Annotated in this window: 48 protein-coding genes, 1 tRNA gene and 2 pseudogenes; 30 read left to right on the top strand and 21 right to left on the bottom strand. The window is 53.0% G+C overall.

What is annotated here, in order from left to right; translation table 11 throughout:
- Positions 1–22: 22 nt before the first annotated feature.
- From purK to ppiB, 4 genes are all read right to left on the bottom strand, one after another.
- Positions 23–1,090 (bottom strand): 5-(carboxyamino)imidazole ribonucleotide synthase, encoded by a 1,068-nt coding sequence (gene purK / locus JWF83_RS22480; protein WP_413652734.1) that lies wholly within the window; start codon positions 1,088–1,090, stop codon positions 23–25.
- The gene (gene purE, locus JWF83_RS22475) at positions 1,087–1,596 is read right to left on the bottom strand and encodes a 5-(carboxyamino)imidazole ribonucleotide mutase (RefSeq protein WP_413652733.1); all 510 of its coding nucleotides are present in this window, start codon (positions 1,594–1,596) and stop codon (positions 1,087–1,089) included. Before purE ends, purK begins: the two co-directional genes overlap by 4 nt.
- 150 nt (positions 1,597–1,746) lie before the next feature.
- Positions 1,747–2,472, bottom strand: coding sequence for a UDP-2,3-diacylglucosamine diphosphatase (lpxH, locus tag JWF83_RS22470; protein WP_413652732.1), 726 nt, complete (start codon positions 2,470–2,472; stop codon positions 1,747–1,749).
- Positions 2,472–2,966: a peptidylprolyl isomerase B gene (gene ppiB / locus JWF83_RS22465; protein ID WP_413652731.1), complete on the bottom strand. Its 495-nt coding sequence runs from the start codon at positions 2,964–2,966 to the stop codon at positions 2,472–2,474. The genes lpxH and ppiB overlap by 1 nt, the downstream gene beginning before the upstream one ends.
- Positions 2,967–3,329: 363 nt before the next feature.
- Between ppiB and cysS the strand changes: the two genes are divergently transcribed.
- Positions 3,330–4,718 (top strand): cysteine--tRNA ligase, encoded by a 1,389-nt coding sequence (gene cysS / locus JWF83_RS22460; protein WP_413652730.1) that lies wholly within the window; start codon positions 3,330–3,332, stop codon positions 4,716–4,718.
- A gap of 71 nt (positions 4,719–4,789) precedes the next feature.
- On the opposite strand, the gene ybcJ is transcribed toward cysS, so the two are convergent.
- Both ybcJ and folD read right to left on the bottom strand, forming a co-directional pair.
- Entirely contained in the window at positions 4,790–5,002 is a 213-nt protein-coding gene (gene ybcJ / locus JWF83_RS22455) for a ribosome-associated protein YbcJ (RefSeq protein ID WP_413652729.1), read from the bottom strand.
- The gene (gene folD, locus JWF83_RS22450; RefSeq protein WP_413652728.1) at positions 5,002–5,868 is read right to left on the bottom strand and encodes a bifunctional methylenetetrahydrofolate dehydrogenase/methenyltetrahydrofolate cyclohydrolase FolD; all 867 of its coding nucleotides are present in this window, start codon (positions 5,866–5,868) and stop codon (positions 5,002–5,004) included. The genes ybcJ and folD overlap by 1 nt, the downstream gene beginning before the upstream one ends.
- A 181-nt stretch (positions 5,869–6,049) precedes the next feature.
- On the opposite strand from folD, the gene JWF83_RS22445 reads away from it, so the two are divergent.
- Positions 6,050–6,126 (top strand) — tRNA-Arg (locus JWF83_RS22445).
- Positions 6,127–6,141: 15 nt separating this feature from the next.
- Here JWF83_RS22445 and JWF83_RS22440 read toward each other — a convergent pair.
- A pseudogene (locus JWF83_RS22440) lies at positions 6,142–6,533 on the bottom strand (tyrosine-type recombinase/integrase); the annotation flags it as partial.
- A 194-nt stretch (positions 6,534–6,727) separates the two neighbouring features.
- Positions 6,728–7,474, bottom strand: a complete 747-nt coding sequence (locus tag JWF83_RS22435) for a sugar transferase (protein ID WP_413652727.1) — start codon at positions 7,472–7,474, stop codon at positions 6,728–6,730.
- A 1,088-nt stretch (positions 7,475–8,562) separates the two neighbouring features.
- On the opposite strand from JWF83_RS22435, the gene JWF83_RS22430 reads away from it, so the two are divergent.
- The gene (locus JWF83_RS22430) at positions 8,563–9,213 is read left to right on the top strand and encodes an autoinducer binding domain-containing protein (protein ID WP_413652726.1); all 651 of its coding nucleotides are present in this window, start codon (positions 8,563–8,565) and stop codon (positions 9,211–9,213) included.
- A gap of 309 nt (positions 9,214–9,522) precedes the next feature.
- Positions 9,523–10,110 (top strand): hypothetical protein, encoded by a 588-nt coding sequence (locus tag JWF83_RS22425; protein ID WP_413652725.1) that lies wholly within the window; start codon positions 9,523–9,525, stop codon positions 10,108–10,110.
- A gap of 362 nt (positions 10,111–10,472) precedes the next feature.
- Here JWF83_RS22425 and JWF83_RS22420 read toward each other — a convergent pair whose 3' ends face one another.
- From JWF83_RS22420 to JWF83_RS22410, 3 genes are all read right to left on the bottom strand, one after another.
- A complete protein-coding gene (locus JWF83_RS22420) occupies positions 10,473–10,688 on the bottom strand; it encodes a YdgH/BhsA/McbA-like domain containing protein (protein WP_413649810.1) in 216 nt (71 codons plus the stop codon).
- A 362-nt stretch (positions 10,689–11,050) separates the two neighbouring features.
- Positions 11,051–11,356, bottom strand: coding sequence for a hypothetical protein (locus tag JWF83_RS22415; protein ID WP_413652724.1), 306 nt, complete (start codon positions 11,354–11,356; stop codon positions 11,051–11,053).
- Positions 11,357–11,558: 202 nt separating this feature from the next.
- A complete protein-coding gene (locus JWF83_RS22410) occupies positions 11,559–11,921 on the bottom strand; it encodes a DUF596 domain-containing protein (protein WP_413652723.1) in 363 nt (120 codons plus the stop codon).
- 517 nt (positions 11,922–12,438) lie between these two features.
- Here JWF83_RS22410 and JWF83_RS22405 point away from each other — a divergent pair.
- Positions 12,439–12,648 (top strand): hypothetical protein, encoded by a 210-nt coding sequence (locus JWF83_RS22405; RefSeq protein ID WP_413652722.1) that lies wholly within the window; start codon positions 12,439–12,441, stop codon positions 12,646–12,648.
- 141 nt (positions 12,649–12,789) lie between these two features.
- On the opposite strand, the gene JWF83_RS22400 is transcribed toward JWF83_RS22405, so the two are convergent.
- Positions 12,790–13,371, bottom strand: a complete 582-nt coding sequence (locus tag JWF83_RS22400) for an isochorismatase family protein (protein WP_413652721.1) — start codon at positions 13,369–13,371, stop codon at positions 12,790–12,792.
- Between the two features lie 407 nt (positions 13,372–13,778).
- On the opposite strand from JWF83_RS22400, the gene JWF83_RS22395 reads away from it, so the two are divergent.
- The 6 genes from JWF83_RS22395 to JWF83_RS22370 all read left to right on the top strand — a co-directional run bounded on the left by JWF83_RS22395 (position 13,779) and on the right by JWF83_RS22370 (position 22,576).
- Positions 13,779–14,567, top strand: a complete 789-nt coding sequence (locus tag JWF83_RS22395) for an IclR family transcriptional regulator (protein WP_413652720.1) — start codon at positions 13,779–13,781, stop codon at positions 14,565–14,567.
- 1 nt (position 14,568) lies between these two features.
- A complete protein-coding gene (locus tag JWF83_RS22390) occupies positions 14,569–15,477 on the top strand; it encodes a dihydrodipicolinate synthase family protein (protein ID WP_413652719.1) in 909 nt (302 codons plus the stop codon).
- Between the two features lie 9 nt (positions 15,478–15,486).
- Complete coding sequence (locus JWF83_RS22385) at positions 15,487–17,454, top strand: YjhG/YagF family D-xylonate dehydratase (protein ID WP_413652718.1); 1,968 nt, start codon at positions 15,487–15,489, stop codon at positions 17,452–17,454.
- Between the two features lie 43 nt (positions 17,455–17,497).
- Entirely contained in the window at positions 17,498–18,847 is a 1,350-nt protein-coding gene (locus JWF83_RS22380; protein WP_413652717.1) for a gluconate:H+ symporter, read from the top strand.
- A 315-nt stretch (positions 18,848–19,162) separates the two neighbouring features.
- Positions 19,163–20,284, top strand: a complete 1,122-nt coding sequence (locus tag JWF83_RS22375) for a JmjC domain-containing protein (RefSeq protein ID WP_413652716.1) — start codon at positions 19,163–19,165, stop codon at positions 20,282–20,284.
- 369 nt (positions 20,285–20,653) lie between these two features.
- Positions 20,654–22,576: an FAD-dependent oxidoreductase gene (locus JWF83_RS22370; protein WP_413652715.1), complete on the top strand. Its 1,923-nt coding sequence runs from the start codon at positions 20,654–20,656 to the stop codon at positions 22,574–22,576.
- A 113-nt stretch (positions 22,577–22,689) separates the two neighbouring features.
- Here the strand turns inward: JWF83_RS22370 and JWF83_RS22365 are convergent, their stop codons facing one another.
- Entirely contained in the window at positions 22,690–23,439 is a 750-nt protein-coding gene (locus JWF83_RS22365; protein WP_413652714.1) for a PadR family transcriptional regulator, read from the bottom strand.
- A 183-nt stretch (positions 23,440–23,622) separates the two neighbouring features.
- Complete coding sequence (locus JWF83_RS22360; RefSeq protein WP_413652713.1) at positions 23,623–24,687, bottom strand: glycosyltransferase family 4 protein; 1,065 nt, start codon at positions 24,685–24,687, stop codon at positions 23,623–23,625.
- Between the two features lie 391 nt (positions 24,688–25,078).
- Here JWF83_RS22360 and JWF83_RS22355 point away from each other — a divergent pair, with 391 nt between their 5' ends.
- On the top strand, positions 25,079–25,651 hold the full coding sequence (locus JWF83_RS22355) for a YecA family protein (RefSeq protein ID WP_413652712.1): 573 nt from the start codon (positions 25,079–25,081) through the stop codon (positions 25,649–25,651).
- Between the two features lie 77 nt (positions 25,652–25,728).
- Here JWF83_RS22355 and fumA read toward each other — a convergent pair whose 3' ends face one another.
- On the bottom strand, positions 25,729–27,378 hold the full coding sequence (gene fumA / locus JWF83_RS22350) for a class I fumarate hydratase FumA (RefSeq protein ID WP_413652711.1): 1,650 nt from the start codon (positions 27,376–27,378) through the stop codon (positions 25,729–25,731).
- A gap of 176 nt (positions 27,379–27,554) precedes the next feature.
- A complete protein-coding gene (locus tag JWF83_RS22345) occupies positions 27,555–29,051 on the bottom strand; it encodes an anion permease (RefSeq protein ID WP_413652758.1) in 1,497 nt (498 codons plus the stop codon).
- Between the two features lie 561 nt (positions 29,052–29,612).
- Between JWF83_RS22345 and JWF83_RS22340 the strand changes: the two genes are divergently transcribed.
- Positions 29,613–32,393 carry a flavocytochrome c gene (locus tag JWF83_RS22340; protein ID WP_413652710.1) on the top strand — a complete coding sequence of 927 codons (2,781 nt, stop codon included), beginning with the start codon at positions 29,613–29,615 and terminating at the stop codon, positions 32,391–32,393.
- Between the two features lie 69 nt (positions 32,394–32,462).
- The gene (locus JWF83_RS22335; RefSeq protein WP_413652709.1) at positions 32,463–33,407 is read left to right on the top strand and encodes an FAD:protein FMN transferase; all 945 of its coding nucleotides are present in this window, start codon (positions 32,463–32,465) and stop codon (positions 33,405–33,407) included.
- A 14-nt stretch (positions 33,408–33,421) separates the two neighbouring features.
- Here the strand turns inward: JWF83_RS22335 and dcuR are convergent, their stop codons facing one another.
- The 5 genes and pseudogenes from dcuR to norV all read right to left on the bottom strand — a co-directional run.
- Entirely contained in the window at positions 33,422–34,138 is a 717-nt protein-coding gene (gene dcuR, locus JWF83_RS22330; RefSeq protein WP_413652708.1) for a two-component system response regulator DcuR, read from the bottom strand.
- Entirely contained in the window at positions 34,135–35,766 is a 1,632-nt protein-coding gene (locus JWF83_RS22325; protein WP_413652707.1) for a sensor histidine kinase, read from the bottom strand. The genes dcuR and JWF83_RS22325 overlap by 4 nt, the downstream gene beginning before the upstream one ends.
- 182 nt (positions 35,767–35,948) lie before the next feature.
- A complete protein-coding gene (locus tag JWF83_RS22320) occupies positions 35,949–38,378 on the bottom strand; it encodes a glucose/quinate/shikimate family membrane-bound PQQ-dependent dehydrogenase (protein ID WP_413652706.1) in 2,430 nt (809 codons plus the stop codon).
- Positions 38,379–38,795: 417 nt separating this feature from the next.
- A complete protein-coding gene (tehB, locus tag JWF83_RS22315) occupies positions 38,796–39,662 on the bottom strand; it encodes an SAM-dependent methyltransferase TehB (protein ID WP_413652705.1) in 867 nt (288 codons plus the stop codon).
- A gap of 96 nt (positions 39,663–39,758) precedes the next feature.
- Positions 39,759–40,982 (bottom strand): annotated as a pseudogene (gene norV / locus JWF83_RS22310) (anaerobic nitric oxide reductase flavorubredoxin); the annotation flags it as partial.
- 177 nt (positions 40,983–41,159) lie between these two features.
- On the opposite strand from norV, the gene norR reads away from it, so the two are divergent.
- The 16 genes from norR to JWF83_RS22230 form a co-directional block, all read left to right on the top strand.
- A complete protein-coding gene (gene norR / locus JWF83_RS22305) occupies positions 41,160–42,695 on the top strand; it encodes a nitric oxide reductase transcriptional regulator NorR (RefSeq protein ID WP_413652704.1) in 1,536 nt (511 codons plus the stop codon).
- Positions 42,696–43,277: 582 nt separating this feature from the next.
- Positions 43,278–44,162, top strand: coding sequence for a nitrogenase iron protein (nifH, locus tag JWF83_RS22300; protein ID WP_413652703.1), 885 nt, complete (start codon positions 43,278–43,280; stop codon positions 44,160–44,162).
- A gap of 13 nt (positions 44,163–44,175) precedes the next feature.
- The gene (gene nifD / locus JWF83_RS22295; protein WP_413652702.1) at positions 44,176–45,627 is read left to right on the top strand and encodes a nitrogenase molybdenum-iron protein alpha chain; all 1,452 of its coding nucleotides are present in this window, start codon (positions 44,176–44,178) and stop codon (positions 45,625–45,627) included.
- Between the two features lie 43 nt (positions 45,628–45,670).
- Positions 45,671–47,239 carry a nitrogenase molybdenum-iron protein subunit beta gene (gene nifK, locus JWF83_RS22290; protein ID WP_413652701.1) on the top strand — a complete coding sequence of 523 codons (1,569 nt, stop codon included), beginning with the start codon at positions 45,671–45,673 and terminating at the stop codon, positions 47,237–47,239.
- A gap of 48 nt (positions 47,240–47,287) precedes the next feature.
- Complete coding sequence (locus tag JWF83_RS22285) at positions 47,288–47,500, top strand: NifT/FixU family protein (RefSeq protein WP_413652700.1); 213 nt, start codon at positions 47,288–47,290, stop codon at positions 47,498–47,500.
- Between the two features lie 15 nt (positions 47,501–47,515).
- Positions 47,516–48,181, top strand: coding sequence for a NifB/NifX family molybdenum-iron cluster-binding protein (locus tag JWF83_RS22280; RefSeq protein ID WP_413652699.1), 666 nt, complete (start codon positions 47,516–47,518; stop codon positions 48,179–48,181).
- Between the two features lie 153 nt (positions 48,182–48,334).
- Positions 48,335–49,708 carry a nitrogenase iron-molybdenum cofactor biosynthesis protein NifE gene (gene nifE / locus JWF83_RS22275; RefSeq protein ID WP_413652698.1) on the top strand — a complete coding sequence of 458 codons (1,374 nt, stop codon included), beginning with the start codon at positions 48,335–48,337 and terminating at the stop codon, positions 49,706–49,708.
- A gap of 14 nt (positions 49,709–49,722) precedes the next feature.
- On the top strand, positions 49,723–51,102 hold the full coding sequence (gene nifN / locus JWF83_RS22270; RefSeq protein ID WP_413652697.1) for a nitrogenase iron-molybdenum cofactor biosynthesis protein NifN: 1,380 nt from the start codon (positions 49,723–49,725) through the stop codon (positions 51,100–51,102).
- Positions 51,089–51,559 carry a NifB/NifX family molybdenum-iron cluster-binding protein gene (locus JWF83_RS22265; RefSeq protein WP_413652696.1) on the top strand — a complete coding sequence of 157 codons (471 nt, stop codon included), beginning with the start codon at positions 51,089–51,091 and terminating at the stop codon, positions 51,557–51,559. Before nifN ends, JWF83_RS22265 begins: the two co-directional genes overlap by 14 nt.
- 180 nt (positions 51,560–51,739) lie before the next feature.
- Positions 51,740–52,570 carry a Fe-S cluster assembly protein NifU gene (gene nifU, locus JWF83_RS22260; RefSeq protein ID WP_413652695.1) on the top strand — a complete coding sequence of 277 codons (831 nt, stop codon included), beginning with the start codon at positions 51,740–51,742 and terminating at the stop codon, positions 52,568–52,570.
- 26 nt (positions 52,571–52,596) lie between these two features.
- The gene (gene nifS, locus JWF83_RS22255) at positions 52,597–53,790 is read left to right on the top strand and encodes a cysteine desulfurase NifS (protein WP_413652694.1); all 1,194 of its coding nucleotides are present in this window, start codon (positions 52,597–52,599) and stop codon (positions 53,788–53,790) included.
- 13 nt (positions 53,791–53,803) lie between these two features.
- Positions 53,804–54,946 (top strand): homocitrate synthase, encoded by a 1,143-nt coding sequence (gene nifV, locus JWF83_RS22250; protein ID WP_413652693.1) that lies wholly within the window; start codon positions 53,804–53,806, stop codon positions 54,944–54,946.
- Position 54,947: 1 nt separating this feature from the next.
- Positions 54,948–55,205 carry a nitrogenase-stabilizing/protective protein NifW gene (locus tag JWF83_RS22245; protein ID WP_413652692.1) on the top strand — a complete coding sequence of 86 codons (258 nt, stop codon included), beginning with the start codon at positions 54,948–54,950 and terminating at the stop codon, positions 55,203–55,205.
- On the top strand, positions 55,202–55,645 hold the full coding sequence (locus JWF83_RS22240) for a nitrogen fixation protein NifZ (RefSeq protein WP_413652691.1): 444 nt from the start codon (positions 55,202–55,204) through the stop codon (positions 55,643–55,645). The genes JWF83_RS22245 and JWF83_RS22240 overlap by 4 nt, the downstream gene beginning before the upstream one ends.
- Positions 55,642–56,406 carry a nitrogen fixation protein NifM gene (nifM, locus tag JWF83_RS22235; protein ID WP_413652690.1) on the top strand — a complete coding sequence of 255 codons (765 nt, stop codon included), beginning with the start codon at positions 55,642–55,644 and terminating at the stop codon, positions 56,404–56,406. The genes JWF83_RS22240 and nifM overlap by 4 nt, the downstream gene beginning before the upstream one ends.
- Positions 56,407–57,175: 769 nt before the next feature.
- A partial coding sequence (locus tag JWF83_RS22230) for a PAS domain-containing protein (RefSeq protein WP_413652689.1) occupies positions 57,176–57,671 on the top strand: 496 nt, incomplete at its 3' end.

The raw sequence follows: 57,671 nt of genomic DNA, 5'->3' as shown, positions 1-57,671 counted from the left end.
GGCTGCCCTGCGGCCAGTATCCTTACGCCAGTTTCTCGCAGGCCCATGCAATGCCGCTGGCGTACTCCGGCGGTAACAGCGGGACCAGCGCATTTAACGCTTTCGCCAGTTCGCTGCCCTGAACATCATTCAGGTTCAGATGGCCAACTTTACGCCCCGGGCGCACTTCTTTCTCATACCAGTGCAGATTGACCAGCGGCTGCTGCAACCATTGCAGGTTGAGGTCGGTGCCGATCAGATTCACCATGACCGATGGCGTACTGACCACCGGCTTCGGCAACGGCAGGTCAAGGATAGCGCGCAGATGTAATTCAAACTGGCTGATGGAAGCACCGTTCTGCGTCCAGTGGCCACTGTTATGTACGCGCGGCGCCAGTTCATTAATCAGCAGACCTTCCGGCACCACAAAGCACTCCATGGCCATGACGCCAACATATTGCAGCTGGTTCATAATGGCGGCCAACATCTGCTCCGCCTGCTGCTGTTGCGCGGCATCAGGTTGCGGCAGGACCACGCTGGTGCGCAAAATACCTTCCTGATGCAGGTTGTGGGTGAGCGGATAGAACACCGTGTCGCCGTGATGGCTGCGGGCGCCAACCAGCGAGACCTCAGCGGAGAAGTTAATTCCCTGCTCAACAATGCACTCACCGTAACAATCCTGCGGCAACTCATTCGTCTGATTTGCGCGTAAACGCCACTGACCGCGTCCGTCATAACCACCGGTACGGCGTTTGACGATCGCCAGTTCGCCGAGTGAGGCAAACACCTGCGGCCACTGGTCTGCTGCCGCCAGCAACTGCCATGGAGCGGTGGCGAGGCCGAGCTGATCGAGTAGCTGTTTTTGTGTCAGGCGGTCAGCAAGCTGCGGGAAAATATCACGGTTAACAAACGCCGGGTGCCGGGCCAGTTCGCGGGTTAACGCGGTTTCCGGCCAGCGTTCGATCTCGGCGGTAATCACGCTCTGCTGAATCGGCAGTGCTTCCGGCTCGGCATCCAGACCGACAGGATAGACCGCAATCCCCAGCGGTTCTCCAGCCTGGCGCAGCATGCGTCCAAGCTGGCCATTACCTAATACGCAAACCGGTTTCATGCATTACCCCGTGGATCAGGATTGTTCAGTACTTCATCGGTCTGGCTCTGACGCCAGTCGGCCAGACGTTGCGCCAGTTCCGCATCATGGAGCGCCAGGATCTGCACCGCCAGCAGGGCGGCGTTGGCGGCGCCGGCTTTACCAATCGCCAGCGTACCGACCGGAATGCCGCGCGGCATCTGCACGATAGAGTAGAGGCTATCCAGACCGCTTAGCGCCGCGCTCTGCACCGGCACGCCCAGTACCGGCAGCAGGGTTTTTGCTGCCAGCATACCGGGTAAATGCGCGGCGCCGCCGGCACCGGCAATAATCACCTGGTAGCCATTGCCCGCTGCATTTTCCGCAAAGCTGAACAGTTTGTCCGGGGTACGGTGCGCAGAGACCACTTCAACGTCGAAAGGAACCGCAAGGGTGGTAAGGATCTCTGCGGCAAATTCCATAGTAGCCCAGTCACTTTTCGAACCCATAACAATGGCAATACGGGCTGAGGCGGCATTGGATGACATGCGAGTCTGACTCCTGTGATTGTACAAACTTCACCCGCGCGATTTTAAGATGGCAGGTGGGAAGGGCAGAGAGAATAGCATGACTCGGCAGCGAGGAAAACGGTTGCGTAGCCGCTGGCGGCGGCAAAACAGGGCTTTTTTTACCGCGCTTCAGAAAGGGAAAGCGCTGAGGCTGACCGCGTCGGCATTGACCTCGATCATCGAGCCCTGGTGGTGCCAGGCGCCCAGTACCACCCGTTCTGCGCTGATATCCCCGGCCTGCACCTGATGTACTGCCGGTCGGTGGGTGTGGCCATGGATCATCCACTGCACCTGGTGGCGCTGAATGGCGGCGATCACTGCCTGTTGATTGACGTCCATAATCGCTGCGGATTTGCTGCTATTGGCGTTTTTGCTGTCTGCGCGCATACGGGCGGCGATACGCTGCCGGATAAACAGCGGCAGAGCCAGAAACAATTTTTGCAGCCAGCGCTGATGTACTTTACGGCGAAAACGCTGATAGCCCTGGTCATCGGTACACAGGGTATCGCCATGCAGGATCAGCAGGCGTTTACCATACAGTTCGAGAACCTGCTCTTGCGGAAGTAACGTCATACCACTGGCGCGGGCAAAACGATGGCCCAGCAGAAAGTCACGATTGCCATGGATAAAGAAGCAGGGGACGCCGTGCTCTGTTAGCGCCCGCAGCGCGGCGGCAATTTCCGCATGCAACGGTTCAGGATCGTCATCGCCGATCCAGGCTTCGAACAGATCGCCAAGAATATACAGTGCGTCGGCGTGTATCGCTTCACGCTGTAAAAAACGCAGAAAACCGGCAGTAATTGCCGGTTCTTCATGGCACAGATGCAGATCTGCGATAAATAGCGTGCGTGACATTACTCGCTAATGGTCACTTTCTGGATGACCACATCTTCTTTTGGCACATCCTGATGCATGCCGCTGCGGCCGGTAGAAACGCCTTTGATTTTCTCAACCACGTCCATACCTTCAACCACTTCAGCGAACACACAGTAGCCCCAGCCCTGCAGGGTTTCGCCGCTGAAGTTCAGGAAGTCGTTATCAGCTACGTTGATAAAGAACTGTGCGGTAGCGGAGTGTGGTGCGGAAGTACGCGCCATTGCCAGCGTGCCTTTGGTATTTTTCAGGCCGTTGTTCGCTTCGTTACGGATCTCTTCTTTGGTCGTTTTCTGCTTCATACCAGGCTCAAAACCGCCGCCCTGAATCATAAAGCCGTTAATGACACGGTGGAAAATGGTATTGTCGTAAAAACCGTCACGACAGTAATCCAGGAAGTTCTGCACGGTAGCGGGGGCTTTGTCGTCGAAAGTTTTGATAACGATATCGCCATGATTAGTCTGGAAAGTAACCATAATCTCGTCCTGTTAAGGTGGGAGTTTTAAACGACTGTGCTTACGGCAGCTTGATAAAAATGCCGGGCCAGTTTAAATAGACGCCTCTTATATCACAAATTGTGATGACGCGTCAGCAGGTGAGAAAGTCGTAGTTGCTGCCATATCCTTGCATTGCATCGCGCTTACGATAACAATACAGCAAAATTACCCTTTATATACCCGAGTAATTGGTGTTGCAGTAAGGCCGCAAGGGAGCCAATCCCGGGACGCTGACTATCCGCAGTGATTCGGGTGACTCAGCGCGGCCGACACAGTTGCAACGCCAGGTTCGATGGGGATAACCCGTTTTGTTAACCCGCACACGCCATACGGAATGTCTCAATGCTAAAGATCTACAACACCCTGAGTCGTCAAAAAGAGGAATTTAAACCTATTCATGCTGGTCAGATTGGCATGTACGTGTGCGGAATTACCGTTTATGACCTGTGTCACATCGGCCATGGCCGTACTTTTGTCGCCTTTGACGTGGTGGCGCGCTACCTGCGCTATTGCGGTTATCAGCTGAAGTATGTGCGCAATATCACCGATATTGACGATAAAATCATTAAACGCGCCAATGAAAACGGTGAAAGCGTCGAAACCCTGACCAACCGTATGATTGCGGAAATGCAGAGTGATTTTGCCGCGCTGAATATTCTGCCGCCGGATCTGGAACCACGTGCCACACGTCATATCAGTGAGATTATCGAACTGGTCAGCAAGCTGGTTGCGCGTGAACACGCGTATGTCGCCAGCAATGGGGATGTCATGTTCTCGGTAGAGAGCGATGCTGATTACGGCAAGTTGTCGCGTCAGGATCTGGAGCAGTTACAGGCTGGCGCGCGCGTTGAAGTTGCCGCCGATGTTAAACGCAATCCAATGGATTTTGTGCTGTGGAAGATGTCGAAAGTCGACGAACCAAGCTGGCCATCGCCATGGGGTGCCGGTCGCCCCGGCTGGCATATTGAATGTTCGGCGATGAACTGCAAACAGCTCGGCGAGCACTTTGATATCCATGGCGGCGGTTCCGACCTGATGTTCCCGCATCATGAAAACGAGATTGCGCAGTCTACCTGTGCCCATGACGGCCCCTATGTTAACTACTGGATGCACTCCGGTATGGTGATGGTTGACCGTGAGAAGATGTCAAAATCACTGGATAACTTTTTCACCGTGCGTGATGTACTGGCGCACTACGACGCGGAAACCGTGCGTTACTTCCTGATGTCCGGCCACTATCGCAGTCAGCTGAACTATGGCGAAGATAATCTGAAACAGGCGCGTGCCGCGCTGGAGCGCCTGTATACCGCGTTGCGTAATACCGATGCCTCGGCGGCGGCGGCAGGGGGCGAAGTATTTGAAACGCGTTTCCGTGAAGCCATGGATGACGACTTTAATACCCCGGAAGCCTACTCAGCGCTGTTTGATATGGCGCGCGAGGTTAACCGCCTGAAAGCGGAAGATATGGCCGCCGCCAACGGCCTGGCCGCCAGGTTACGCCAGTTAGCCGGCGTACTGGGTCTGCTGGCGCAGGATCCGGAGCTGTTCCTGCAAAGCGCTGCCAACAGCAACGATCAGCAAGTGGCGGAAATTGAAGCGTTAGTTAAAATGCGTTTCGATGCGCGTCAGGCTAAAAACTGGGCGCAGGCGGATATTGCCCGCGACAAGTTAAATGAGCTGGGAATTATTCTGGAAGATGGTCCGCAGGGCACCAGCTGGCGGCGTAAGTAAATTCGAGCCAGCTTAAAAGTTAACTATTAGCGCATAAAAAACGGCAGCCGCGGCTGCCGTTTTTCATCACTTTACGCGGTTACCGTAACCTTATTACCCGCAAATTCCACTTGCTGGCCGGCGATAATCTTGCAGCGTTTGCGGGTTTCCACGGCGCCATTCACCGTTACCTGGCCTTCGGCAATCAGCGATTTTGCCATTGCGCCGCTCTCTACCCAGCCTTCCAGCTTCAGCAGATCGCATAAATCAACGTGTGGGTGTTTACCCAGAGAAAAGGTTGCCATTAGTTTGCTGCTCCGTCGTGATACTCTTCGCATGCCTGCAGGGTGTTCTGAATCAGGGTTGCCACTGTCATCGGGCCGACACCACCCGGTACCGGGGTAATATACGCAGCGCGTTCGGCGGCGGCTTCAAATTCCACATCACCGACCACTTTGCCACTTTCCAGCCGGTTAATACCGACATCAATCACGATAGCACCCGGTTTAATCCATTCGCCCGGAATAAAGCCCGGTTTCCCGACGGCAACCACCAGCAGATCCGCATGTTCAATATGATGGCGCAGGTCTTTGGTAAAACGGTGGGTGACGGTGGTGGTGCAGCCAGCCAGCAGCAGCTCCATACTCATTGGACGCCCGACGATATTGGAGGCGCCAACCACCACCGCATTCAGACCATAAGGGTCGATATTATAACGTTCCAGCAGGGTGATAATGCCGCGCGGTGTGCAGGGGCGCAGTTTTGGCGCGCGCTGGCACAGACGCCCAACGTTATACGGATGGAAACCATCCACATCTTTATCCGGCGAGATATTCTCCAGCACTTTGACATTGTCGATACCCGCAGGCAGCGGCAGCTGGACCAGAATGCCATCAATTTCCCGATCGTTATTCAGCTTATCAATCAGCGCCAGCAACTCGGCTTCGCTGGTGGTGGCGGGCAGATCGTAAGAACGTGAGATAAAACCGACTTCTTCACAGGCACGACGTTTACTGCCGACATAAATCTGTGACGCCGGGTTTTCCCCGACCAATATCACCGCAAGACCCGGGGCACGTTTACCGGCGGCCAGACGCTGCTGAACTTTTTCCGCAACCTCAAGGCGCACCTGCTGCGCAATCGTTTTACCATCAATAATTTTTGCTACCATCAGAGAGGAAATCCATCTGTTTTGAGTTAAATCGGGGAATGCGCCTATTCTGGCAGAAGCGGGCGCTGCTGTCAGGCACAGAATTATCCGCGATCGCTCATATCTCCAGCAACAGGGCGGGCGGAAGAGTAAAAACGTTGACTCATCAGGCGCGCACCGTATAATTCGACGCAATCACCATGCGCCCTTAGCTCAGTTGGATAGAGCACCGGCCTTCTAAGCCGTAGGTCACAGGTTCGAATCCTGTAGGGCGTACCATTATAAATCAACTACTTATGCGTTTCCTCCTGACTTCAAATTTTCCTCATGGGACAGATTTGGGACAGAGGAGCTAAAAATCGCATCAATCTGCCGAGCATGTTCAGTTAAATGGTTCGGTGCCAGATGAGCATAACGTTGTACCATCTCAATACTTTCCCATCCGCCCGTTTCCAGTAATGCCGACAGGGGCACCCCGGCCTGAATTAACCAACTTGCCCATGTGTGTCTCAGGTCATGAAAACGAAAGTCTTCTATCCCGACCCTGACCAGTGCAGCGCGCCGGCAGTGTTAGAATCAACGCGCATCTTTCTGACAGATGCTGTTGCCGTGCCGTTATTACGTTTAGATGCCGTGGTGTGAACAAACACGCTTGCGTGGTGATTTCCACTCTGCCGACGAAGAACAGAAAGTCTCAGTTCACGATATCTGGTTTTTATGGGCGATAAACATAATAAAACTATGTGCATTTAAGAGGCTTTAATTAATAAAACCGCCACCAGGCGGTTTTATTTCATCTAATGCACACGTCATCAACAAATAACCAAAATAGTCTGCATATTATAATTAATGTTAACCATGCTGAGATTTTTTCCATATATTAATATGCACCTTTACGGCCAAATATAACAAAAATCGTTTTTATCATAATGATGATATCAAGAAAAAAGGTTCTTCTTTTCGCATAAGCAGTATCTAAAGCTATCCTACGGGAATAACTAACATCGTTTCTTCCGCTAACCTGCCATAGCCCTGATATGCCTGGTTTGCATTTAAAGTAATGCCTTTTTGACCGGCCATAAACAGATATCTCTACAGCAGTAACAGGGCGCGGACCTATCAAGCTCATATTGCCCATGAATACATTAAAAAGCTGAGGAAGTTCATCAAGGCTTGTCTTTCTGAGAAGCCTTCCTATGCGCGTTATTCTGGGGTCATTTTTCAGTTTGAACTCACTGGCCCACTGATGTGCTGCTGCTGAGTTTACACGCAGTATCATTTTAAGAACTTTATCTGAATCTCTTCGCATTGTTCTAAATTTATAGCATTTGAAAGGCTTCCCATTCTTTCCTATGCGTAGGTGTCCATAAATCGGAGACCCGCCACTCAAAGATATATGGACTGTCAGATATAGCAAAACAGGAGAAAGCAAAAATATTGCGGCCGCAGATAGTATAAAATCCACCAATCGTTTTACAAATTTTGAATATAACACACTGTAATTAATTTGTGATTTTTCTGTTAAAGCACCATTACCATTTGAGACGATTAAACTATTTCTATACCTATTAACTTGCTCTATTGCAGAAATACATCGTAAATCTTCCTGAATATATGTATTTTTCATTTCATTATCTCATTTATTTTATGCCTGAATTTTTAAAAGAATCAACAATTAACTTCATGGGGTCATTGAATGTTTCATCTAATTCAGATTGCTGTTTAACAAAAAATTATGAGTGTAATATTCTCGCCACTGTAGATAGTGAATTCTTAAAGATTATTTCACAAAATGTAAACTATGGTGACAAGAAATTTTAAAGTAATCTAAATTTCCAGATTATCGCTATATCGATGGTAGAGATTACCCGACTGTATGAAGAGGGCAGGCCGGTGATCTGATGGGAAAGATTTGGGACATGCAAAGGTTTGCAACCTTTTACAGGCCTTTGCATGATTTCGCATCATGGGACGAGTGAACGCGGTATGACGATATAAGTTATTGTATTAAAAGGTAAAGAGAGGAAATTATAAGCCGTAGATCGCAGGTTCGAATCCTGTAGGGTGTCAGTTCAAGTCGACAAAACCCCGATCAATACTGAATCTCTGCTCCGGCGACGTCGATTACCTTCTATTGAAAGCGATACCCTCCGGTGCGCATCATTGGGTGGTGTTGTAAGTTTCGCGAAAAATAGCGCCATTCAGTTTTGAATAGTAGATTGGTCATATTTTAATCCCCCGCCAGAGTCCATGAACGGGTTGCAGGCTTTGCTGATCCACAACGGACCGCCCGGGTTTACGATGGTGATTTTCCGCTGGTGGCTATCACGGTGATCCCGACGAGGAAATGATACAGCGCCGGAGTATGCTGTTGTTGGCATACCTGCTGCAATACTGTCGCCAGCGCGATCTGAAGTCTGGCGGTAGCCCGCGGATTTGCTTAGCAACACCATAGTGAATTATTACCTTATTATGAAAATTAATCTCATAAAAATTATTTATAGTTATATTATTATCTACTTCGGCAATTATAAAAATATAAAATCATATCGAAAACCGAAGTGTTAATCAGTTTCAGCTTGTTGAATAGCCAAAGTGAATCACATTTCAGCTATAAGGGTAACATTGATGCGTTACAGCTGGTAATAACTATGCCATAATTCAGCATCGACTGGATTTTTATGGTTTTATATAAGTTCTCACGCTGGTTGATGCGTGGAGATTTCATTTTTTTTGTTTATCATTAATAACACTTTTATTTCCGGGGCTGAATTCTGGCGATTGTCGGTTATTTTCCATCGTGATAGGAGGGGAGAGTCTATGAGGGCAAAATTTTTTTCAGATGATGAAAAAAATAATCATATAAAAGGAAATCTGGAAAGACACTTGAGGAAATATGGTCGGATGAACTATGTTTATGGGGTGATGAATAAAAGAAATACCGATAAAATGATCATTATTAGTGATTTATCAGATAATCTGGTTAATAATTATCTTTGTAATAAATATCAAAATATCGATCCGGTGATTATCAAAGCATTAAACCGAACTTCTCCTTTTGCCTGGGACGAAGATCTTATGATTAATTCCAGGTGGAAAGTTAAAAAAGTCTTTGAACCAATGCGACCTTATAATATTAACAGCGGCTATACTTTTGTTCTGCATGACCATAATAACAACCTGGCTGTGCTGTCGTTGTATATGAATAATCTTTCAATAGATGATGTTGATGATAATATCAATATGTATAAAAATGAAATTCAGAGGATGTTTATATATATCCATGAAATGCTTCTCTTTCTCTACCAGAATGATAATGGTATTGATAAAAATCCACTTTCCCCTTCAGCTGAGAAACAAGTGTGAGTGGCCCTGGGTTATTCAACTGTAGTGATATTTTTTATGGGTTTATCAGCAAAAAATTTAAAGGTAATCTCAGTATGGTAGAATTCGCTGTCTTTATAAAATGGCGGGTGATTAATGTATTACGTTTTTTTACACCATGTTTTTCCTGCATGAAAATTGATATTGATGATATGGATAGAGTTATCGGATAATTTTCAGGAAAATATTCTGATATAGGGTTTATAGTAATGAGTAAGTAAATATTAAATTATTTATACATTTCTTTTATTGTGAATTTAAAAGGATTTAAAAATGAGATGTAGGCATGCTATGGATTCGGACCTGGATAAGGTATGTGACCTTTTGGCTGAAGAGTTTTTTAACGATCCGGTGCACAAGATTGTCTTTGCTGATCGGAAAGATCGCATTGATGTCTTGCATCGTTTTTTTCGTATTTACGTCAATCTCGCCAGCGAATATGGCGGGACACTCCTCGCCGAAAATGACGCTGGCGCCCTGGTTTATTTCCGGCCTGAAGCAATGAATATGAGCGATGAAAAACTTGCTATAATGGATGACCAGCTGCGCTTAGTGTGCGGATCAAACTATGCGACTGCAGCTGCGCTTATCAATGGACTCAACCACTACCATCCGCAAACCCCTCCTCATTACTATATATCTCTGCTTGCGGTACAGCGGAGCTACCGTGGTGGAAAAGTGGTAAGGGACTTATTCAGTGAATTTAATGGTATACTTGATGATGAGAAATTTCCCTGTTACGCCGAATGTACAAAATTTAGTACGCGGACCCTAATCAGGCGATGGGGTTATCGTGACGCTGGTTTTCCTTTGCGTATTGAAGGCTTTCCTGAACTCTTTCCTGTCTGGCGTGAACCTGAACCTCCACGCGCCGATTAAAACGGATATTGCAGTTATTAACAAACTACAGGTTAATTCAGTCAGGATAAAATGGGTTGAAAATAATATTATATAAAAAGCATTCTACATAATTTCAATGATTATGTTGCGTATTATATGAAATCAAAACTTACGACTTACTGTAAATTATATATTTAATGGGATGGTTTTGCCTTCGCAACGCTTAACCGGCCGGGTTACCAGATACACTGACGTTCTTTATTTGTCTGTTTTTCCGGCAGAATGAAGTGGTAACTGCGAACCGGTCACAGGGCAGCGATATTTAATTTGGTGGTCGCGCCAGCACAAAAGAGGCCGCCCGGTGGGCGGCCTCTTCTGGCACTTCCTTTTGCAACCATCCGTTATTTATAGATTTCGGCGGTCATATGTACACGGTTGTTGGTGTTGGCTTCTACAATTTTGTACTGCGCACCCTGCTGCTGAGCCTGTGCGGCCACTTTCGCTTCGGCACCTTCAAGGGTGGAAGAGTTGACGGAGATGCTCTGGGCAAAGCTGGCGAATGACATCAGTGACAGGGCGGTAACAGCGGCAACAGACAGCGTTTTGATAATTTTCATGGTTAAAATCCTTTCAGGTTTTTGGCGGAAGGCTGTGTGCCTTCGATGAAGTGATAATAACCCTGGTTACTATTAGCGTCTTAACTAATAGTGCGATCTGCGTCACGCTTTTTCCCGGCGCCGGAGCACGGCGCTGGCGGCGTGCCTGCCGAAACACTGTCGCCAGCGCGATCTGAAGCTGATGCTGAAGCCGCTGGCAACGCTGTTAAACAGCCGTCACCCGGCAAGAGATCAATTAATTGCGGCGGTGAGCACTATGTTGCCGGTGGCTGAAGCGGAATCATTTAGGTGTACACTGACCGGGCGCAGCAGCGTTGATCTGATTTCTTTAAGCCGGGCAATGTGTCTGGTGTTTATGGGGCTTATCGGAGCAGTGTCAGCAGCTCCGCCACCAGTTCACTGGCATCCTGTTGATAGTCGTCAGCCCAGCTTTGCAACCCGTCAGCCGGCCACCCCAGCTCTTCCCACTCCGCCAGCGCCAGGCCATTGATGATTTCCATCTCAAACCACAAGCTTTGCCAGGCGTCGGCATCCGTCACCAGCGCACTGTCCTGCCACAGATACTCGGTGTGTGCGACAAAGCTGGCCCAGGAGCGTACGTCCCCGCTGGCCCGCTTACCCAGCGCAGCCAGCAACAAGCGCGTATCCTGCTTACTCTGCTGAGTCATATCGCACCCTCCTTTGCCCGCCGCCATCCCTCTGGTACCGGGCATTACTCTCCGTACTGCCGATAATCCGCAGTACGGCGACTTCAGCGTCCGCCGGGGGCGGGGTAAAAAACTGCTGCTGTGGCAGCAGGCTACAGCCGCTCAACCGTAGCCCGGTAAGCGGTAATATCCGGCGATTATTCATTGGCCAGCCTTTTATTTATCAGGTCCAGATTTCCTGCCCATCCGGGGTGACCCATACCAACCCGGCGGGCGCGTTTGCCAGAAACCAAACGCCGGTTTCATCAAGATCGTCCAGTTCATCATCCGAGCCGGGTTGCGGCCAGCAGTGCGTCAACAGCTGCAGCTGTTGTTCAACTGTGCCCGTCAGATAAGTGCCGTCACGGGCCAGCCGGGCCATCCCGGTATTCAGCAATCGTTGCAACAGGCCAAAAAAAATCTCTTTTCTCAGAGCCAGACTAGCGGGGGTATTCCGGCACTCGACCTGAATATGTTGCCAGATGGCACCGAGTGACAGACCACTGGCGCTGGTTATCACCGCCTGGTAAATGCTCTCTCTGTTCACTGCAATCACATCTCCACTTTTTCCCTTTATCAATAGATGGCGTAATCACATCAATCATCCATCTGCTCCCGGTCAGCCCGGTCGCTATAATGACCGCGAGGATCTCGCCGGGCGCTGAAGGTGAGATTGGCGGGTTGAACACAAAATTTGCCCTGACGGCAGCATGGACGCCAGTTGAACAACCGATTGTCATTGATATTATGCCCGATTGCCAATGGCGCAATCGAGACCGCGGGTTTAAACATCTGTTCCGGCGGGGAATTTTGCCGTTTAGTGGGAAATCGGGCGCTGTCTGGCTGAGATCGATGTCTTTGGCGTAAAGAATATTAGCAGTAGAAAAAATTTTTGCAGGGAGCGCGGGTCTGCAGCAGCAGATAGAAAATTCAGTCGGTTAAGGCGATTCGATTATGGGTAGCTTAAAATTGCAACGAAAAGCCGTTCTATTCCACAGATTGCTTTCTGTCGGGCGGGGATAATCTATCGGAAATGCCATTAATCGCCTGCCCCGGAGCATCAGATGCCTGACAAAGATCCCGTTATTGAACGCCTCTCCCTTGAGGTTCTTGCCCTGCGAAATATTGTGCAGATGCTGATCGCCTACGGCAACGTGCCCACCAGCGGCAAGTTGAATAAGTACCTGGAGAAGATTGCCGATGACGTGGAACATCGCGACGATCGTGAAGCAAACAAAAGCATTGCCGATGTGATACGCAGTTATATCCGCTGACGGAAAGTGTTGGGTGCAAAAGGTAAGTAGTGACTGTTGTGATCATCGATGCAGCTACAGTCACCTGGCATCCGGCACATAACAGTGCCCAGCGGGAATAACCACTGAGGCACGTAGTGACATAACATCTGCAAAAAGTGCTTACTGGAAAGACTCCATCAGCACCTGAACCAGCTTTTCACCCTGTGGCGTAGCCCAGCTGCCCGCCAGCTCAGCAATCAGCTGGTTGGTGGTGGTCAGGGTGATGCCGTTCTTATCCATACGACGCAGGGCAATATCATCGGCCATTCTGGTCGGAGAGGCGCCGGCATCGGCCACCACCTGGATATCAAAGCCATCGGCGGCAAGCGACAGCGCCGGGTAAACCGTACAAACGTCATTGGTCACCCCGGCAATAATCAGTTTTTTTCTGCCGGTGGCTTTCACGGCGGCAGCAAAGTTCTCATCATCCATCGCGTTGACAATCCCGAGACGTTTAATGCGCGTGGCAAACTCGTGCGGAAGAATGGTTTTCAGCTCATCAAGCAACGGCCCCTGAGCATACTCTTCCATGCTGGAAGTGAGCACGACGGGCATATGCAGAATGGCTGCAGATTTGGCCAGCATCAGCGCGTTGCGTTTCAGTTCTGCAAACGGCATCGATTTTGCCCAGCCCATAGTGCCAACCTGGTGGTCAATCAGCAGCATCGCGGAATTTTCAGCGGTGAATTTTTCAAAGCTCATAATGTTTTTCCTTTAATATTTCGACAAATACAGGGTGTTAGCGCGCCGGTGCGACAGCACTTTGCAGGATGATCTATGCCGCTCTGTTGGCGAATGATTAAAGTATATTCAGATTTTTTATGGGATAAATAGCCAAAATAAGAATTGAATATTCCACTGGTGGAGCAATTCCGGCAAGGCAAGCGCCGGTCATCACACCGGGCTATCACAATAAGCGGATCCCCGCTGGTTCTTTCCTCCGGCAACCAGTCCGCCGGCGATAATCAAACATGCGTGCAGCGCTGATGATGAAAAACAGGTGGTAGCTCACATTCTGCTATCCGATCCCGGTTCAGCATGCTGAACCAGATATATTATTCGCCATTTTGGCAGGATAGACTTTATGACAATAAGAATCGGGGGGCGTTATGGGAGGTAAAGGCTGCACTTCATTAATCAGAGCTGAAAAAATACTGACGCATATTGCTTATATTGGCGGCGTAAGTTTTATGGAATTACTGAAGGAATTTCAGTATCCCAAAAGTAGCCTGCTTAATTTATTGAATGCCATGGTGGAGTGCGGCTTTTTATTTAAAAATGAGCGCAATCAGTATTCTCTTGGAATAAAAAACTATGAGCTTGGTTGTCAGGCCCTGCACCGAAAAAATATTTTTGAAGTGACAAAGCGCCCCATGCAGGAGCTTTCTCTGAAAAGCGGTCTGGTCTGTCATTTAGGGGCGATGGAAAACTATTCTGCCATTTATCTGGATAAGGTCGAAAGCCCTGAGTCTGCGCCTACCCGGAAAAGCTGGATTGGTAAAAAACTGGAATTACATATTACGGCGCTTGGGAAAGCGTTACTGGCATGGAAACCGAAAGAAGAGATGGACTACTTTTTGGATGCGTTGATTTTAACTAAACACACCAGCAATACCTTCACCGATAAAAAAGGGTTCCGGGATGAGTTACAAAAAACTCGTCTGCGCGGATGGGCAATAGACAATGAAGAGTCAACCTATGGCGCGGTATGTCTGAGTATGCCGGTTTTCAACCTGTATAACAGAGTTAACTATGCTATTTCACTGTCCGGTGATCCGGTTATTTTTTCAGGGAAAAAAATTGATGGTTATCTTGAATTACTCAGCCAGTGTGCAGAACAGATCTCACAGGGGTTGGGGTATAGAGATCAGCATAATTGCTTAAACAAAGGAAAATAAGATGAATAGAAAATTTAAAGGGATTATCCCTCCGGTATCCAGCACCTTTGATGCCAGCGGCAATATTGATAACACCGCGTTACAGTCGGTTGCTGATTTTCTGATCGGCAAAGGGGTCAGCGGATTATTTTATCTGGGAACCGGGGGAGAATTCAGTCAGATGACTACCCGGCAGCGTATGGCATTAACCGAAGCCGCGGTTGCGGCAGTAAACCATCGCGTTCCGGTATTAATCGGCGTCGGTTCGCCTTCCACTGACACCGCGGTACAACTGGCGAAACAGGCCGAAGCAGCGGGTGCGGATGCCGTGGTTGCGATTAATCCTTACTACTGGAAAGTAGGCAGCCGGAACCTTGATGACTATTTCCAGCGGATTGCCGGCAGCGTTCATCTGCCGGTGATTATCTACAATTTTCCGGATCTTACCGGCCAGGATTTGTCTCCTGAAGTGGTTAAACGTCTGGTTTTACAGAATGAGAACATTGTGGGCATCAAAGACACTATTGATAGTGTCGGTCACCTGCGCACTATGATTAATACCGTCAAAGCCGTTCGTCCGGATTTCTCAGTATTTTGTGGTTACGATGATCACTTGCTGAATACTCTGCTGCTGGGAGGCGATGGTGCGATAACCGCCAGCACTAACTTTGCGCCGGAGTTATCGGTGGCTATCTACAATGCGTTTCTGGCAGATGACCTCGCCACGGCGGCGATGCTGAATAAAAAACTCCTGCAACTTCCGGCCATCTATTCTCTGGAAACGCCCTTTGTATCATTGATCAAATATGCGATGACCTGTATTGGCCTGCCGGTAAACACCTATTGTCTGCCTCCGATTCTTGACGCTTCTGCAGCGGCAAAAGAGAAAGTCCGCGAGTTGTTGTCAGCTCAGGGAATTTTAAAATTCTAAGGGGATACTATGTCTGTTCGCGATATTTTTGCTGATCACCACGAGGAAATATTTCAGGTAAGGACACAGGCTGCTGGCCCGAAAGGTGATTTACCCCTTACTGCGGAGATGCTGATTAACCGCCCCAGTGGTGATATTTTCGGCATGACCATGAATGCCGGTATGGGCTGGACGCCGCAGGAGCTGGACCGGGACGAGATTCTGTTAATCAGTACCCTGGGCGGTATCCGCGGGCCGCAGGGTAAACCCGTCGCTCTGGCACTGCATCAGGGCCATTATGAGCTTGATATTCAGCTAAAAGCGGCCGCCGAAGTCATCAAGGCACAGCATGCCTTGCCGTATGCGGTTTATGTTTCCGATCCCTGTGATGGCCGTACCCAGGGCACTACCGGGATGTTTGATTCTCTTCCTTATCGTAATGATGCCTCAATGGTGATGCGTCGTTTGATCCGCTCCCTGCCGGGCGCGAAGGCGGTTATTGGCGTGGCGACCTGTGATAAGGGATTGCCGGCCACCCTGATGGCGCTGGCATCACAGCATGATAAAGCCACGGTGCTTATCCCGGGCGGGGCGACACTGCCTGCCAGCAGTGGTGAAGATAACGGTAAGGTCCAGACGATTGGCGCGCGGTTTGCTAATGGCGAGTTATCGCTGCAAAGTGCCCGACGTCTGGGATGTCAGGCCTGTGCTTCTTCCGGAGGCGGATGCCAGTTCCTCGGCACCGCGGGCACATCGCAGGTCGTTGCCGAGGGACTTGGGCTGGCGCTGCCGCATTCTGCGCTGGCGCCGTCGGGTGAACCGGTCTGGATTGAAATCGCCAGAGCATCGGCACGGGCAGCGATCTTACTTAACCGGCAAGGGATCACCACCAAAGATATTCTCACCGATAAGGCGATTGAAAATGCCATGATGGTCCACGCTGCATTTGGCGGTTCAACCAATCTGCTGCTGCACATTCCGGCGATTGCGCATCAGGCGGGTTGTAAAATACCGACGGTTGACGACTGGATCCGCATCAATAAACAGGTGCCGCGCCTGGTCAGCGTGCTGCCTAATGGTCCGGTTTATCATCCGACCGTCAGGGCTTTTATGGCGGGCGGCGTACCGGAAGTGATGTTGCATCTGCGCCAGTTGGGGCTTTTGCATCAGGATGTGATGACCGTAACCGGAAGTAGCCTGAAAGAAAATCTGGACTGGTGGGAGCAGTCAGAAAGACGGCAAAAATTCAAAGCATTACTTCTGCAGCAGGAACAGGTGGCGCCGGATGAGGTCATTATGTCACCCGCCCAGGCGCAGCAACGCGGGCTGACCTCAACCATCACGTTCCCGGTGGGGAATATCGGGCCGGAAGGATCGGTTATCAAATCTACCGCGATAGATCCCGATATGATTAATGAACAGGGCATCTATTACCATAAAGCCCCGGTTAAGGTTTATCTGTCCGAAAAAACCGCTATCTATGATATCAAGCACGAGAAAATTAAAGCCGGCGATATCCTGGTGATTATCGGCGCCGGCCCTTCCGGTACCGGGATGGAGGAAACCTATCAGGTAACCAGCGCACTAAAACATCTTTCTTATGGTAAGCAGGTATCGCTGATTACTGATGCCCGATTCTCTGGCGTCTCAACCGGAGCCTGTATTGGACATGTCGGGCCGGAAGCGCTGGCTGGGGGCGCCATCGGGAAATTACGCACCGGTGATATTGTCGAAATAAAAATTGACTGTAAGCAACTTCAGGGTGATGTCAATTTCCTCGGAACGGTCAATGATAAAACCCTGCCCTCACCAGAGGAAGCGACGGCTATTCTGAATGCCAGGAACAGCCATCCTGATTTAATGCCGGATCCTGCGTTACCGGATGATACTCGTCTCTGGGCAGTGCTACAGGCGATAAGCGGGGGAACATGGAAAGGGTGTATATATGATGTAAATAAAATAAGCGAAGCGTTAAGGGAATATATTAATAAATCCTGAAGTTTATAAAATAATATTCTTACCTTATTAATGCGAGGTCGTTATGCCACTATTAATTGTTGTGGCAGGTATTGCTGTACTCCTGCTGTTAACCATAAAAATAAAACTGAACACATTTGTATCACTGATTATTGTCTCAATTGGTGTCGCTATTGCCAGCGGTATGGGACTGAATAAAGTTGTCACTTCAGTTGAATCCGGGCTGGGGGGTACGCTGGGCCATATTGGACTGATATTTGGTTTTGGCGTAATGCTGGGGCGGCTATTGTCTGATGCCGGCGGCGCGCAGCGGATTGCCCTGACCATGTTGAAATACTTTGGTGCGAAAAAGCTGGACTGGGCGGTGGTCAGTTCGGCGTTTATTGTCGGTATTGCCCTGTTTTTTGAGGTGGGACTGATCCTTCTGGTGCCGATTTTATTCGCCATCGCCAGAGAAGCGAAAATTTCCCCGATGCATATGTGCGTACCGATGCTGGCAGGACTACTGGTTGCTCACGGTTTTCTGCCGCCGCATCCTGGCCCAACGGTAATTGCCCGCGAGTATGGCGCCGATGTCGGGGGCGTGTTGATTTACGGCATTCTGGTTGGTATTCCCACCTTTATTCTCTGCGGCCCGCTGCTGAATAAAGTCTGCAAACGCCTGATCCCGGATGCCTTTAAAAAAGAGGGCAATATTGCCTCTCTCGGCGCGAGCAAAAGTTTTTCCGAACAGGAAATGCCAGGTTTTGCTATCAGCTTTTTAACCGCGATGTTGCCGGTGATCCTAATGGCGCTGGTGACCATTATTGCCATGCTTCGCCCAAAGGATGCCGGCGATGCGGGTTCGCTGTACCTGGTGATTCAGTTCTTTGGTAATTCCACTATCGCTATGCTGGTGTCGCTGCTATTCGCCATCTACACCATGGGGGTCGGCCGCGGGAAAACCATTGCAGTATTAATGGACTCCTGTAGCCAGGCAATTGCCGGTATTGCCGGCCTGTTACTGATCATTGGCGGCGGCGGTGCGTTTAAACAGGTGCTGATTGACTCCGGAGTGGGGACTTATATTTCATCGCTGGTTTCCGGAATGGATATTAATCCGATCCTGATGGCGTGGAGTGTGGCCGCGTTTTTGCGCATTTGTCTCGGCTCGGCAACTGTCGCCGCAATCTCCACTGCCGGCCTGGTGATCCCTTTACTTTCCATTCACCCGGGTACGAATCTGGCATTGATCACCTTAGCGACCGGTGCCGGTTCATGCATTTGCTCGCATGTAAATGATGCCAGCTTCTGGATGATAAAAGACTTTTTTGGCCTGACAACCAAAGAAACATTATTATCCTGGACCTTAATGTCCACGCTGTTATCAATTTGCGGTCTGTTATTTATACTGATGGTGAATATTATAATCTAAACCGTGTATTTATTGCTGCGCCATGGCTGATGCTTTATCCGGTAATAACGGCCTTGCGGTTACCGCCTCAACGCGAATAAAAAATCTATTTCCTGCTATTTATTCTGCAATCAGGCAGGCCGCGGCGGTGCGCAGAAGCAAAGTCATCGCTGTCTGACGAGGACGGTCGGTAATGTCAGCGCGGGGGAAAGATAACGGAGCAATCCGCAGGATATTTTTACCGGATGGAACACTCAGCCTTGACTAATGACAAGGCGGCCCTGCTATCAGCTTCTTTATAATCAGGGCCGTTTGTCTTCTCACTGGTGTGAAAGTATGGCTTATCAACTCAATCTGAACTGGCCCGAATTTTTAGAAAAATACTGGCAAAAACAACCTGTTGTATTGAAAAATGCCTTCCCGAACTTCGTTGATCCGATTACGCCGGACGAACTGGCGGGTCTGGCGATGGAACCGGAAGTAGATAGCCGTCTCGTCAGCCATACAAATGGCCAGTGGCAGGCCAGCAACGGGCCGTTTGAGCAATTTGATAATCTCGGTGAAACGGGCTGGTCGCTATTGGCCCAGGCGGTTAACCACTGGCATGCTCCCTCTGCTGAACTGGTGCGTCCGTTTCGCGTACTGCCGGACTGGCGTTTAGACGACCTGATGATCTCCTTTTCGGTTCCGGGCGGCGGTGTCGGGCCCCATATCGATCAGTACGATGTATTTATTATTCAGGGGATGGGCAGCCGCCGCTGGCGTGTGGGTGATAACCTGCCGATGAGGCAGTTCTGCCCGCATCCGGCGCTGCTGCATGTTGATCCTTTTACGCCGATCATTGATGAAGATCTTGAGCCGGGCGACATTCTCTATATTCCGCCGGGTTTCCCGCATGACGGCTTTACCCATCAGACGGCGCTTAATTACTCCGTTGGCTTCCGCGGGCCAAACGGCAGAGATTTAATCAGTAGCTTTGCTGACTATGCGCTGGAAAACGATCTCGGCAGCGCGCACTACAGCGATCCGGATTTAACCTGCCGGGAACATCCGGGACGGGTGGAAGATTATGAGCTTGAGCGCCTGCGCACGATGATGATCGACATGATCAAACAGCCGCAAGATTTTAAGCAGTGGTTCGGCAGCTTTGTGACAACCCCGCGCCACGAGCTGGATATTGCTTCTGCAGAGCCGCCTTACGAGCAGTCGGAGGTTGTCGACGCGCTGATGAATGGCCAACTGCTGACGCGCCTTGGCGGGCTGCGGGTGCTGAACGTCGGCGATAGCTTCTTTATCAACAGTGAAAAACTGGAAACGGTCGATCCTGCAGCGGCTGATGTACTGTGCCGTTACACCGTGTTCGGCAAAAAAGAGCTGGGTAAGGCGTTGCACAGTACGGCTTTTGTCGCTGAGCTAACCGGCCTGATTAATCAGGGTTACTGGTTCTTCGACGAATAGCAGAGCGATTAATTGCGGCTTCCGGCAGCGTTGATGGTGACGCGCCAGGGAAGTCGCTTTTTTAAAATTGCGCCGCAACCTCCGACGGATTAATCTTGCCCGCAAACTGGGTAAGATATTTATTATCTGACCGGTCGGTTTTTATTTCTTTTGGTATTGCATAAATAACCTGAATTAATTCATCTAAAGCCTGGTAGGCTATTTCCAGTAAACCCTTCCGCTAAACGATTGAAAATAACTATTGAGAGATAGTTATTTTTCATAAGTTATTATTCCAAAAATTGCGCTGTAGATTTGTGCTATTTCCTGTTTTCCTGCAGAATTTAACCGGTAATGTATAAACTTCATAAAATTGGCTGCGGGTTAATCATGAGTAAATTTATTGTTGCGAATGTGAAGGAATGTATCGGATGTCATGTTTGTGAAATATCATGTGCTGTGGCTCATAACAACCAAAGCTGGCCAAAAAGTAAGGCCGATTACCACCCCAGAATTTGGCTGAGCAGGGGCCGGGAAGATTTTCATCCGCAGACTTGTCATCATTGTCAAAATGCGCCCTGCATCGCCAGTTGCCCGGTTAATGCGCTGTATCGTGATAATAACAGCGTTCAGCTTGACGAAAAAAAATGCATCGGCTGCAAAAGCTGCATTATCGCCTGTCCGTTTGGCGTCATAACATTAACCGAAGCCGCGCAACGAAGTTATGCGCAAAAATGCGATCTTTGCGTAAACACCCCGGAACAGCTCCCCAGCTGTGTTGCACACTGTCCTTCCCAGGCGCTGCATCTTATGGATGACAGTGGTCTTGAGCAGCTGCGTAAAAGACGTCAGCGGGCCAGTATCACGCCGGGACCAACAGCGTCACGCCTGACGCTACGCCAGCGGATGGAGAATAGCCCGCCGCGCAAAGAGGCGTTTAAAATTCTCGCCAGCGAGCGAAAAGAGAATTTTAATGAAATTTATCAGCCAATTGATAAACCGCTGGCTGATTACGAAAGTGCGCGTTGCCTGCACTGTGCATCGTATGCCAGTTGTAACCTCGCCTGCCCGCTGCATAATGCGATCCCGGAACTGATTCAGTTGGTAAAGCAAAATGAGCTGCATAAAGCGGTGGAACTTAGCCATCAAACCAGCAGTTTACCGGAAATTTGTGGCCTGGTTTGTCCGCAGGACCGGTTATGCGAAGGTTCCTGCACGCTGAAATCGCAATCCGGGGCGGTCGCCATCGGCAGCCTGGAACGCTACATCACCCAGCAGGCGTTACAGCAAGGCTGGCGACCCGATCTGAGTCAGGTGGTTCCCCGATCTGAGCGCGTGGCTATTATTGGCGCCGGCCCGGCGGGGCTGGGTTGTGCCGATATCCTTACGCGTCAGGGTTTTCAGGTTGATGTCTACGACAGGCACCCTGAAATTGGCGGATTACTGACATTCGGCATCCCCTCGTTTAAATTAAATAAAGGCAGAATTGCGCAGCGGCGGGAAATATTCAGCCAGATGGGTATCCGCTTCCACCTTAATTGTGAGCTGGGCAAGGATGTGACCTTAAATGAATTACTTACCAGCCATGATGCCATTTTTCTCGGCGTCGGCTCCTATGGGCTGGTTGGTGCCGGTCTGGCGAATGAAAATGCCGCCGGTGTGGTTCAGGCGCTCCCTTTCCTGATTGCCAATACCCGACGTGAAATGGGGCTTGCGGAGGATGCCGGCTGGCCCTGGCAGCCGATTGAGGGCAAAAACGTGGTAGTGCTGGGGGGAGGGGATTCGGCAATGGACTGTGTGCGCACTGCCATCCGCCGTCATGCATCCAGCGTAACCTGTGCCTACCGTCGCGATGAGGCCAGTATGCCGGGTTCAAAAAAAGAAGTGGTCAATGCCAGGGAAGAAGGGGTGAATATGCTGTTTAATGTTCAGCCTGAAGGGATTGAACTGGATGAAACCGGTATGGTCACGGGGGTCCGCTTAGTGCGAACGGAAATGGGATTGCCCGGCGCGGATGGCCGTCGGCGTCCGGTGACTATTCCTGATAGTGAATTTGTTTTGCCGGCCGATCTGCTGATTATGGCTTTCGGTTTTACCGCACACGCCATGCCGTGGCTGGCAGCCAGCGGCATTGATTGTGACAATAAAGGTTTAATTATCACTGAACAAAGCGGGACATTTTCCACCCGGACCTCAAATCAGCGCGTATTTGCCGGCGGAGACGCGGTGCATGGCGCTGATTTGGTCGTCACCGCAATGGAAGCCGGGCGGCGTGCCGGTAAAGAGATTATTTCTTTCCTCGGGCAGGGTTAACTGCACTTCTGCCACCGGGAAATACCATCCCGGCGCCGCGCCGGCTGATTTGGCTCCGCAACCTTGTTACCTCCGGTTGCGGAGGTCCGGCAGTAAAGGAACATCATGGCCAGTCAGGGTTTCACTGCCTGTAGCTGCGCCAGCGTCTGTTGCAAAATAGCGGCAACCTGACGTTGGATATCCTCACTGCTATGATGATACTGATGCAACTGATTACGCAGAGTATGCAGCGCCGCCATCAGCTCAGGCTCAAATTCATGGCGCTGCTCGCGCATTGCCTGATTCACCGAATCGCTCTGGCGGGAGAATAAGGCTAACTTGGCGAACAGTGCGTCTGCAAGCGACTGATTTTCGGCAAGATAGCTTTCGCCCTGCTGATTAATGGCGTAACGTTTCCGGTTGCCCTCCTGCTGAACCGTCACATAGCCGACATCCTCCATCCAGGTCAGTGCCGGATAGATGACCCCGGGGCTCGGCGTATAAAAGCCGCCGCTCTTATCGGTTAAAATTTTTATCAGTTCATAGCCATAGCTGGCCTGCTCTTTTAGCAGGTTAAGCAGCAATAATTGCAGCTCATCCGCGCCAAATTTACGGCCGCGCAGAAATGACGGGCGGTCGCGATGACCGAAATCATCACCATCGCGGCGATGTCCGCGATGGCCATCATGACGATCACCGCGTTGATCGGCATGGTGGCGGTGGCCATGCCTGGCGCGCATCGCCTGGTGCCATTCGGCGAACATCATTTCAACCATTTGTTGCTGATTATCGCCGTGGTCAAAACCGCCGGGCTGACGGTCATCTGATGGCGATTGCGGGTGACGATGGCCACCCCGGTGCTCTTTAAACATGCGATTAAACATCGTTATCTCCTTAGTGAAAGTATCTTACGACTGTATCGTAAGATATGTATTTTATATGTCTTACGATATAAAAAAGCAAGCGGGAATTTTCGCCAGCAAGGCGCGGGAGAAGGCATAAAGGCCAGTGGATTTTTTGTTTTTTGATTAACTAATTGATAGTTAATGCTTGTTTTGCTTTTTTAATCAGGCCTGTAGATCCAACGCCTCGGTGTTGGCGGCGGGTGGCAGTAAACGGCGATACAGTTGCAGATAGTCTTCGGCCATCGCGGAGGCAGAGAAACGTCGTTCGAATCTGGCCCTCACCCGGTAACGGTCAAGTGCCGCAGCTTCGCGGCAGGCAGCGACCGCCTGGGCCTCGTTTTCCACAATACTGCCGGTAATACCCGGTTCGATGATTTCAGCCACCGAGCCACGGCGCCAGGCGATCACCGGTGTGCCGCAGGCCATGGCTTCGATCATCACCAGACCGAAGGGTTCGGGCCAGTCGATGGGAAACAGCAACGCACACGCCTGACCAAGGAAATCCGCTTTCTGCCGATCGCTGATTTCACCAATAAACTCCACGCCGCCACCGGTCAGCAGAGGCTTGATCACCTGACGGAAGTAATGTTTATCCACATCGTCAACCTTGGCGGCCATCTGCAGCGGGATGCCTGCCTGACGGGCAATGGCAATCGCCCGGTCCGGACGCTTTTCCGGCGATATCCGGCCAAGAAAAGCCAGATAGCCCGCGCGCGGTGTGGCGGTAAAGGTATAGTGCGCGGGGTCGAGACCATGCCAGACGGTGCCCGCCCAGTTGGCGCCGGGTAATGGCTCGCGCTGAGCATCAGATATGGATACCAGAGGATATTGCCACCAGCGGCGGAATGCGGCGGGCAGATCGCTGATATCCAGCCGGCCATGCAGTGTCGTCAGTGTCTTCGCCGCTATCCGTTCAAAGAACGGAAAATGCAGGATATCGGTATGGAAATGCAGCACATCGAATTCGCCGGCGCGCTGTTGCAGTTCGTCAAACATCACAAAGTGCGCGGCCAGCGCGGATTTCAGCAACGTTGGATCGAGACGTAGCGCCCGATCGCGGCAGACATGCAGCCGGGCCAGGGTATGGCTATCGCCGGAGGCGAACAACGTAACATCATGTCCTTTTCTCACCAGGGTATCGGCGAGGACAGCGACAATACGTTCGGTGCCGCCATACATTACCGGGGGAACGGCCTCATTCAGTGGTGCAATTTGCGCAATTTTCATAACACTTTTCCCACACCGGCAAGCAGTGATCAGCGCAGCAAGTAATTACTGAAAAAATAGGAGAGAGGTGCTGACTTTTCAATACCTTGTGAACGGGCTGGCGGTTAATACAATATTGAGGTTTAGCGCTGACGGCTTTCGCGCCGTGACCATTGAAGCGGCAGGTTTTTCTGCTGATGGCGGGAAGTGATGGCTGCTGATTTGCCGGCAGATAATAGCGGGTTTAAATAATTTCTTATGCCTCTGGTCGGGATAAATCGCATTCTTCAGCGACAGTTGCGCGCTGTTATACGCATTCCATTAGACGATAATAAAGATCCGTTTCCGGCAGACATAAAGGTATGCTTATCGACGACCAGTAGTAGCAATAATTTCCCGGGAGAGAAAGAGTATGAAACAAGGACCACTGGAACTCGATGAGCTGGACTGGCTGGATAGCACACTGCTGAAGTACACCAATGAACACGCCATCCTTGATGCCTCTGAACTGGATGGTTTACTGACCGCCATTCTTTCAGGCCCGAATCCGGTTATGCCCGGTGAGTGGTTAATGGCGCTGTGGGGCGGAGAGGAAAATGCGCCGGTCTGGGAATCGGAACAGGAACTGAAGCGTTTTATGGATCTCTGCTTCCAGCATATGAACGATATTGCTGAGCGGCTGAATGGCTATCCCGATCAGTTCGAACCGCTGTTTGGCACCCATGTCATTGATGATGAGGAATTCACCATCCTGGAGCAGTGGTGTTTTGGCTATATGCGCGGTGTGGCGCTTGATGACTGGTCACAACTGCCGGAGTCACTTAAGCCTTCGCTTGAGGTGATTGCCCTGCATGGCCTGGAAGAGAATTTCCCGAAACTCGATGATATGACGCACGAAGACTTTGTGCGCGATATTGAGGGGGTACGGCTGGCGGCGCTCAGACTGCATGCCCACTGGCTTAGCCAGCGTTCAACCATGCATTAAGTATCCTGCGGCAGCGTGAATCACATCCCTGTGGTTCACGCTACGCAGTCAGCTAAGACTGCAGAATATTACGCTGCTTATTTCGCGCAGCCAGCACACTGATTACGGCAGGTGATCTGCTGAAAGAAGTCATTACCTTTATCATCCACCAGGATAAAGGCCGGGAAGTTTTCCACCGTGATCTTCCAGATCGCTTCCATCCCCAGTTCAGGATAGGCGATACACTCCAGACTCTTGATACTCTGCTGCGCCAGTACTGCCGCCGGGCCACCGATACTGCCGAGATAAAAGCCGCCATGCTTATGGCAGGCATCGGTCACTTGCTGGCTACGGTTGCCTTTGGCCAGCATGATCATGCTGGCGCCGTGTGACTGCAGCAGATCAACATAGGAGTCCATGCGTCCTGCGGTCGTCGGGCCAAGCGAACCGGAAGCATAACCTTCAGGCGTTTTGGCTGGTCCGGCATAATAGATTGGATGATCTTTAACATATTGCGGCAGCTCTTCGCCGCGATCCAGACACTCTTTCAGCTTAGCGTGGGCGATATCGCGCGCCACCACAATGGTGCCGCTGAGAGAGAGGCGGGTAGAGACCGGCCAGGCAGAGAGTTGTTGCAGGATCTCGGCCATTGGACGATTAAGATCGATATTTACCGCTTCGCCTTCACCGGCTTCGCGTAACGCTTGTGGAATATACTGGCCTGGATTATGTTCCATTTTTTCCAGCCAGATACCATCGCGGTTAATTTTGGCTTTAATATTACGGTCGGCGGAACAGGAAACCCCCATACCGACCGGGCAGGATGCCCCGTGGCGTGGCAGACGGATGACGCGCACGTCGTGAACAAAGTATTTACCGCCAAACTGCGCGCCCAGCCCCAGATTCTGCGCCGCTTCCAGCAGTTCCTGCTCCAGTGCGGTATCGCGGAATGCCTGGCCATGTTCATTGCCCTCATGAGGCAACTCATCATAATAGTGAGTCGACGCCAGTTTTACCGTCTTGAGGGTGGCATCTGCGGATGTGCCGCCGACAACAAAGGCCACATGGTAAGGCGGGCAGGCCGCGGTGCCGAGGCTACGCATCTTATCCACCAGGTAATCTTTCAGTTTACCCGGGCTGAGTAACGCTTTGGTTTCCTGATACAGATAGGTTTTATTCGCTGAACCGCCGCCTTTGGCCATACATAAAAACTTGTACTCATCGCCATCGACGCTGTAGAGGTCAATTTGCGCCGGCAGGTTGGTACCGGTGTTCACTTCGGTATACATATCCAGCGCGGCATTCTGCGAATAGCGCAGGTTGTCTTCAATATAGGTGTTATACACCCCGCGCGACAGGGCGGCTTCATCGCCACCACCGGTCCAGACGCGCTGGCCTTTTTTACCCATAATAATCGCGGTGCCGGTATCCTGACAGGTCGGCAGAATGCCTCTGGCGGCAATTTCTGAATTGCGCAGGAATTGCAGAGCGACATATTTGTCGTTTTCGCTGGCTTCCGGGTCATGCAGAATGGCGGCAACTTGTTTCTGATGGGCGGGGCGTAGCATAAACGAGGCATCGTGGAAGGCGTGTTGCGCCAGCAGGGTAAGGGCCTGAGGATCGACTTTCAGTATCTGCTGGCCTTCAAATTCTACTACTGAGACATAATCTTTGCTGATCAGCGAATACTCGGTATCGTCCGCAGCAAGCGGGAAAGGCGCCTGATAATGGAAAGCTTTATTCGACATTTTTCTCTCACTTAATAATCAATAATTTAAATTTTCCAGCAATCTGTGGGCATTCGCCTGAATCCGATGGTTATTATCATTTTCAGTAGTGCGATGCAAAATCAGGCGAATGGCGACTTTCCGGTTCTTATACAGCCGTTGCTGAAGGGGCGGACACCGTGCCCGCCCCATCGCTATCAGAACATCATTGTCATCCACGGATAGCCGATGAAAATCAGTGCAGCCAGGAAGATGGCGCCAAAAATAGTCCCCAGACGCCAGTAATCCTTGGTCGGCAGATAGCCGCTGCCGTAATAAATCGGGCTTGGGCCGGTGCCATAAGGAGTGATAATACCCATTACGCCGAGAGAGGTCACCAGCAGCAGACAGAACACCATCATATTCATGCCCGGAATGGTGGCCGCAATGGTCAGCACCGCAGGCAGCAACGCAGTGGTATGTGCGGTGGTGCTGGCGAACAGATAGTGCAACAGGTAAAAGGCCAGTAACAGGACGATGGTTGCGGTGCCCGGCGCGATGCCGCTCATTAACACCCCGCCTTCTTTACCCAGCCAGCTGATAAAACCGGTAGAGGAGAGACCATCGGCCAGCGCTACCAGGGTGGCGAACCAGACAAAGGTATTCCATGCCGGTTTATTACCGGTGATGTCATTCCACTCCAGCACGCCGGTCCACAGCATCAGGGTAACCACCAGCAATGCAGCCAGTGCCGGTTCAATCCAGCTGGAGGCGAAGATCCACATAACCAGCGCAAAGCAGACAAACACCAGCAGCAGAATTTCATTGCGTGACAGTTTGCCGAGTTTTTCCAGCTCCTGCTGCGCCCAGCGTGGCACTTCATCATTCACTTTAACTTCAGGCGGATACAGCCAGTAGGCCAGCAACGGCATGGTCAGCAGCAGCAGCGCGCCCAGCGGCAGGAAGGCGATAAACCAGCTGCCCCAGCTAATATCGATGCCAACGGTGCTTTTTACCAGCGCCAGCGCCAGCAGATTCGGCGCCAGTGCCGACAGGAACATTGAGCTGTTGATACAGGTTGCGGTAATTGCCACCCACATCAGATAAGAGCCGATCTTACGCGCGCTCGGGTCGTTAGGCTTGGAGCCATACAGCGGCGGCAGGTTGGCGATAATCGGATAAATGGTACCGCCACTGCGCGCGGTGTTGGATGGCGTAAAGGGCGCCAGCAACAGATCGGCGAAGGTGATGGCGTAGCCCAGCGTCAGACTGCGGCGACCGAGATATTTCACCAGAATCAGCGCCAGACGGCGACCGAAACGCGTTTTATCGTAGCCGGCAGCAAACATAAAGGCGCCAAAGATCAGCCATACCGTCGAGTTGCCAAATCCGCTCACCGCCCATTTAAACGACTGGCCGGCGAGTTTGAATTTAGGATCGGCCAGCTGTGCCGGGCTAAACAACAGCCACTGTGAACACAAGGCGATAACCACCACGCCGGTCAGACCAATCACCGCACCGGGTAACGGTTCGAAGATCAGGCCAACAATCACACCGACGAAGATGGCGAAGAAATGCCATGCGTAGGGCTCCAGTCCGTCAGGTACCGGCACCAGTAATAATAAAATGGCAATCACTGCCGGTGATAGCATAGAGAGTAGTTTTTTCATTTTCCCACTGGCAGGAGCACCTGCCGGCTCTTTCGGGGTGGACATAGTAACGTTTGTCATAGTTCAATCGTCTTTAAGAGTTGATAATTCTTTTTTGTGCAAGAGAATAGTCTGCTTTTTTTAGTTATTTAACTTTTTAAAGTTAAATAATGGCAGTGGCTACACTCGTCCCCTTACAATTATTCTTGTCAGCTAAAGTGATACGTTATTACGGCTGTTTATATATTTATATAATGCGACTTTTATATAAAATACCGTTGATCCTGATCAACAAACTACATTGATAAAGCTTTTTTTGAAAAGCGAAGCGGTTAGCCTGAGGTCGTACCTGCTGCTTGCCGGCTTGATAAACCACTACCCGCATGACTAATTTAACTTAGAATTTATCTCTGATAATTTTACTCTTTGATTTTATATGTAAATTTGCAATAAGTAGATAAAGACAAGTTTATTGTAATTAGTTAATTAACTAATGTTATTCATGCAGATCTAAAAAAACAATTATATTTATCTTATGACTTCGGTAAAGAATGAAAATTAATAAAATAATAAACCGATAACAAATTTAAAGTATATGCAACATTATAAATTATGGAGACGCTTATTATGAGCATCAACGATCGGATATTAACGCCGTTTACTTTACCAAATGGGGTCGAGCTGAAAAATCGCCTGCTGATGGCCCCGATGACTACCTGTACCGGTATCAATAACGGTATGGTGAGCCCTGAGCTGGTGGAGTACTACCGGGTACGTGCTGGCAGCATTGGCGCGGTCATTGTCGAATGCTGTTTTATCGATGATAAAGGTCTGGCTTTCCCTGGGGCAATTGGTATTGACCATGACGACAAAGTTGCCGGTCTGGCGCAAATCGCCGCGGCGATTAAAGGTCAGGGATCTAAGGCTATTCTGCAGATTTACCATGGCGGCAGGATGGTGGAGCCGGAGCTGATTGGGGGGAACTCTCCGGTTGGGCCGAGTGCCATCGCCGCGCCGCGCGAAGGGGCTGCTAAGCCGCTGGCGCTGACTGGCGAACAGGTGGATTACACTATTTACCAGTTTGGCGAAGGGGTTCGTCGCGCCATTGAAGCCGGTTTTGACGGTGTGGAAATCCACGGCGCCAATACTTACCTGATTCAGCAGTTCTACTCACCACACTCCAACCAGCGTACCGACCACTGGGGCGGCAGTCGCGATAACCGCACCCGCTTCCCGCTGGCGGTGCTGGATATCACCCACAGCATGGCCCGCCAGTACGCCGATCCTTCCTTTATTATCGGCTATCGTTTCTCGCCGGAAGAGCTGGAAGAGCCGGGTATCCGTTTTGCCGATACCATGTACCTGCTGGAAAAATTGGCGCAGCGCGGCCTGGATTACCTGCACTTCTCAATGGGATATTTCCTGCGTCCATCGATTGTCGATACTCAGGACCCGGCGCCGCTGATCGAAAAATATATTGCCATGCGCTCTGCTGAACTGGCCCGCGTGCCGGTGATGGGTGTCGGCGGCGTGGTTAATAAAACCGATACCGATATGGCGCTGGAACATGGCTATGATCTGGTGGCCGTCGGTAAAGCATGTATTGCCTATCCGGACTGGACCGATCGTATTGCCAGCCAGCAAACACTTGAGTTGTTCATTGACAGCACTAAGCGTGAAGAGCTGACTATCCCGGAACCACTGTGGCGCTTCTCGCTGGTCGACGCGATGATCCGCGATATGAGCCTGTCGTCGAAGAAATTCAAAGCCGGCGTGTTTCAGGAGAAAGTGCAGACCGATGATGACAGCCAGCCGGTGATCAACGTCAGCCTTGAGACCGATCGTATTACCGACGTGACGCTGCAGCCGGATGCCAGTCTGGATGTCGCCTTTGTTACCAGCTTCGAAACTATCCGTAGCCGTATTCTTGATGCTAACAGTCCGCATGTGGATGCGGTCAGCGGCGCCACGACCCAGAGCGAATCGGTGAAGAAAGCGGTGGCAAAAGCGCTGGCGAAATCCTGTAAAGCGCAGATTCTGGAAGAGGGCGGTAACCCGGCCGCGTCACAAAACTACGATGTGGTGGTGATCGGTAGCGGTGGAGCCGGTCTGGCGGCTGCGATTCAGGCCAGCGATGATGGCGCGCGGGTGCTGGTTATCGAGAAAATGTCAGGCATTGGTGGTAACACCATTAAAGCCTCTGCCGGAATGAACGCGGCGGAAACCCGTTTCCAGAAGCTGAAAGGCATTGTCGACAGCAAAGAGTGGTTCTATCAGGAAACCCTGAAAGGCGGTAACTACAAAAATAATACCGTCTTGCTGAATCGATTCGTGGAGCAGGCGCCACTGGCGGTAGAGTGGCTGGCGGATCGCGGTATTGAGCTGAACGATATCACCATTACCGGTGGTATGAGTGTTGACCGTACTCACCGTCCGGCTGATGGCTCGGCGGTGGGTGGCTACCTGATCAGCGGACTGGTGAAAAACCTCAATAAACGCAATATTGATGTGATGCTGGATACGTCCGTTACCGAGATCCTTTATCAGCAGGGCGTGGTTACCGGTGTCCGCGTGCTTAATGAGGACCAGGAACAGCTGACGATTGTCAGTAAAAGCGTGGTGGTCGCCAGTGGTGGCTTCAGTGCCAACAGCGAGATGGTGGTAAAATACCGTCCGGAGCTGGCCGGTTTTGTCACCACCAACCATAAAGGCGCCACCGGTAGCGGTATCGCCCTGCTGGAACAGATTGGCGCCGGAACGGTGGATATGGGCGAGATCCAGATCCATCCAACGGTAGAACAGACCACATCCTATCTGATTTCCGAATCGATTCGTGGTGGCGGTGCTATTCTGGTGAACCAGAACGGTCAGCGTTTCTTTAATGAGATGGAAACCCGTGACAAAGTCTCGGCGGCGATTATTAACCTGCCAGAAAAATACGCTTATATTGTCTTTGATGAGCAGGTCCGACTGAAAAACAAGGCAGCGGATGAATATCTGGCGCGTGGCTTTGTGATCAGCGCCGATACGCCACAGGCACTGGCTGCTGAGCTGAATATCGATCCGCAGACATTGCAGGCGACACTGGCGCGTTACAGTGGCTTTGTTGAGGCACAGTGCGATAGCGACTTTGGTCGTAGCAGCGCCCTGCGTCATCCTGTCAATCAGGGGCCATTCTACGCGATTCGTATTGCCCCGGGTGTGCATCACACCATGGGCGGCGTGGTGATTAATGCCGATAGCGCGGTGTTGGATAGCCAGAACCAGGTGATTAACGGCGCATTTGCCGCCGGTGAAGTTGTCGGTGGCCTGCATGGCAACAACCGTATCGGCGGGAATGCGGTTGCCGATATTATTATCTTTGGTATTCAGGCGGGTAATCAGGCAGCATCGTACGCACTGCGGTAAGCGCAGAACCAGCCTGCGACAGCATCATGCTGTCGCAGGGCTGATAACCTTCTTTTTAAGGTGGCCGCCATGCAGACCGAGGATCGGATTTACGCCTACTCCGCCGTATTAATGGGATCACCCATTCTCCTTAAGCTCTTTAGCGACAATCAATCTCTGGCTGCGCAGGTGTTTGGCCTGATTAAGCAACTGGAAGATCTGTTAACCGTCAATCGTCCACACTCCGAAGTCATGTCGATCAATCACGCGGCAGGCAGCCATCCGGTTAGCGTCAGCGAACCGGTATTTAACCTGATCAAACGCGCCAGAGCCGTCAGTCTGTTACCGGGTAGTTGTTTTAATTTCACCATCGGCCCGCTGGTTAAACGCTGGAAAATCGGTTTTCACGGCGATACGGTGCCGCCCGCCAGTGAATTGCAGGCGTTGCTGGCGCTGACCGATGCGCATCAGGTAATCCTCAATGAACAGGAGCGTTCGGTGTGGCTGGCAATGGCTGGAATGGAGATCGATCTCGGTGCGATTGCAAAAGGCTATATTGCCGATGTGATTAAAAACTTCCTTCAGCAGCAGCAGGTGACTCAGGCGCTGATCAATCTGGGCGGTAATGTTCATACCCTCGGCAGCGGTTGGTCAATCGGTTTAAAAAAGCCCTTTAGCGATCCCGATGCGTTAATTGGGGTTATTGAGGTGGCTAACAAGTCAGTGGTGACTTCCGGCATCTATGAACGCTATTTTGAGCGCGAGGGGCGGCGTTATCACCATATTCTCGATCCGCGCACCGGCTATCCGTTAGATAACGAACTGCTTAGCGTGACGATTATTTCTGATGACTCGCTTGATGGCGATATCTATACCACCTTGATTTATGGCATGGGAGTCGAAGGGGGGCTGGCTTATCTGGCCGGGCTGCCGCACATTGAAGCCATTCTGGTCACGCAAGCGAAGGAGGTGATCCTCTCTTCGCAGCGGCAGTTTAGTTTCAGATTACTGGATGATGAATATCATCTGCGCTAACCGATAGCGTTCAGCTAGCAGTACTGTTTCAATAAGGCATGATGATCGGCCTGCAGGTGGTACAGATAGACCGGGCGGCCGGTAACGCCATAATGGATATTGGTCAGCAGAATATTAATCTGCGCCAGATAGATCAGGTATTTCCGGCAGGAGACGCGCGAAATATTCACCGCGCTTGCCAGCTGATCGGTGGAGAATTCGCTATCGGGATGGTTATCGATCCACTGACAGATGGTGCGCAGGGTCTGCACCGTTAATCCTTTTGGCAGGCGTTTATTGTCGGCGACAATCGGATTACTGCCGTGTATCAACTGGTCGACGTCAGACTGCTCATAATATTGCTGGCTATCCATCAGTCGCTTTTTCTTACGCCAGCCGGTGAGCGCTTCTTCAAAGCGTGGGAACTGAAACGGCTTGATTAAATAGTCCACCACGCCATATTGCAGTGATTTTTTGATGGTGACGGCATCCGCCGCCGAAGAGATCACAATCACATCCACCGGTCGCCCGGCATGACGCAGCTCCGGCAATAAATCCAGACCATTATCTCCCTGCATATAGACATCCAGCAGGATCAAATCTATCGGCGCGGGGGGATTTAACACCATGCTTTTTGCCTGCTGTAGCGTCGAGGCGGTACCACAGCAGGTAAAGCCGGGGATCTGGCCGATATAGCAGCGGTTTAATTCCGCTACCATCGCATCATCATCTACTACTAACACGTTGATCATGGGCTCATCCTCTCCCCATCCCAGGGAAGTTGAACTAAAAATTGGGTATATACGCCAGGTTCGGACTCTACCATAATCGTGCCTCCCAGGCTTTCAACTTGCTGTTTGGCGAGAAATAAGCCTACGCCACGATCCTCCCCTTTCGACGAGAAACCTTTCGCAAAAATCGCCTGAATATGCTCGGGCAGAATGCCGGGGCCGTCATCACTGACTTCACAGGTCAGCCAGTTCTGCTGGTAATGCAGTAATACTGTCACTTCGCCATCCGGCTGCTGGTGCATGGCATCCAGCGCGTTCTCAATCAGATTACCCAACACGGTAATCAGCGCGGCGGTCTGTTGTTCATTATCGTTATCCGGCACCTGACTTTCATCGCTCAGGGTTAAGATATGACCGGTATCACCCGCGCGGTTAATTTTGCCGAGCAAAAATCCGGCTATCACCGGCGACTTGATTTTTAGCAACAGGGAGCCGATTTCCGTCTGATAGTTATTGGCGGTTTTCAGAATATAATCTTCCAGCTGGGTATAACTCTTCATATGCAGCAAACCGAGAATAACGTGCAGCTTATTCATAAACTCGTGAGAACGCTCACGCAGGGCATCGGCATAATTCACCATCCCGCTCAGGCGCTGCATCAGCTGATGGATCTCGGTCTTATCACGGAAAGTACAAATTGCCCCGATAATGGCGTTGTTGCTGCGCACCGGCACGGTATTACTCAGGATACGCCGACCCTTAAAATTAATCTCTTCATCACGCCGGGCAATACCGGTGCGTAATACCTCACGCAGATTAATCATCACCGGCCATGTCTGCCCGACATTATCTGCCGCCAGCGGCTCATGGTTTTCGCTTTCACGAAACATACTGCGGGCAGTCTGATTGATCAGCGTAACATGCTCATGATCATCGACCGCGATTACCCCTTCTTTAATCGATTGCAGCATGGCCTGCCGTTGCTCAAACAGACGGGATATTTCATACGGTTCAAAGCCGAACATGATCCGTTTTAACATTTTCACCAGGCACCAGATACCCAGCGATCCGAACAGCGCGCCGAAGAATACCGTCCAGAGGATACTCCAGCGACTGTCATTGACCCGTACCGCCACACTGCTGAGGGAAATACCGATGGCCACTACGCCAATCTGCCGGTGCTGGGTATCGTATACCGGGGTAAACACCCGCAGCGCCTCCACCAGTACTCCATGGTTAACCGAGGTGTTCTCATTACCGAGTAGCGTCGGGTTGATATCTTCGCCGATAAAACGATGACCAATCACATCCGGATTGGGGTGCGATAAACGGATGCCATCCATATTGGTGACCACCACAAACAGCAGATCATTGCGTTTTTGCACTGCCTGCGCCAGCGCCTGAATCTGACCGCCATTGGCCGGATTCAGCAGTGCCTGCTGCACCTGCGGCGAGTCGGCCAGCGTTCTGGCGACGGCGAAAGCTTTATCTTTCTGTCCCTGATAAGTGACCTCACTGATCTGGAAGAAATAGAGCAAATGGACCACCAGCAACAGCGAGGCAAGCACGGAGCTCACCATCAGTGTGACGGAGGTACTGAGTTTAATCGGCTGCTTGCGCACCGGATGGGATTGCTGTGTATCGCTCATTGGGTCCCCGGCGAGAAAAATCCAGAGTCTCTATTATCACTGATGCGGGGGATTTGGAGAAGCAAACGGGCAGGTAAATAAGTCGCTGCTTTATGAGGACAATCAAAGAGAGGTGCGTTTGTGTCCGTAGCGTAGCGAAAGAAACAGGCCAGCCTGAGCTGGCCTGTGGCGCTGGTGCGGATTTATGGCAGCGCGTAAGCAATAACGTAGTCACCGCGATCCGGAGACTGGCGTCCGCCGCCCGCTGAAATCAGGATGTACTGCTTACCGTCTTTCGGCGAAACATAACTCATCGGCCCACCCTGACTGCCGACCGGCAGACGGGCTTTCCACACTTCCTTGCCGGTGGAGGCATCGAAAGCGCGCAGATAGTAGTCCTGGGTGCCGGCGATAAAGACTAAGCCGCCCTGGGTTGCCAGAGTACCGCCGAGGGTTGGCATACCGATTGGCAATGGCGCGTGCATTTTGATACCAAAAGGACCGGTATCCTGTACCGTACCCACCGGCACCTGCCAGACAATTTTCTGGGTTTTCATATCAATGGCAGAAAGCGTACCAAATGGCGGTTTCTGACAGGGAATGCCCACCGCGGACAGGAAGCGGTTTTTATTGACTTCATACGGCGTGCCTTTCAGCGGCACTGCACCCATCCCGGTATTAACCGATTCGCCACCATTGCTGGCTTTGGCGTCTTTGGTTTTCGCCGGGATCATCTGTACCCACAGACCCAAACGCATATCATTGACGAAAATATAATGATTATTTGGATCGGTCGACATGCTGCCCCAGTTCATACCACCCAGTGAACCCGGGAAGCTAAGGGACTTATCCGTATCCGGTACCGTAAACAGACCATCGGTACGCATGGATTTGAAGTCGATACGGCACGCCAGCTGGTCAAATGGCGTGGCGCCCCACATATCGGACTCTTTCAGCGCCTGATTGCCGATTTGCGGCATGCCGGTGGAGAATGGCTGCGTTTTCGAGTACTGCTCATTCGGGATATGGCCAGTTTTGACTGGCAGCTCTTCGACTTTGGTCAGCGGCTTGCCGGTCAGACGATCGAGCACAAAGATCATGCCGGTTTTACCGCCGATAACCACCGCGGGTTTGCTGGTGCCATCGGGTTGCGGGAAGTCGATCAGGCTCGGCTGCATCGGTAAGTCGAAGTCCCACAGATCGTTATGTACCGTCTGATAAACCCACTTCTCTTTGCCGGTAGTCGCATCAAGAGCCAGCACTGACGCGCCATACTTATGATCCAGCGGCGTACGATTGGCGCCCCACAGGTCAACAGAGGAACTTCCCATTGGAATGAACACGGTGTTCATCTTCGGGTCATAGGACATTGGCGCCCAGGAGTTTGGCGTACTGCGGGCATACGTCTGGCCCGGGTTCAGTACCGCATTCGGGTCAACATTACCCGGGTCAAACGCCCAGCGAACCTGGCCGGTAATCACATCAAAGCCACGCAGTACGCCGCCTGGCATATCGGTCTGCACGTTATCCGCGACACGGCCGCCTACCACTACCGTGGTACCCGCTAAGGTTGGCGCACTGGTCAGCTGATATTTCGGATCCTGCGCGTCGCCAAGGCCAGCTTTCAGATCAACGATGCCTTTATTGCCGAAGTTTTCACAAAACTCACCGTTATCCGCATTGATGGCAATCAGACGGGCATCGATGGTGTTCATCAGAATACGGCGCTGGCAGCTATCACCAGCCGGCAGGATCGCCGGGGTGACCGGCGTGGAATCCGGTACATCTGGCTGAGTCAGTGGTTTGGTGGCATCGAAATAAGCCAGTCCACGGCAGCGGTTCCAGACTTCTGCCTGGGCGTTGATTTCACGTTTCCAGATTTGCTTGCCGCTGTCGGCTGCCACGGCAATCACATTGTTATGTGGCGTACAGAGGTAGAGGGTATTGCCAACCTGCAGGGGCGTCTGCTGATCTTCCGCTCCGTTACCCGTTGGGCTAATCGGCGTATCGCCGGTATGGAAGGTCCAGGCAACTTGTAAATTTTTCACATTGTCGCGCGTAATTTGGTCCAGCGCCACAAAACGGCTGCCGCCCGGGGTGTTGCCGTAGTTATCCCAGTCTTTCTGGACTTTGCTTTTATCCACCGGCACCAGCGGCAGCGGTTCGCCGTTAAAGGCTACCGTGGGGTGCGGCTGGAACATCTGGAAAAAGGTGGCAATCATACCCACGGCTAACAGCGCCGCGAGGGTATAAGAGGCTTTTGCCAGTGGCTGCTTACCTTCACGCTTACGCAGCGCAGGCCAGCTGATGAAGGCCAGTAGCATCAGCCCTGCCGGCACCATCAGGCGTGACACCAGCGGCCAGAAATCCCAACCGGCATCAACCAGCGACCAGATTAAGGTGCCGACGAACGCCAGCAGCAACAGCAGTACAGCGGATGATTTACGGCGGAAAAACTGAATTGCCGAGAGGACGATCACCGCACCGGCAATTAAGAAATACCCACTGCCGCCGAGCGAAATAAGCTTGCCGCCGCCGATAACGAAGAACAGCCCGACGGCAAGGAGTATCAGCCCGAACAGCACTGACCAGATGCTCAGCCCTTTACCGGGACGAGCGGAATTTTCTGCCATAACACAAACTCCCCTAAAAAAATAAATCGTTCCCGGCCACAAATTCATCTCTTTTAGCCACAGAAAAACCGCCATGGCTGTAGCTGGAAACTGTTTTGTAATGGCTTTATTGGGCGCGAATGAGACAGAACAAAGCCGGTTCTGTGGTTCATGTGGTCAACACAGTATTGTCAGAAAATTCCTGGTTCGCCACACCGCGGCAGAATTGTACCATTTGATACATAAGATGTGAACGTTGATAACGGCTGACTTACCCGGCTATAGCATTTTTGCTACAATTCAAACAGTTATTATAGGGATAAGGCAACGCAGCGGTTTGTGTGGTCTGATGGCTGTAGGGGCGTGGTTTGTTCTGTAGGCACGGCAACGGGAGCCATAAATGGCCCCGGTTCGATGTTAATATGGCGGTATTACTGCTTAGTCGGGGGCTTTTTGTGCCAGCAACGTGGCGAAACGCAGCCTGATGCGGTTACCGGCCGCATCGGTTTTATGCAACTGACCGACGTCCTCATTATATTTAATGATCTCCCAGCCGGCATAACGGGCTGGCAGTTCGCCCGATCTGAAGGTGAATGAGAAGGGCATCGGGCACGGATAATCTTCGCTATCCATCGCGGCGACAATCAGGTTATAGCCGCCTGGCGCGGTACACTGCTGCATATTCTCAATCAGCGCCGGGATGCGCTCCGGGTTGAGAAACATAAACACCACCGTAGAGAAAATAAAGTCATAGCGGCCGTCGAAACGGATGCTGTTAAGATCCTGCACGGCGGTGGTGATCCCCGCCAGATGTTCCGCCGCAATCAGCTGATTAACGCCATCAATACCGACGATATTTTTATCCCAGGCGCTAACTTCAAATCCTTTTAGCTTCAGATAGAGCGCATTGCGGCCCGCGCCGCAGCCGAGATCCAGCGCTTTACCTGGCGTCATCTGCTGTGCCGCTGCCACCACTTCCGAATGGGGGGCGGTCAGCTGGTACTTTTTGCTAAAGTACTCTTCCGCCGTGCAGTAAAAGGCCAGCTGACACTGCATATCGCTGGAGCAAGCGGCGATGCGATGCCACTGTTGCGGCTCAACCAACGGCGTAGCGCTCTGCGGGGTGAAGTGCAGTAACTCAGTGGTATCACCGGATGCCGTCATCATGGCGAATGTCAGCGAGCCTTGCAGGATAGTTAGTTTTGCCCAGCTTCCGGGCTGGGTGTTGTGTTGTTGTGTGAAGCTGTGCGGCAGCGTGCTGCTGTTCCATACCGGCATGGTTTTATAGAGCAATAATTCTTTCATCGGCGGTTCCTGCTGGCGGATTGCCGGGCGCTGAGAGCCCGGCAACGGCGCGAGAGTGGAGTTAAAAGGGTAAATTTATGCCGCTACTTCGGTACCAGGTGACGTCACTGGCGTAGCCGGCGAAGGCAGTGCCCATTCAGCGGCGATTTTGCGCCCGTGCGCCCGGCATTGTTCCAGAGCTGGCGCATCCGGCCGCCACTTAATTTTCAGCGCCAGGGCAATATCAAAGCCGGCATCCATCAGCCGTGTCTGGACGCGATCCACCGCGCCGCCCGCCCAGCCATAGCTGCCAAAAGCGGCGGCCTTTTTATTACGAAAACGCAGGCCAGCCAGCTCTTCAAGCATGCCGGCGACTTTTGGCATCATCACGTTATTCATAGTGGATGAACCCACCAGCAGACCTTTTGAACGGAAGATTTGCGTCAGGATCTCATTCTTATCATGGCGGGCAATATTGTAGATTTTCACCGCCACGCCGGGATCGGTATCATGAATACCCTGCGCGATAGCGTCAGCCATCATGCGGGTATTGGCTGACATGGTGTCATAGATAATGGTGATGCGGTCTTGCTGGTAATCCGCTGCCCACTCCAGATATTGACTGACGATTTGCGCCGGATTGTCGCGCCATACGACGCCGTGGGAGGTGGCAATCATCGCCAGCGGCAGGTTAAAGCCGAGGATCTCGTTAATTTTCAGTGTGACCAGCCGGCTGAACGGCGTCAGAATATTGGCATAGTAACGGGCGCACTGTTCATACAGTTCGATCTGATTCACTTCATCATTAAACAGATGTTCATCACAATAGTGCTGACCGAAGGCATCGTTGCTGAACAGCACCGCATCGTCGGTAATATAGGTCATCATACTGTCTGGCCAGTGCAGCATCGGCGTTTCAATAAAAATCAGTTGCTTGCCATTACCGATATCCAGTCTGTCGCCGGTTTTTACCGTTCTGAACTGCCATTCCGGGTGATGATGATGGCCGTTAATCGAGTCAACCGCATTGGCGGTACAATAGATCGGGGTATGCGGGATGAGCGCCATCAGTTCGGTTAATGCCCCCGCGTGATCCTCTTCGGCATGATTAATCACGATATAATCGATAAGATTGAGGTCGATCTCCTGTTGCAGGTTGGCGACAAAATCGCGACTGAATTTCTGGTCAACCGTATCGATCAACACATTGCAGCCCTCGCGGATCAGATAGCTGTTATAGCTGCTACCCTGGTGTGTTTTGTATTCGGTGCCGTGAAAGTCACGGATTTCCCAGTCCCGTTGTCCGACCCAACTGATATTGTTCTTAACCTGCATAGCCATAACCGCATCCTTGAAAAGTGAAAGTTGAACTTCCTCTTAATTAGCAAACGGTGTGCCATATTATATCTAATTGAATTAAAACAACTTAAAATAGATATTAGTCAATTTGACAATGGGTTATTATTGTCAAATTGACTTTAACTGTGTCGCAATGACAAAACGTCGGAATGACAAAACATGAGCCTGTCGATTCAGTCCCTTGCCAGTATTGCCATTGAACTCCAGCGCGGTCTCTCCGGGCGCGACCGCTTTCAGCGCCTGATCGGCAGCATGCGGGCGTTACTCAAATGCGATGCCTCGGCGCTGCTGCGATATGAAAATCAGCTGTTCCGGCCGCTGGCGATTGATGGTCTGTCGCCGGATGTGCTGGGGCGACGTTTTACCCTTGCCGCTCATCCGCGTCTTGAAGCCATTGCCCGGGCCGGAAATGTGGTGCGTTTTCCGGCTGACAGCCAGTTAGCCGATCCCTACGATGGCCTGATTCCTGGACATGACCAGTTAAAAGTCCATGCCTGCATTGGTCTGCCGCTGTTTGCCGATCAGCAACTGATCGGCGCGCTGACCTTTGACAGTCTCAATCCGGCGCAGTTTGACGGATTCAGCGATGACGAACTCTGGCTGCTCGGCGCGCTGGCGTCCTCCGCGCTCAATAATGCGCTGCTGGTGGAGGCGCTGGAGAATCAGGCGTTGCCTGCGGCCGGTATGCCCGCGCCGGGACAACCGCATCCCCGGCGTAGCGAGGAGGAGATGGTGGGGCTCTCCGCACCGTTGCAGCAACTGCGGCATGAAATAGCGGTGGTCGCCGGGTCCGATTTGAATGTGCTGATCACCGGTGAAACCGGGGTCGGTAAAGAGCTGGTCGCCAATGCCATCCACCGTTTATCACCGCGCGCCGATAAGCCGCTGGTGTATCTGAACTGTGCGGCGCTGCCGGAAAGCGTGGCGGAAAGTGAGCTGTTCGGTCATGTCAAAGGGGCGTTTACCGGCGCGATACATAACCGCACCGGCAAGTTTGAAATGGCTGACAACGGCACGCTATTACTGGATGAAATCGCTGAACTGTCACTGGTGCTGCAGGCCAAATTACTGCGCGTTATTCAGTATGGCGACCTGCAACGGGTGGGCGATGACAGCAGTAAACGGGTCAATGTGCGTATTCTCGCCGCCACCAACTGCGATTTAAAGCAGGCGGTGCTGGCGGGACGCTTTCGGGTTGACCTGTTCCACCGGTTAAGTGTTTTTCCGCTGAATGTCCCGCCGTTGCGCGAAAGGAAAGGCGACATCGTCTTGCTGGCGGGATTTTTTGTCGAACGTATTCGCCATAAACTGGCGCTTGCCCAGCTGATATTGCCGCCCGATACCCGGCAGATGCTGGAGAGCTATGCCTGGCCCGGCAACATTCGCGAAATGAAGCATGCGATTGAGCGTGCAGCGGTGCTCGCCAGAGCATCGCAACCGCAAGGGGGAGTGACGCTGCACCGTCAGCTGTTTAATCTGCCATCTGCCTCAGTTGAATCGATTCAACCGATGGCAACTCCGGCGCATCCGCTGCCGGCAACGGTAAACTTTCTGCAGGCTACTCAGGACTTTCAGCGGCAGCTCATCACCAGGCGACTGGAGGAAAATCAGATGAACTGGTCGGCCTGTGCGCGCGCATTAAACCTTGATGCCGGTAACCTGCATCGGTTAGCTAAACGCCTGGGAATGAAGTAACAGCGCTGGCGATCGCCAGCCATAAAAAAGCCCGGCAAGTTGCCGGGCGGTATAATCTGCACCATTAAGGGAACCAGCAATAGTTCCTGATCGCTAAGATAGCGGGGTTGAAACGATTCACCACGATCATTTTTATTCGTTTTGATTAACTAATTTTCTTTATCCCAATCGCTGTTTTATCCCCTCTTTCGCACAATTACGCAGAAAACCATTATTTTTCCTTATCATGAAGTTTAAAATCTTATTTATTAGTGAGTTACAAGGATGATAACTGTAATTATTATCAATAACAGTTTCCCGGCGGTGGCTGAAACGCGCCAGTTTCAGTTTTCCCTGCGGCTTTTTTATTTTGCAATAATTGATCATCAATCCGCATTGCCTGCCCCGCTACCTACCGGCATTTCCCACGTCGCAATTGTCTGCTTTACAACAAACCGGCGGTAATTGTTTCGCCCCGCGTCGTTCTGCGACGAGGTGATTTTATTAAATATGATATTTATCAACAGGTTGTTTATTTTCCGTGACTGGTACATTCCGTGCAACAGATAACCCGTGTTAATCGACATCACTGGAGAGAACAACATGGCAATGCGTCAATGCGCCATTTATGGCAAAGGCGGTATCGGCAAGTCCACGACTACCCAGAATCTGGTCGCGGCCCTGGCGGAAATGGGTAAAAAGGTCATGATTGTCGGCTGCGATCCGAAAGCGGATTCCACCCGATTGATCCTGCATGCGAAAGCGCAAAACACCATTATGGAGATGGCGGCAGAAGTCGGCTCGGTTGAAGATCTGGAGCTGGAGGATGTACTACAAATCGGGTACGGCGGCGTGCGCTGTGCGGAATCAGGCGGCCCGGAGCCAGGTGTCGGCTGTGCCGGACGTGGGGTGATCACCGCCATTAACTTCCTTGAAGAGGAAGGCGCCTATGTACCGGATCTCGACTTTGTGTTTTACGACGTGCTGGGTGACGTGGTCTGCGGTGGTTTTGCCATGCCGATCCGCGAAAACAAAGCGCAGGAGATCTATATCGTCTGTTCCGGCGAGATGATGGCGATGTATGCCGCCAACAATATCTCGAAAGGGATCGTGAAATATGCCAAATCCGGCAAGGTGCGACTGGGTGGCCTGATCTGTAACTCGCGACAGACTGACCGTGAAGATGAGCTGATTATTGCGCTGGCGGAGAAGCTGGGTACCACCATGATCCACTTTGTGCCGCGCGCCAATATCGTGCAACGGGCGGAAATCCGCCGTATGACGGTGATTGAGTACGATCCGAATTGTGATCAGGCCAATGAGTACCGCACGCTGGCTACCAAAATCCTGAACAACACCAATATGGTGGTGCCGACGCCGATCACGATGGATGAGCTGGAAGCGTTGTTAATGGAATTCGGCATTCTCGCTGAGGAAGACGACACCATTATTGGCCGTACCGCTGCCGAAGAAGCTGCCGCTTCCTGATAAGGGGTTTGTGATGAGTAATGCCACAACATCAGAGCGTAACCAGGCGCTTATCCAGGAAGTGCTGGAAGTGTTCCCGGAAAAGACGCGCAAAGAGCGCAAAAAACACATTATGGTGGCCGACCCCGCGCAGGAGGGGGTCGGTAAGTGCATGGTGTCGAATCGCAAGTCGCAACCCGGCGTAATGACGGTGCGCGGCTGTGCTTATGCCGGATCAAAAGGGGTGGTTTTTGGTCCGATTAAAGATATGGCGCACGTCTCCCATGGTCCGATTGGTTGCGGACAATACTCGCGCGCCGGCCGACGGAATTACTTCACCGGCTGGAGCGGGGTAAACAGTTTCGGCACCCTGAACTTCACCTCCGATTTTCAGGAGCGTGACATCGTTTTCGGCGGCGATAAAAAGCTGGCGAAGCTGATTGAAGAGCTGGAGATGCTGTTCCCGCTGACCAAAGGGATTTCGGTGCAGTCGGAGTGCCCGGTCGGGCTGATTGGCGACGATATCGAAGCGGTGGCCAAAAGCAGCAGTGCGGCGCTGGGTAAGCCGGTGGTGCCGGTACGTTGCGAAGGTTTTCGCGGCGTATCGCAGTCACTTGGCCACCATATCGCCAATGATGTGATCCGCGACTGGGTACTGAGCAACCGTGATGGTCAGGCGTTTGTGACCACCGATTACGATGTTGCGATTATTGGCGACTACAACATCGGCGGTGATGCCTGGGCATCGCGCATTCTGCTGGAAGAGATGGGGTTACGGGTGGTGGCGCAGTGGTCCGGCGACGGCACGCTGGTGGAGATGGAAAACACGCCGCAAGTGAAACTTAACCTGGTGCACTGTTACCGCTCAATGAACTACATCTCGCGCCATATGGAAGAGAAATATGGCATCCCATGGATGGAATATAACTTTTTTGGTCCGGGGAAAATCGCCGAATCTCTGCGCGCCATTGCGGCAAAGTTCGATGACCATATTCAGCAAAAAGCCGAACAGGTAATTGCCCGCTACCAGGCGCAAACCGAGGCGATTATTGCCAAATACCGTCCGCGTCTGGCCGGGAAGAAAGTGATGCTCTATCTCGGCGGCTTACGTCCGCGCCATATTATCGGCGCCTATGAAGATCTGGGAATGGAAATTATCGGTACCGGTTATGAGTTTGGTCATAACGATGATTATGACCGCACGCTGCCGGAGCTGAAAGAGGGCACGCTGCTGTATGACGACCTGAGCAGTTATGAACTGGAAGCCTTTGTGAAAGCGCTGAAACCGGATCTGATTGGCTCCGGCATTAAAGAGAAATATATCTTCCAGAAAATGGGCGTGCCGTTTCGTCAGATGCACTCCTGGGACTACTCCGGCCCCTATCACGGCTATGACGGCTTTGCCATTTTTGCCCGTGATATGGATATGACCCTGAATAATCCCGGTTGGGCGCAGCTTACCGCCCCCTGGTTGCAAACTGCCTGATACCCCGGTTGTCCACGGATTAGTGGCACGGGAGGAGATAATCATGAGCCAGACCAGAGACAAAATAGACGCCTGTTACCCGCTATTTGAACAGGAAGAGTACCAGACGCTGTTTCGCAGTAAACGCGGCATGGAAGAGGCGCACGATGATCAACGTGTGCGCGAGGTGTTTGAGTGGACCACCAGTGAAGAGTACCAGACGCTGAATTTCCAGCGCGAGGCGCTGACCATTGACCCGGCAAAAGCCTGCCAGCCGCTGGGGGCGGTGCTCTGTGCGCTGGGCTTCAGCAATACCCTGCCTTATGTGCATGGTTCCCAGGGGTGCGTTGCCTATTTCCGCACCTACTTTAACCGCCATTTTAAAGAGCCGGTGGCCTGTGTTTCCGACTCAATGACGGAAGATGCGGCGGTATTTGGCGGCAACAGCAATATGAATACCGGCTTACAGAATGCCAGTACCCTGTATCAGCCGGAGATGATCGCCGTCTCAACCACCTGTATGGCGGAAGTGATCGGCGATGACCTGCAGGCATTTATCGCTAATGCCAAAAAAGATGGCTTTGTTGCTGCCGATATGCCGATTCCTTATGCCCATACGCCGAGTTTTATCGGCAGCCATATCACCGGCTGGGACAATATGTTTGAAGGTTTCGCCCGCACCTTTACCGCAAAAGAGCAGGGGGCGTATCAACCTGGCAGTGTCGCCAGTATTAATCTGGTCGCCGGTTTTGAAACCTATCTGGGGAATTTTCGCGTGCTGAAACGGATGATGGAACAGATGGCGGTGCCTTACAGCCTGCTGTCCGATCCTTCAGAAGTGCTGGATACCCCGGCTGACGGTCATTACCGCATGTATGCCGGCGGCACCAGTCAGCAGGAAATGCGTGATGCGCCCAATGCGATTGATACCCTGCTGCTGCAGCCATGGCAACTGGTGAAAACCCGCAAAGTGGTGCAGGGCGACTGGCAGCAACCGGCTACGGAAGTCAACACGCCAATTGGCCTGGCCGCTACCGATGAGCTGCTGATGACTATCAGCCGCTTAAGCGGCAAACCGATTGCCGATGCCCTGACGCTGGAACGTGGCCGGCTGGTGGATATGATGCTGGACTCCCATACCTGGCTGCATGGCAAGCGTTTCGGTCTGTTTGGCGATCCGGATTTTGTGATGGGTCTGACGCGTTTTTTACTGGAACTGGGTTGTGAACCGACCACCATTCTCTGTCATAACGGCAATAAGCGCTGGCAGAAGGCGATGAAGAAGATGCTGGCGGAATCACCTTATGGTCAGGAGAGCGAAGTCTATATCAACTGCGATCTGTGGCACTTCCGTTCGCTGATGTTTACCCGCAAGCCTGACTTTATGATTGGTAACTCTTACGCCAAGTTTATTCAGCGCGATACCCTGGCAAAAGGCGAACAGTTTGAAGTTCCGCTGATCCGCCTTGGCTTCCCGCTGTTTGACCGCCATCATCTGCACCGTCAGACCACCTGGGGCTATGAAGGGGCAATGACCATTCTGACCTGCCTGGTCAATGCCGTGCTGGAACAGCTGGACAGAGAGACCATGAAGCTGGGTAAAACCGACTACAACTTCGACCTTATCCGCTAGCCGCCCTCCCTGCCCCGGCCGGGGCAGGGAACTGCAGGAGAAAACACGATGCCGATGGTGATTTTTCGTCACAGTAACGAGCAGTTATGGTGCTATGTCGCGAAGCTGGATCTTGAAGCGCGGGTCATGGCCGTCGAGTTCGATAATGCTGAACGCTGGGGTGGGCGGGTGGAAATAGAGGGGGACAAGGTCTGGTATGTGCAGCCCCAGCAACCGCGCCCGCGTTTTCCGGTCTCACTGCGCGCCACACGCGCCGAATAAGCTGCAGGAGGAACCATGAACCAGGATGAGATACTGTTCTGGCGCGTTTTTGCGCTAATGCACTGCCTGCCGGAGCTGACGCCGGCACAAGTGGTCGACTGGCTGGGCATGGAGCAGGAGGGGGCGCTGGATGTCGATCAGATTGCACGTCTGCCGCAGGCATGGCTGGAAGCTCGTTTTCCGGCCGATCGCGCGCGACTGACTGCGATGCGCTGGCGCCAGATTATGGCCTGCCTGCGCGGCGAGCTGCCTGCTCACCTGACGCTGCAACCGCGCCAGCTTACCCCGGCCACGTTGCTGGTCGCCTTTGCCTCGCAGGATGGGGTGACCATTAATGGGCATTTTGGTCAGAGCCGGTTGTTTTTTATCTATGCGCTTGATGACAGCGGGGCCGGGCTTTATGACTTGCGCCGCTGGGCGGGCGACACGCCGGGACTGGAAAGCAACGAAACCCGCGTCCGTCTGCTGGAGGGCTGTCATCTGCTGTTTTGCGAATCGATTGGCGGCCCGGCGGCGGCGCGGGTGATCCGCTGTAATGTCCATCCGGTCAAAGCCAAACCAGGCACCCTGATTACCACGCAGTTGCAGGCATTACAAACCATGCTCACGCAACAACTTCCGCCATGGCTGGCCAGGCGGCTGGGGAAACACAATCCTCTGACGCAGCGTGTTTTTAGCTAATCCTCTCCAGGTGTGAGCATTGTTTGTCACACCTGCTGCAATTGTTGCTTTTGTCGTAAATCCGCCAAAAATAAACCCTTCTAAATCATATTGTTAATGCTGGATCACCATTTGCACTATCGGGTTACTATCCACTGATAAAGCGAGCGTGAGATGAAAGGCAACGAGATCCTGGCACTACTAGATGAACCTGCCTGCGAACATAACCGCAAACAAAAAAGTGGCTGCAGTGCGCCCAAACCTGGCGGAACCGTCGGCGGCTGCGCCTTTGACGGCGCGCAAATCACTCTGATGCCGGTCGCTGATGTGGCGCATCTGGTTCATGGTCCGATTGGTTGTGTCGGCAGCTCATGGGATAACCGCGGCAGTTGCAGTTCCGGCCCGAATATCAACCGGCTGGGGTTTACCACCGATCTCAGCGAGCAGGATGTGATTATGGGGCGCGGCGAACGGCGGTTATTTCATGCGGTGCGCCATATTGTCAGCCACTACCAGCCGGCGGCGGTATTTGTTTATAACACCTGCGTGCCCGCCACTGAGGGCGACGATTTGAATGCGGTCTGCGCGGCGGCGTCGGTGGCGATGAAACTGCCGGTGATTGCCATTGATGCCGCTGGTTTCTACGGCAGTAAAAATCTCGGCAACCGCATAGCCGGGGAAGTGATGCTAAATCAGGTGATGGGGCAACGTGAACCGGCGCCCTGGCCGCAAAGCAGCGCTGGCGGCTTCCGTCATCATGATATCTGCCTGACCGGCGAGTTCAATATCGCCGGCGAGTTCTGGAATGTACTGCCGCTGCTTGATGAGCTGGGGATCCGCGTATTGTGCACGCTGGCAGGCGATGCGCGTTTTGCTGAGATCCAGACGATGCACCGCGCCGAGGTCAATATGCTGGTGTGCTCACGCGCGCTGATCAATGTGGCGCGCCAGATGGAGCAGCGCTGGCAGATCCCGTGGTTTGAAGGCAGTTTCTACGGAATTCGTGAAATGTCCGCTTCGCTGCGTCAGATTGCCCGCCTGCTGAAGGATGAAGATTTACAGCAGCGTACCGAACGGCTTATCGCCCGCGAGGAAGCGGCGCTGGAGCTGGAGCTGGCGCCGTGGCGTGAGCGACTTCGGGGGCGCAAGGTGCTGCTGTATACCGGCGGGGTGAAATCCTGGTCGGTCGTCTCGGCATTGCAGGATCTTGGCATCACGGTGGTGGCAACCGGTACCCGCAAATCCACCGAAGAAGATAAACAGCGTATTCGCCAGCTAATGGGGGATGAGGCGCTGATGCTGGAAGAGGGCAATGCCCGGCTGCTGCTCGACACCCTGTACCGTTTTGGCGCCGATATGATGATTGCCGGCGGGCGCAATATGTACACCGCCTACAAAGCGCGGCTGCCGTTTCTGGATATTAACCAGGAGCGGGAACACGCCTTCGCCGGTTATCGCGGCATGGTGGAAATGGCGCGTCAGCTCTGTCTGACGCTGGAAAGTCCGGTCTGGCGGCAGGTACACAGTACCGCGCCGTGGCATGAATAAATCAGGAGAGGATCATGGCGCGTATTATCCGAAACAAGAAGCCACTGGCGACCAGCCCGATTAAAAGCGGCCAGCCGCTGGGGGCGATCCTCGCCAGTCTTGGTATTGAACAGACTATCCCGCTGGTACATGGCGCTCAGGGATGCAGCGCCTTTGCCAAAGTATTTTTTATTCAGCATTTCCATGAGCCGGTGCCGCTGCAATCCACCGCTATGGATCCCACCACCACCATTATGGGATCCGATGACAATATCCTCACCGCCCTGACCACCCTGTGTCAGCGCAATGCACCCAAAGCCATTGTTCTGCTGAGTACCGGGCTGTCAGAAGCCCAGGGCAGCGATATCGATCGCACGGTGCGCCAGTTTCGCGAGCAGCAGCCGCGTTTTCGCCATATTGCCATTCTGACGGTGGCGACGCCGGATTTTTACGGTTCAATGGAGAACGGCTACAGCGCGGTGCTGGAGAGCGTGATCAAACAGTGGGTGCCGGATACGCCGCCGCTGGGCATCCGCAATAAGCGCGTGAATCTGCTGGTCAGCCATCTGTTTACGCCGGGCGATATCGAGCTGATCCGCAGTTATATTGAGGGGTTTGGCCTGCAGGCGGTGATCCTGCCTGATCTGTCGCAGTCGATGGACGGCAATCTGGCCGCCGGCGATTTTAATCCGGTAACGCAGGGCGGCACCGCGATACGTCTGATTGAGCAGCTGGGGCAGAGTCTGACCACCATTACGCTGGGGGTCTCGCTGAACCGCGCCAGCAGCCTGCTGGCAGCGCGCAGCCGCGGCGCGGCGCTCGATTTGCCGCATCTGATGACCATGGAAACTATCGACCAGTTGATCCTGCATTTGCAGCAGCAGTCCGGACGCGAGGTGCCAGCATGGATCGCCCGTCAGCGTAGCCAGTTACAGGACGCGATGATCGATTGTCATATGTGGTTGCAGGAACGGCGTATCGCCATCGCGGCGGAGGGGGATCTGCTGGCCGCCTGGTGCGATTTTGCCCTCAGCCAGGGGATGGTGCTGTCAACGGTGCTGGCGCCGGTGAATCAGGTCAGCCTGGCCGCACTGCAGGTGGAGGAGGTGCTGATCGGCGATCTGGAGGATTTAGCCGCCGCGATCACCGAGCATCCGGTGGATCTGCTGATTGCCAACTCCCATGCTGCCGATGTTGCTGAACAGCATCAGCCGGCATTTATTCGCAGCGGTTTCCCCATTTTCGATCGTATCGGTGAGTTTCGCCGTACGCGCCAGGGCTATGCCGGCGTGCGCGATACGCTGTTTGAACTGGCCAATCTGATGCAGCAGCGCCATCACCATCAGCCGGTTTACCATTCGCCGCTGAAACAGCGCTTCCCGGTCATGGCGGAGGTGGTTTATGAGCGGGATTAATCGCCATTTATGTGCGGTGGCGCCGCAGCCATGGGCGATGAAAGTCGCCTTTGCCAGCACCGATTATCATTACGTCGATCAGCATTTCGGCATCACACCGCGGCTGGTGATTTACGGTGTGCGCGAGGATGAGGTAATGCTGCTGAAAGTCGCCGACTTTGCGGTTACCCAGGGGCATCAGCCGGAGAAGCTCGCCTGCCGGATCGATGCGCTGGAAGATTGCGTCACGCTCTACTGTGTGGCGATCGGCGATACCCTGTTCCGCCAGTTATTGCAGGTTGGCGTGCGTGCGGTGCGGGTGCCGCCGCAAACCTCCATTTCTTACCTGCTGACACAGATTCAGCAACACTGGTCATCGTTTGAAGATCGTCATCAGCGGCGACAGAAACGCGACGCTGCGCGCGTCAGTCAGTGGCAGAACCCGGGTGACTGGCTGGAAGATTACGGCGACGAGTAAATGTCATTTCTGTGACAAAGCCGACATAAATTACGACAAGGTCGGTTTTTTTTTGCAGGGCTTTTTTTTAGCTGACTGAAAACTAATGCTTTTTGCCATGGCATTACATTTGCTCCAGTGATCGGGTCGCCGCGGTGATATTGCGACGCCTTGTAATGGCAACTCAATGGGGAGATCACGATGTGGAATTATTCGGAGAAAGTTAAAGAGCACTTCTTTCATCCACGTAACGCCAAAGTGGTAGCGGATGCGAATGCGGTGGGCGATGTCGGTTCACTGAGCTGTGGTGATGCCCTGCGTTTAATGCTGAAAGTGGATCCGGAAACCGAGATGATCCTGGACGCGGGTTTCCAGACCTTTGGCTGCGGGAGTGCCATCGCTTCTTCTTCAGCGCTGACCGAACTGATTATTGGCCGGACACTTTCCCAGGCGCAGCAGGTTAACAACCAGCAGATTGCCGCCTTTCTGGATGGTCTGCCGCCGGAGAAAATGCACTGTTCGGTGATGGGGCAGGAGGCGCTGCAGGCCGCCATCGCCAACTATCGCGGTGAAACGCTGGAAGATGATGATCATGAAGAGGGCGCGCTGATCTGCAAATGCTTCGCTGTCGATGAAGGGCAGATCCGTCGGGCGGTGACCGGCAACGGACTGACTACCCTCGAAGAGGTGATTAACTACACCAAAGCGGGCGGTGGCTGCACCGCCTGTCACGAAAAGATCGAGCTGGTACTGGAAGCGATTCTGAGTGAAGCCCCGCTGGTTGCGATTGCGCCAGCGACAGCGGCAAATAACGCGCAGTGGCAGGAGATTGATGAGGTGGTGTCCTCGTTGCGTCCGCATATTCAGGCGGATGGCGGCGACGTCAGGCTGATTAGCGTCAGCGAGCAACAGGTGGTAGTCAGCCTTTCCGGCAGTTGTAACGGCTGCATGATGACCGATATGACCCTTGCCTGGTTGCAGCAAAAAATCGTCGAACGCTTACACCGCTATATGCAGGTGGTTGCTGCCTGATCCCATCGTTTCTAAGGAGTGCCTTAATGAAAACTATCTATCTCGATAATAACGCCACCACCCGCATCGACCCGATGGTACTGGAGGCGATGCTCCCTTTCCTGCGTGAGCACTATGGCAATCCTTCTTCGATTCACGATGCCGGAGAACCTTGTCGGCGCGGGCTGGCGCGGGCGCGTGAACAGGTCGCCGCGCTGCTGGGCGCACAGCATGATAATGAAATCATTTTTACCTCCTGCGCCACCGAAGCCAGTTCCACCGCGATCCTGTCGGCGGTCAACGCCCGGCCGGAAAGAAAAGAGATTATCACCACCAGCGTGGAGCATCCGGCGACGCTGATGGTCTGCGAACATCTGGAGCGTCAGGGTTACCTGATACACCGACTGGCGGTTAACGCGCAGGGGGCGCTGGATCTGGCGCAGTATCGCAGCCTGCTAAGCGATCGGGTGGCGCTGGTCACCGTGATGTGGGCCAACAATGAAACCGGGGTACTGTTTCCGGTGCCGGAAATGGCGGAAATGGCCCATCAGCAGGGGATTGTCTTCCACTGCGACGCGGTACAGGCGGTGGGTAAGATACCGCTGCATCTGGCGAGCAGCGCCATTGATATGCTCTCCTGCTCAGCGCATAAGTTGCATGGCCCGAAAGGGGTTGGCTGCCTCTATCTGCGGCGCAATACCCGTTTCCGTCCGCTGCTGCGCGGCGGACACCAGGAGCGCGGACGCCGGGCGGGCACCGAGAATATCGCCGGTATTGTCGGCATGGGCAGCGCCTGCGAACTGGCGGGGTTACATCTGGGGATGATGACGGCGGGTATCGCGCCGTTACGCGACCGCCTGCAGGCCGGTATTGTCGCCAGCGTAGAACATGCGCTGGTGATGGGCGGGGAGCAGCCGCGTACGCCGAATACGCTGAATGTGGCTTTTGAATTTATTGAAGGCGAAGCCATTCTGATGTTGCTGAATCACTGTGGTATTGCCGCCTCCAGCGGCAGCGCCTGCGCCTCCGGTTCCCTGGAGCCGTCACACGTGATGCGCGCGATGAATATTCCCTATACCGCCGCCCACGGCAGCATCCGTTTTTCACTCTCCCGCTATACCCGCGAAAAAGAGATCGACTACGTACTGGAACAGATGCCGGGAATTGTCGCAAGGCTGCGCACCCTCTCCCCTTACTGGCATCAGAACGACAGTATGCAGTTTGCTCCTACTTACGGCTGACAGGAACAGAATCATGGTGACGATCAATGACACAACGCTGCGTGACGGCGAGCAGAGTCCGGGGGTGGCGTTTACCGCCGCAGAGAAATTAACCATCGCCCGCAAACTGGTCCAGGCGGGCGTTAATCAGCTGGAAGTGGGCACGCCGGCGATGGGGGCGGAAGAGTGCGCGCGTCTGCGGCGGCTGCGTCTGGCGCTGCCGGATACCGTGATGATGGCCTGGTGCCGGATGAATGAGCAGGAAATTGAAGAAGCGGCACGTTGCGGTATGGACTGGGTCGATATCTCGGTGCCGGCTTCCGATTTTCTGCGCGAGCAGAAACTGCATCAGCCATGGTCGCAAATTACCCAGCGCCTGGAAACGCTGGTGCTGCGCGCGCGCCAGCTGGGGCTGCATGTCTGTATCGGCTGTGAGGATGCCTCGCGCGCTACGGATAGCGCGCTGCGTCTGCTGGCGATGGTTGGCGCTGAAGCGGGCGCCGAACGGCTGCGTTTTGCCGATACCCTCGGACTGCTGGATCCTTTTACCTGCCATGAACGGATTAGCCAGTTGCGCAGCCACTGGCGCGGCGAAATTGAGATGCATGCCCATAACGATCTCGGGCTGGCGGTGGCAAACACTCTGGCTGCGGTGCGTGCTGGCGCCAGCCATGTCAATACCACGGTTATGGGGCTGGGCGAACGGGCCGGTAATGCTGCGCTGGAGCAGGTGGCGCTGGGACTGCTGCATTTTGCCGGGGCGGATACCGGAACGGATTTTGCCATGCTGCCGGAACTCTGCCGCTATGTGGCTCATGCCGCTAACCGCCCGATTGATCTGCAGCAGCCGCTGGTGGGGGGGCAGGTGTTTACCCATGAGTCCGGCGTGCATGTCGCCGCTTTGCTGCGTCATCAGCAGAGCTATCAGGGAATCGACCCGGCGCTGTTTGGCCGTGAATACCGGCTGGTGCTGGGCAAGCACTCCGGGCGTCAGGCGGTAAGTGGTATCTTTCGCCGTCTGGGGTATGAGCCGGATGCGCAGCAAATCGATCAACTGCTGGCGTGGGTGCACAGCTTTGCCGAGCGTTGTAAACGCAACCCGGACGACGGCGAGCTGCAATCGGTCTGGCAGCAACTTTGCGGCAGTACGCAACCCTGCATGGTACAGGAGGGGTAAGATGGCGTGGTTTCATCAGCTAGCAGGAACCGCCACGCTGGAAAGCGCGGAAGATTTTTTTGAGTTCTTCCAGCTGCCCTATGAGCCGCAGCAGTTACGTTCGGTCGCCATAATTGTGCTGCGGGAGTTTCGTCAGCAATTGCAGCAGGCGGTGCCGCTGCGTCAGTCGCTGACGGCAGTGGCGGACAGTGACTGGCATCTGGCGCGGCGGCTGCTGGCCGAGAGTTATCAGCGGGTACGACAGAGGAGTGCGCCATGACCGGTCAGCGCTTTGAACTTAATCAACAGGTGCGGGTGGTGCGCACCCTGCGTAATGATGGCACTTTTGCCGGTCGGGGGCGCGGCGAAGTGTTGGTGCGTCGCGGCAGCTGCGGCTATATCCGCGGCTGGGGGTATTTTCTGCAGGATCTGATTATCTGGCAGGTGCACTTTCTCGACGCCGACGTTACCGTCGGTTGCCGCGACGTGGAGCTGATTGATGGCGCCGCTCCCTGGCGTCAGCTGGCATTTTATTTTGGCGACCAGGTGGCCGCTACCCTGCCACTGACGGTGAATGGTCAGGTAGTGGTCGCGCCGGGCGACAGCGGTGAGGTGATGGAAACCGCGGCCGGTGACGATGAGGGCTATCTGGTGCTGTTCAATCAGCGTCATTTTCGCGTGCCGCAGAGCGCGTTACGGCTCGAACAGGAGGCGCAATGAACGCCTGGCAACGCCACCGTCGCCGATTGTTAGCGCAGCAACACTGGCAGTGCGATCCGCAGGCGATCCCTGCTGCGCAGCAGGCGCAGTTTGAGCAGCGTCTGGCACGTCAGCTGGCGCTGGAGAACTCGGTGGTGCGCGCCGCGCAGCAACGTCAGGTCAGAGTAGCGGCGGCAGCGGCCGAACCGGCGCTGGCCGATGCCGGCTTTAGCGCGGAAGATCAGCGGCAAATTCAGCAGCATCAGGCGCTGCTGGAGGCACAAATGCAGTGGGTGGCAAATCAGGCGCCGCCGCCCGCGGCGGAAACCGTCCACCGCTGGTATCAGCAGCACCGCGAGCGCTTTTGCCGCCCGGAACAGCGTCAGGCCCGGCATCTGCTGATTACCGCGGAGCCGCCCGAGCTGGCGGATGCCGCACTGCAGCTGGCGGCATTGCGCGATCGAATTTGTGCCGATCGGCAGCAGTTTGCCGCGCTGGCCGAACGTCACTCTCACTGTCCCAGCGCGCTACAGGGCGGTCTACTGGGCTGGGTGAGCCGCGGCCTGCTCTATGGGCAGCTGGAAACGGCGCTGTTTGCGCTGCAGGCGGGCGAGCTGAGTGAAGTGATCGGCAGTGAACTGGGGTGGCATATTGTGTTATGTGAAGCGATTCGTCCGCCGCAGCAACTGGCAGAGGAGCAGGCGCTGGCGACAGCGCGGGAACACTGTATGGAGCTGGCGCGCCAGCAATATCTGCGCGACTGGCTGAGTCAGTTACTGTAGCCCTGATCACCCCGGAACCAATGAGCGCCTGGCGTTGAGAGCAGTGGCTGTCAGGCCTCTTCCCCCTTGCTATCTGCCCGCCTGAACAAGGTGCAACCCCTGCACTGTGCTGGCGCAACCGCCGCGCCCGTTACCGATCCCCGGTCTGAAACCATGCCATCTTATGTGGCGAAATGGGGCGCTGGTGAAAAAATAACCGCAAAAGACCACATCAAGATCAAGGTTTATGCAAGTTACTGGTTAAGCGGAACAGGGTTTGCAGGTTTCTATAGGGGCATTTATGCCGCCTGCCGGCCAATCCGGTGGATTGCCGGCTTATTCGGTAGGGGCGGCATTTATGCCGCCTGCCGGCCAATCCGGTGGATTGCCGGCTTATTCGGTAGGGGCGGCATTTATACCGCCTGCCGGCCGATCCGGTGGATTGCCGGCTTATTCGGTAGGGGCGGCATTTATACCGCCGCCGGCCGATCCGGTGGATTGCCGGCTCATTCTGTAGGGGGCATTTATACCGCCTGCTGGCCAATCCGGTGGATTGCCGGCTCATTCTGTAGGGGCGGCATTTATACCGCCTGCCGGCCAATCCGGTGGATTGTCGGCTTATTCTGTAGGGGCGGCATTTATGCCGCCTGCCGGGCAATGCGGTGGATTGCCGGCTTATTCTGTAGGGGCGGCATTTATGCCGCCTGCCGGCCAATCCGGTGGGATTGTCGGTTCATTCTATACGGGAGCCATAAATGGCGCCCTGCGGTTTATAAAACGGGAGAAAGAGATGAGCATTGGTTTGTTTCCAGCCACTCATGATGAAGATGCGCTGGTCAGTAGTCTTTCGCAGGCACATCCCACACTGTTTTATACCGTGGTGGAGCAGTCCTCGGTGGCGATATCGTTAACCGGACCTGATGCGCGCATTGTCTATGCCAACCAGGCTTTTTGCCAGCTTACCGGCTACCGGCGCGATGAGTTACTGGGGCAGGATCATCGCATTCTCGCCAGCCAGCAGACGCCGCGCGAGCTCTACCCGCAAATGTGGCATAACCTGGCGCAGGGGCAGCCGTGGAGCGGACAGCTGATCAACCGTAAGCGCGATCATTCGCTGTATCTGGCCGAGGTCAGTATTTCACCGATTGTTGATCGCCACGGACGGCTGGAACACTACCTGGCGATGCATAAGGATATTAGCGACCGCTATGCGCTGGAGCAGCGGCTGCGTAATAACTTCAGCCTGATTACCTCGGTGCTGAATAATATCCCAGTGGCGGTGGTGG

The sequence above is a fragment of the Pantoea sp. B65 genome (assembly GCF_047308185.1).
Classification (GTDB): Bacteria; Pseudomonadota; Gammaproteobacteria; order Enterobacterales; family Enterobacteriaceae; genus Erwinia.
Note: the sequence above shows the minus strand (reverse complement) of the source record. Positions and strands in the feature narration are given on the sequence as shown.

Coding starts and splice junctions, on each gene's coding strand:
- purK (WP_413652734.1), bottom strand. CDS start 1,090: ATGAAACCGGTTTGCGTATTAGGTAATGGCCAGCTTGGACGCATGCTG.
- purE (WP_413652733.1), bottom strand. CDS start 1,596: ATGTCATCCAATGCCGCCTCAGCCCGTATTGCCATTGTTATGGGTTCG.
- lpxH (WP_413652732.1), bottom strand. CDS start 2,472: ATGTCACGCACGCTATTTATCGCAGATCTGCATCTGTGCCATGAAGAA.
- ppiB (WP_413652731.1), bottom strand. CDS start 2,966: ATGGTTACTTTCCAGACTAATCATGGCGATATCGTTATCAAAACTTTC.
- cysS (WP_413652730.1), top strand. CDS start 3,330: ATGCTAAAGATCTACAACACCCTGAGTCGTCAAAAAGAGGAATTTAAA.
- ybcJ (WP_413652729.1), bottom strand. CDS start 5,002: ATGGCAACCTTTTCTCTGGGTAAACACCCACACGTTGATTTATGCGAT.
- folD (WP_413652728.1), bottom strand. CDS start 5,868: ATGGTAGCAAAAATTATTGATGGTAAAACGATTGCGCAGCAGGTGCGC.
- JWF83_RS22435 (WP_413652727.1), bottom strand. CDS start 7,474: ATGAAAAATACATATATTCAGGAAGATTTACGATGTATTTCTGCAATA.
- JWF83_RS22425 (WP_413652725.1), top strand. CDS start 9,523: ATGGATTCGGACCTGGATAAGGTATGTGACCTTTTGGCTGAAGAGTTT.
- JWF83_RS22420 (WP_413649810.1), bottom strand. CDS start 10,688: ATGAAAATTATCAAAACGCTGTCTGTTGCCGCTGTTACCGCCCTGTCA.
- JWF83_RS22415 (WP_413652724.1), bottom strand. CDS start 11,356: ATGACTCAGCAGAGTAAGCAGGATACGCGCTTGTTGCTGGCTGCGCTG.
- JWF83_RS22405 (WP_413652722.1), top strand. CDS start 12,439: ATGCCTGACAAAGATCCCGTTATTGAACGCCTCTCCCTTGAGGTTCTT.
- JWF83_RS22400 (WP_413652721.1), bottom strand. CDS start 13,371: ATGAGCTTTGAAAAATTCACCGCTGAAAATTCCGCGATGCTGCTGATT.
- JWF83_RS22395 (WP_413652720.1), top strand. CDS start 13,779: ATGGGAGGTAAAGGCTGCACTTCATTAATCAGAGCTGAAAAAATACTG.
- JWF83_RS22390 (WP_413652719.1), top strand. CDS start 14,569: ATGAATAGAAAATTTAAAGGGATTATCCCTCCGGTATCCAGCACCTTT.
- JWF83_RS22385 (WP_413652718.1), top strand. CDS start 15,487: ATGTCTGTTCGCGATATTTTTGCTGATCACCACGAGGAAATATTTCAG.
- JWF83_RS22380 (WP_413652717.1), top strand. CDS start 17,498: ATGCCACTATTAATTGTTGTGGCAGGTATTGCTGTACTCCTGCTGTTA.
- JWF83_RS22375 (WP_413652716.1), top strand. CDS start 19,163: ATGGCTTATCAACTCAATCTGAACTGGCCCGAATTTTTAGAAAAATAC.
- JWF83_RS22370 (WP_413652715.1), top strand. CDS start 20,654: ATGAGTAAATTTATTGTTGCGAATGTGAAGGAATGTATCGGATGTCAT.
- JWF83_RS22365 (WP_413652714.1), bottom strand. CDS start 23,439: ATGTTTAATCGCATGTTTAAAGAGCACCGGGGTGGCCATCGTCACCCG.
- JWF83_RS22360 (WP_413652713.1), bottom strand. CDS start 24,687: ATGAAAATTGCGCAAATTGCACCACTGAATGAGGCCGTTCCCCCGGTA.
- JWF83_RS22355 (WP_413652712.1), top strand. CDS start 25,079: ATGAAACAAGGACCACTGGAACTCGATGAGCTGGACTGGCTGGATAGC.
- fumA (WP_413652711.1), bottom strand. CDS start 27,378: ATGTCGAATAAAGCTTTCCATTATCAGGCGCCTTTCCCGCTTGCTGCG.
- JWF83_RS22345 (WP_413652758.1), bottom strand. CDS start 29,051: ATGTCCACCCCGAAAGAGCCGGCAGGTGCTCCTGCCAGTGGGAAAATG.
- JWF83_RS22340 (WP_413652710.1), top strand. CDS start 29,613: ATGAGCATCAACGATCGGATATTAACGCCGTTTACTTTACCAAATGGG.
- JWF83_RS22335 (WP_413652709.1), top strand. CDS start 32,463: ATGCAGACCGAGGATCGGATTTACGCCTACTCCGCCGTATTAATGGGA.
- dcuR (WP_413652708.1), bottom strand. CDS start 34,138: ATGATCAACGTGTTAGTAGTAGATGATGATGCGATGGTAGCGGAATTA.
- JWF83_RS22325 (WP_413652707.1), bottom strand. CDS start 35,766: ATGAGCGATACACAGCAATCCCATCCGGTGCGCAAGCAGCCGATTAAA.
- JWF83_RS22320 (WP_413652706.1), bottom strand. CDS start 38,378: ATGGCAGAAAATTCCGCTCGTCCCGGTAAAGGGCTGAGCATCTGGTCA.
- tehB (WP_413652705.1), bottom strand. CDS start 39,662: ATGAAAGAATTATTGCTCTATAAAACCATGCCGGTATGGAACAGCAGC.
- norR (WP_413652704.1), top strand. CDS start 41,160: ATGAGCCTGTCGATTCAGTCCCTTGCCAGTATTGCCATTGAACTCCAG.
- nifH (WP_413652703.1), top strand. CDS start 43,278: ATGGCAATGCGTCAATGCGCCATTTATGGCAAAGGCGGTATCGGCAAG.
- nifD (WP_413652702.1), top strand. CDS start 44,176: ATGAGTAATGCCACAACATCAGAGCGTAACCAGGCGCTTATCCAGGAA.
- nifK (WP_413652701.1), top strand. CDS start 45,671: ATGAGCCAGACCAGAGACAAAATAGACGCCTGTTACCCGCTATTTGAA.
- JWF83_RS22285 (WP_413652700.1), top strand. CDS start 47,288: ATGCCGATGGTGATTTTTCGTCACAGTAACGAGCAGTTATGGTGCTAT.
- JWF83_RS22280 (WP_413652699.1), top strand. CDS start 47,516: ATGAACCAGGATGAGATACTGTTCTGGCGCGTTTTTGCGCTAATGCAC.
- nifE (WP_413652698.1), top strand. CDS start 48,335: ATGAAAGGCAACGAGATCCTGGCACTACTAGATGAACCTGCCTGCGAA.
- nifN (WP_413652697.1), top strand. CDS start 49,723: ATGGCGCGTATTATCCGAAACAAGAAGCCACTGGCGACCAGCCCGATT.
- JWF83_RS22265 (WP_413652696.1), top strand. CDS start 51,089: ATGAGCGGGATTAATCGCCATTTATGTGCGGTGGCGCCGCAGCCATGG.
- nifU (WP_413652695.1), top strand. CDS start 51,740: ATGTGGAATTATTCGGAGAAAGTTAAAGAGCACTTCTTTCATCCACGT.
- nifS (WP_413652694.1), top strand. CDS start 52,597: ATGAAAACTATCTATCTCGATAATAACGCCACCACCCGCATCGACCCG.
- nifV (WP_413652693.1), top strand. CDS start 53,804: ATGGTGACGATCAATGACACAACGCTGCGTGACGGCGAGCAGAGTCCG.
- JWF83_RS22245 (WP_413652692.1), top strand. CDS start 54,948: ATGGCGTGGTTTCATCAGCTAGCAGGAACCGCCACGCTGGAAAGCGCG.
- JWF83_RS22240 (WP_413652691.1), top strand. CDS start 55,202: ATGACCGGTCAGCGCTTTGAACTTAATCAACAGGTGCGGGTGGTGCGC.
- nifM (WP_413652690.1), top strand. CDS start 55,642: ATGAACGCCTGGCAACGCCACCGTCGCCGATTGTTAGCGCAGCAACAC.